Genomic DNA, 56,434 nt, shown 5'->3' with positions numbered 1-56,434 from the left:
TCTCGGCGTTGCCGCCGGGGACGGGTGGGCGCGCAGCCCGGCGGAGCGAGGTGCCGCTGCGCCCACCCTCCCCCAAGCTCTCGGCTTCGCTCGAGCAGGGGGGGACCCCCATCGCCCCAGCGGCACGACTGCCCGCAGCTAGGACGGCTCGCAGCCGCCGTGCCACGGAAGGGGACGTGTCGGGGGGTGTCCGCCCGCAGTGGGCGGCGCGTGTGACGCCAGTGAGCCGGTAGGTGACCTGGTCGCGCCGTTCCGAGGACGGACACCCCCCGACGCGGCCCCGACCCACCACCCCACGAGACGCGTCTCCGCGCACGGCTCAGTCGTTCAGCAGCACCAGCTTCCCCGTCGTCCGGCCGGTGTCGCCCGAGGCGTGAGCCTCCGCCGCGGCGTTCAGGGGGAAGGTCCCGGCGATCGTGGCACGCAGCTTCCCCGCCTCCGCGAGCGACGCGATCGCCTCCATGCCCGCACGATCGGCGTCGACCAGCATCCGGACCGCCCGCACACCCAGCCGCTCGGCCTCCTGGTAGAAGTCGTCCTTACCGACCGGCAGGATCGACACCACGACACCGCCCGGGCGCAGCACGCGCAGCGAGCGCAGCGCGTTGTCGCCGCCGATCGTGTCCAGCACGACGTCGACGTCCTTCACGGCCTCGGTGAAGTCCGTCTCGCGGTAGTCGATCGTCTCGTCCACGCCGATCCCGCGCAGGAACTCGTGCTTGCCCGCGCTCGCCGTGCCGATCACGTACGCGCCGCGCTCCTTGGCGATCTGCACCGCCACGTGCCCGACCCCGCCCGCCGCGGCGTGGATCAGCACCCGCTGCCCGGGACGGACGTCCGCGTGCTCGGTCAGCGCCTGCCACGCGGTCAGCGAGACCAGCGGCAGCGCGCCCGCCTGGGTGTGGTCGATCCCGGCCGGCTTGCGCGCCAGGGCTCGCGCCGGAGCGATGACGTACTCGGCGTGCGAGCCGTGCCCGAAGGGATACGGCAGCATGCCGAACACCTCGTCACCGGGCGCGAACGCCGCGACGCCGATGCCGACCGCCGCCACCACCCCGGAGACGTCCCAGCCCAGGACGAAGGGCGGTTCCCCGAGAAAGCCGCCGGTGGCGCGGTGCTTCCAGTCGGTCGGGTTGACCCCGGCGGCCCGCACCCGGACCAGTACCTCGTTCGGCCGCGGTTCCGGGCGCTCGATCTCCACTTCCTTCAGGACCTCGGGGCCGCCGAGGACGTCCTGGCTGATGGCTCGCATCGTCTGCTGTGTGCTCATGGTGTCCCAGCGTGCCCGTCCGGACACCGGCCGCCAATGGCAAGATTGCCAACCTTCGATAGAATCGTGCCATGCGACGTGAACGAGTGGTGGTCCTGGCCCTGGACGGTGTGTACCCCTTCGAGCTGGGCATCCCCAGCCGGATCCTCGGGGCCGCCGACGGCCGCTACGAGGTCCTGACGTGCTCCGTCGACGGCCTCCCGGTGCGCACGAACGCGGACTTCGGCGTCACCGTGGAGCACGGCCCCGAGGCCCTGGCCACGGCCGACACCGTGGTGATCGCGCCCGTCGCGCCCGCCCACCTCAGCGACGAGGTCCCCGGCGACGTCCTGGCCGCGCTCACGCACATCCGCCCCGGGACCCGCATCGTCTCCATCTGCACCGGCGCCTTCGTCCTCGCCGCCGCCGGACTCCTCGACGGGCGCCGGGCGACCACCCACTGGCAGGTCGCCGACCGCTTCCGTCGCATGTTCCCGCACGTCGACCTCGACCCGGACGTGCTGTTCGTCGACGACCACCCGTACCTCACCTCCGCCGGGGCCGCATCCGGCGTCGACGTATGCCTGCACCTCGTCCGCAAGGACCACGGCAGCCGGCTCGCCAACACCGTCGCCCGCCGCTGCGTGGTCCCGCCGTTCCGGGACGGCGGCCAGGCCCAGTACATCGAACAGCCCGTCCCCGAACAGGGCGCCGCGAGTACCGCGGCCACCCGCGCCTGGGCCCTGGAACGCCTCGGCGAACCGCTCACCCTGACCGACCTCGCCTCTCACGCCCGGATGAGCCGGCGTACCTTCGCCCGCCGCTTCAACGACGAGGTGGGTCTCAGCCCCGGCCGCTGGCTGATCCAGCAGCGGGTCGCCCGGGCCCGCCATCTGCTGGAGTCCAGCGACCTCACCGTCGACCAGATCGCCGGCCGGGTCGGCTTCGCGACCGGCGCCTCGCTGCGCCAGCACCTGACCGCGGCGATCGGGGTCTCCCCCCAGGCCTACCGCCGCACGTTCCAGACCGCCCGCTGACCTGCTGCCCGGCCAACTCCTCAGGCCAGCAAAGCCATTTGTCGATCTGTCACCGCCTGGCGGAGCGTGACGGAACCCTCACCTCCGGCAGGTGGCGAGGTTGATCCTCTTGGGTTCAAACCCGATAGGGTTCCGATCGGCGCTGCGAGTTGACGCGATCGCGTCCGGTCGGCTCGCGGTGCGTACTCATGAGTGCGGTCCACCCCCCCTGTTCGATCGTGTTGCTTCGAAGGATGCAGATGGAACTCGCCACTCCGCCACCGGCGGCGCGGGCCCCTGTCGCCTGGTACAGCTGGTGGTTGATGCCGCTGGGCTTGGGCGGCGGGACCGTTGCCGCCACGTTCATGAGCTCGGACCGGATATCCACGGCCGTCGCCGGTGTCGCGGCGACGGCGGCCGGCGCCGTGTGCGTACGCCTGTTGTTGCGTACCCGGGCCCAACTGCACCGGACGGAGGGCACCTTCCGTTCCACGCAGGCCGAGCACAACCAGCAGTGGCAGCAGCATGTGGCGGGCCTGGAAAGGAAGTTCTCCGCCGAGCGCGCCACCCTGGAGTCCCAGCTCGCCGAGCAGAACGCGGCCTACGAGCGACGCCTCGCCGACCAGAGCGCCTCGTACGAGACGCAGCTCGCCGACACGTCCCGCGCCTATGAGGAACGGCTGACCGAGCAGGCCACCTCCTACGAGGCCCAGCTCGCCGACCAGGCCGAGGTCTGGCAGGAGCAGCTGTCCCACCAGCTCGCCGCCGTCACCCGGCTCGCCGACGAGCAACTGCCCGACGCGATGGCCAAACTGCGCTCCGGCGAGGCCATCGACGACGTCCTGCCCACGGTCAACCAGTGCGCGAAGGTCAGTGCCGACCTCCAGGCCGAACTGCGCAAGCTGCTGCGCACGGCCCTGATCGGCCTCGAGGCGGAGTTCGACCGCTCGACCACCGCCGAGCAGGCCGTCATCAGCATCGGCAACCGCATCCACGTCCTGACCAGCAAGCTCCGCGGCCGTCTGCACGAGATGCAGGGCGAGCACGGCAGGCTGCCGGCCGTCGCCCGCGGTCTGATGGAGCTCGACCAGGAGCTCGGCCCCGCCGACTCCCTCGCGGCGAGCATCGGCGTGCTCGGCGGCTCGGACCGCCCGGGGCGCCAGTGGCAGGAGCCGCAGCGGCTGCTCAGCGTGGTGCGCGGCGGCATCGGCCGGATCAAGGACTTCCACCGCGTCCAGGTGCGCCACCTGCCCGAACTCGGCGTCGACGGCGGCCTCGTGGACCACCTCACGCTGATCTTCTCCCACCTCCTGGACAACGCGGCCCGCTACTCGCCGCCCACCGAACCGGTGCTCATCTCCGGCAAGGAGGTTCCCAACGGCGTCGGCATCGAGATCCAGGACTCCGGCAAGGGCCTGAGCGAGGAGAAGAAGCGCGAGGCCGAACACGCCCTCGCGGGCACCGCGCCCGGCGCGGGCCTCGGCGGTATCACCGAGGACGCCAGCATCGGTCTGCGCGTCGTCGGCGCCCTCGCCCGCCGCTACGGCATCCGCGTCACCTTCGCGGACTCGCCCTGGCTCGGTACCTCCGTGGTGATCGTGGTTCCGCACAAGTACTTCAGCCCCCTGCCCGCGCCCGCCGCCACCACCCCGGCAGCGGCCGCCCCGGAGGCCCGCACCGCGGCGGCCGCCCCGGCCCCCCGGGAGACGGCCACCGCGCCGGCACCGGCCGCAGCCGCCGCTGTGGAGACCACGCCCGGCGGACTGCCCCGGCGCCGCAGCAAGCGGAACGAGACGGCCGAACCCCGCCCGGCCGAGCGGCCCGACCGGAGCACCGTCTCCGCCGTCCCGCCGGACGCCTCCTTCTCAGGTCTCGCCGCCTTCGCCACCGCCGGACGCGACGCCGCGGGGGCCTCCCGGGAGGACGACGACCGCGCCACCCCCGCCGGACGCGAGTCCACCGAGCACCGCACCGAAGAGAGCGACTAGTCCTCATGACGCAGCAAGGAACAGATGTGAGCTGGGCGCTCCGCGATCTCGTCGAGAGCATCCAGGAGATCCGCTTCGCCCTCGTGGCCTCCAGCGACGGCAAGGCCATCACCTCCTACGGCGCCGAAGACCCCGACGACGTCGACCGCTTCGCCGCCGTGGTGGCAGGCTTGCAGGCCCTGGCCCAGCCGGTCGCCGAGCAGTTCCCCAAGTACGCCGGCCAGCTGCGCCTGGCGATGATCGAGGTCGACGGCGGGCACCTCTTCGTCGTCCGCGCCGGTGTGGAGACGTACCTCGGTGTCCTCGCCAGGGAAGGCCTCGACCAGGGCCTGCTCGGGCACCAGATGCGGGACCTGGCCCGCAGGATGGGTGAGCTCCTCGGCACCACTCCGCGCCTGGAGGAGCACTCTGGATGAGTGCTCCCCGCAGACCGTCGGACCCGTCCGGTCTCGAGCGCTACTACGTCCTCACCGGAGGACGCAGCGGACCGGGCGGTTCGGCGTCGAGCCTCGACGTGGCGACTCTCGTCCTCGCCCGCGCCGCCCCCTTACCGGGAATGCAGCACGAGCACGAGGAGATCCTCAGGCGCTGCCGCGATCCGCTGTCCGTCGCCGAACTCGGCGCTCACCTCGGGTTGCCCTTCAACATTCTCGCGGTGCTGCTGTCGGACCTGCTGGACGCAGGTCGCGTCGAAGCCCGCAATCCCATTCCGGCACACGACGCCGCCGGCCGCGGGCCCGACCTCGCGCTCCTTGAGGAGGTACTCAGTGGACTTGAAAGGCTTTGACCAACCCGGAGGGCGGGCGGCCGGGGACACCCGCTCGGTGAAGGTGATGATCGCCGGCGGGTTCGGCACCGGGAAGACCACCATGGTCCGGTCGGTCAGCGACATCAAGCCGCTCACCACCGAGGAGACACTCACCCAGGCCAGCGCCGACGTCGACCGTCTCATCGGCGTCGCCGACAAGACGCAGACCACCGTCAGCCTGGACTTCGGCAAGATCGGCATCAACGAGAGCCTGGTGCTGTACCTGTTCGGCACACCCGGCCAGGAGCGGTTCTGGTTCCTGTGGAACGGGCTGTTCAAGGGGGCGCTCGGTGCGATCGTCCTGGTGGACACCCGCCGTCTGGAGTCCAGTTTCCGGGCGATCGAGGAGATGGAGCGTCAGGACGTGCCCTTCGTCGTCGCCCTGAACGTCTTCCCCGACTCCAGCAACTACCCGGTCGAGGAGATCCGGGACGCCCTGGACATCCCCGAACACACCCCCGTCATAGCCTTCGACGCCCGCGACCGGGCCTCCAGCCGTGACGTCCTGGTCGCCCTGATCCACCACCTCAAGGAACGCTCGGCCGTGGCCCTGGAGCCCCGATGAACGATCAGCCCGAAAGCCCCCTCCAGGCACCGCGCGGCTGCCCCGTCGCGCACCACGCCGCCGAACTGACCCGGCTCTACGGACCGGAGGCGGCGACCGACCCGGGCAGCATCTACGAACGGCTGCGCAAGGAACACGGCTCGGTCGCCCCCGTGCTGCTGGAGGGCGACGTGCCCGCCTGGCTGGTCCTCGGCTACCGCGACACGCGGCGCGTGCTCGACAACCCTCGCCAGTTCAGCAGGGACGCCCGCATCTGGCGGGACTGGACGGAGGGGCGCGTGGAGGAGACCTCGCCCCTGATCCCGATGCTGGGCTGGCGGCCGGACTGCGTGTCCCAGGACGGTGAACCGCACCGCAGGCTGCGGTCCGCCGTCACCGACGGACTCCAGGCCGCCGCGGTCCGGGGCATCCGGCGCCACGCGACCCACTTCGCGAACAAGCAGATCGACGCGTTCGCGGCCACCGGACGCGCCGACCTCGTGACGGACTACGCCGACTACCTGCCGATGCTCGTCCTCTCCCGCATCCTCGGGCTCCCCGAGGGGGAGGGCCGGGACCTGGTCGAGTCCTGCGCCCAGGTCCTCAAGGGCGGTGAGGACGCCCTCGCGCACAACGACCGCATCGTGACGATCCTCGGCGCACTCGCCGAGCGCAAGCGGACCGAACCCGGCGGTGACTTCACCACCGCCCTGCTGGGGCACGGGGCCGGTCTCGACGAGGAGGAGGTGGTCAGCCATCTGCGCCTCGTGCTGATCGCCGCGCACACCACGACCAGCAACCTGCTGGCCCGGGTCCTCCAGCTGATCCTCACGGACACCGCCCGGCTCTCGGGATTGATCAGCGGGCAGCTGAACGTCTCGGCCGTGGTGGAGGAGGTCATGTGGAACAGCCCTCCGCTGGCCGTGCTGCCGGGCCGGTTCGCCGCCGGCGACCTGGAGCTCGGCGGCCACCAGATCCAGGAGGGCGACCTGCTGGTGCTGGGCCTCGCCGCGGGCAACGTCGACCCCGAGATCCGGCCGGACACCGACGTCTCGGTCCAGGGCAACCAGGCCCACCTGGCGTTCAGTTCCGGACCGCACGAGTGCCCCGGGCAGGGCATCGGCCAGTCCATCATCGAGATCGCCGTGGACGTCCTGCTGCACCGCCTGCCGGGTCTGACCCTGGCCGTTCCCCCGGAGGAGCTCACCTCGACCGCCTCCACCTGGGAGTCCAGGCTGGACAGCCTGCCGGTCGAGTTCCCCGCGTAGCCGTACGACGGCGGTGCCCGGCCGGACCGGGGCCGGGCACCGCACCGCCGTCGGGTCAGACCGTCAGCAGGTCGTCCACCGAGCCCCGCCCGGCGAGTTCGGCCGTGGCGACGGCGCCCTCCTTCGCGGCCGCGTAGCGGCCACTGGTCAGCGCCCACTCGTAGTTGCCGTTGATCCAGTGCTGGATCGCCTCCACACCCATCCGCACCCCGTCCCGCTGCGCCTCGTCGAGGCGGAGTTCGTCGCACATCTCCGGGACGCGCGCCTGGAGTTCGAGGTACTCGTCGAGACGCGCGATCGTCATGCGGTACGCCTCGTCGGTGGCCTCCTGCCACGAGCAGCCCCGCTCCCGGCGCAGCACGGCGATGAGGTTGTGGCCGTCGCCTCGGCGCTTCTCCCGTTCGAAGGAGTGGATGTCGTTCATGAATCCGATGGTGTCGGCGGCCAGGTCACGCATCCGCTCCATCACCGGATGCGCCATCGCCTGAGCGGGTACCTCGAAGCCGCGACTGCGCTCGCCCGCGTCGATGCTGTGGTGGATGCCGACCGTACGGCGGCGGAACTCGGTGAACTCGCTCAGGCCCAGCGTCCCCTCCAGCCCCCGGGCGGCCAGGTCGACCTCCTCGCAGTGCGCCTCCAGGAACCGCCCCCAGGAGGCCGCGAAGCGCGACTGCCATGTCAAGGACATGCCATGCGAGAGATGTTTCCACACCTCCGTCCAGGCGAGGGTGATCGGGCAGGCCACCCGGGGCGGGGTTCCGGCCGGCCGCAGGGGAGTGACGATCAGCTCCCGCGCGACCTCGGCTATCCGGTCGGCGCGGTCGGGCCGACCGGCATCGAACTGGTCGTCGAAGAGGAAGGCCAGGGAGAACCAGTTCATCAGGACGACCATGTCGTCCGCCGACGCGTGGGGGTAGGTGCGGGCGGCGGCCTGGGGCAGATCCCAGGACCTGTACTCCTCGAACCCCTCCCGACTGTGGACCAGGCGCATCTCCCACACCCAGCGCAGATGGCGTGCCCGGGCGGACTCCAGGTGCTTGCTGACGGGGGTTTCGAAGGGCAGGTCGAACCGGACGTCCTGAGGCATGTGCTTCCTTTCGGGAGACGGACCGCAGAGCCCCCCGCCCCTGCGAACGAACGGTGGCGGAACCGCCCGCACACTCGAACTCGGCTTCGCGGCCCGAACGTTGAACCGAGAAGCGGTACGAGGCTGCCCAAGGCGGGAATAAGCCATTCCGTGACACTGCCGTGATCTCCGTTACTGCCGAAAGCGCTTGAGCTGCGTACACTCCCTCCTCCCTCACCCGGCACCGGCCGCCCCCCCGTACCTCGTCCCGTCGTCCTCGACCCGGCGGGAGGCCGACGAGCTGGACGGCCGCGAACTCATGTGCGACACACGGTGGTTGACGGCCCGACTGAATTCGCCGGGCCGGGATATCCGCAAGGTACAGGGCCGCGGGGCACCACCGTCCCGCGGCCGGGATCCTGCGGAGGAGACATGGCCCTGGTGAATGCGGGTGTCCTGGTGCTCGACTGTGCCGAGCCCGAGAAACTCGCCGTGTTCTACAAGGAACTGCTGGAAGGGGAGGAGGCGGACGCGACCGCCAACCGGGTGGAGATCAGGACCGCCGACGGCTTCCGCATCGCGCTGCGCCGGGACGTCAACGCCACCCCGCCCAGCTGGCCCCGCCCCGAGAACTCGCTCCAGGCGCATCTGGAGTTCGTGGTGGACGACCTCGACGCGGTGGAACGCCGGGTCGTCAGCCTCGGCGGACGGCCCCTGGAGGCGAAGGACGCCTCGGGACCCTGGGAGGAGCGCGGCTACGCCGACCCGGCCGGCCACTCCTTCACGCTGCGCCGCACCCCACCGACCGCGCCCAAGCAGGGCTGACGGCGACGGCGGCCCGGTTGAACGTCGAGCCGGCCAAGCGGGTGGGCCTGTGGCCTCCTACGAGGAGGTCATCGAGTTCCGGCGGATGTACGAGGTGGACGGCTGAGCGGGCCCCTGTGACCAGGCCGGTCCCGCCCGGCCGCACAGGCCGGGCGGGACCGGGCCGCCGTCAGTCGCGGCCGCCCTTGTCGCCGGCCGGCCACGTACCCGTCGAGCGCTCGATGGCCTTGGCGCCGGCGCGGTCCACGGCGCTGCGCACCACGGCGAAGATGGCGCCCTGGACCGCGGCGGCCAGCAGGATCTCTCCCCAGCCGCGGTCCTGGTCCAGGGCGTCGGGGGCGTCCTCCTCGTGCCGGATCGCCATCCATGTCTTGCGGAAGGCGAGCCCGGCCAGCCAGCCGCTCGACCAGCCCAGCACGAACCCGAGGGGCTGGTAGGCGAGGGGCAGTTTCTTCTTCTTGGCCACGTGGATCTCCTAGGTCGGTGAGGGGGTGCCTCGTGGTGGTCAGGGTGTGCCCGCGGCCGGGATCCGCTCCTCGGGGCGGACCGGCCCGGGTGGTGTGCCGTCGCCGAACGGCCGGCCGCCCAGCTCCTCGCGGTGGTGCGGGACGAGCCAGCCGGACAGGTCCGGTCCCAGGGGCACGACGCGGGTCGGGTTGATGCCCGTGTGCACCTGGTAGTAGTGCCGCTTGATGTGGTCGAAGTCGACGGTGTCGCCGAAGCCGGGCGTCTGGTACAGGTCACGGACGTACCCCCACAGCACCCGGTTCTCCGCCAGCTTCCAGCGGTTGCACTTGAAGTGGCCGTGGTAGACCGCGTCGAAGCGGACCAGCGTGGTGAACAGCCGGATGTCCGCCTCGGTGATGGTGTCGCCGACGAGATACCGCTGCCGTTCAAGCCGCCCCGCGAGCAGCTCCAGGCGCCGGAACACGCCCGCGCAGGCGGCCTCGTACTCCTCCTGCTCTGTGGCGAATCCCGCCCGGTACACGCCGTTGTTGACGTCCTCGTAGACGTCCGCCATCACCTCGTCGATCTCGTCGCGGTGCTCGCGCGGGTACAGGTCGGGCGCCCCGTCTCGGTGCAGGGCCGTCCACTCGGTCGCGAGATCGAGCGTCAGCTGCTGGTAGTCGTTGGTCACCAGCTTCCCGCTGGGCACGTCCACGATCGCCGGGACGCTGACACCACCCGGATAGTCCTTCTCCCGCCGGTCGTAGGCCTCCGCCAGGTAGCGGATCCCGAGGACCGGGTCGCGGCCGTCCTCGTCCAGCGTGAAGCGCCAGCTGCGGTCGTCCTGGATCGGGTCGGCGACGGCCAGGGACAGCGCGTCCTCCAGGCCGAGCAGCCGCCGGGAGACCAGCGACCGGCTCGCCCACGGGCAGGCACGGCTGACGACCAGGCGATAGCGGCCGGCCTCCACCGGCCAGCCGTCCCGGCCGTCCGCCGTGATCCGGTCCGTGAAATGCGCCTTGGACCGCTTGAACGCCCTCCTTCCGTAGGCACTGTTGCCGTCGTCGCCGTCGTCGCGGCTCATGGGGGTGACCTCCTTGCCGTACGTGTGCCCTGGTGAACGCGTTCCCCGTTTTCCGCGGACGGCACGGTGTGAGCACCGCCGACCGGGGCAATCGGCGGGGGTGAGTGGAGAAGGATCTGATCGAAGGACACGCGTCACCGTGCTGGTGGCCCTCGCGGCCAACCTGGTGATCGCGGTCGCCAAGGCCGTCGGCGGACTGCTCGCGGGTTCACCCGCATTGCTGTCGGAGGCCGCCCATTCGGTGGCCGACAGCCTGAACGAGGTGTTTCTGCTGGCCGCCCTGCGGCGCAGCCGCCGCCCCGCCGACCGGCGCCATCCCTTCGGCTACGGCAAGGAGCGGTTCTTCTGGTCGCTCCTCGCGGCCGTCGGCATCTTTGTCATGGGCGGCTGTTTCTCGTTCTTCCAGGGCTTCGAAGCCCTGGCCAGCGGAGCGGAGGAGGAACTGAGCGGCTATGTGGCCGGCTTGATCGTGCTCGGCATCGCCCTCCTCGCGGAGGGCGCGTCCTTGCTGCGCGCGCTGTACCAGGTGCGCCGGCAGGGCGGCACGGGTGCCGGGATGCGGGATCCGGCCCTGCGTACGGTCGTCGCCGAGGACGGCACGGCGGTGCTCGGCGTCTCGCTGGCCATCGTGGGCATGGCACTGCACATGGTCACCGGTCAGGTCGTGTGGGAGGCGGCGGCCTCCCTCGCGATCGGCGTGCTGCTGGTCTACGTCGCGTTCCGGCTGGGCCGTGACGCCCGGGACCAGCTGATCGGTGAGGCGGCCGACCCGGAGGCGAGCGGGCGGATCCGGTCGCTGCTGCGGGCGCAGCCCGAGATCGACAGCGTGGAGGCGCTCTTCACGATGAAGACGGGGCTCGACACCGCCCTCGTGGCCGCCCGTGTGGACCTGGTGCCCGGCCTGGACAGCGAGCGGGTGGAGGAGGTCGCCGTCCGCATCAAGCGCTCCATCGCCCGTACGGTCCCCGAGGCCGACCAGATCTTCCTCGACGTCACCGACCGCCCGGCGTGCGAGGCAGCGGAAAGCCCCGCCGCGACGGGGGAGCGCGGCGGGGCCTGACCTTCGCGTGCCCCACCTCCGGCGGTTCATGCACCCCCGGAGAAAGAAATTTTCGACCAGGCCCACCACTGCCCCGGGGGCCGACCCACCGGCCTCCCGGGCAGTCCCGGTCTTCCCTGTGTCACCCGCCCTCGGCCGGCTCCAGGACGAACACCGGGATCTCCCGGTCCGTCTTCTTCTGGTAGTCGGCGTACGGCGGATACGCCGCGACGGCGCGTTCCCACCACTCCGCCTTCTCCTGGCCCGTGATCTCACGGGCGGTCATGTCCTGCTTGACCGGGCCGTCCTGGAGCTCCACGTGCGGGTCGGCCTTGAGGTTGAAGTACCAGACGGGGTGCTGGGGCGCGCCGCCGAGGGAGGCGACCGCGGCGTAGCGTCCTTCGTGTTCCACCCGCATCACCGGTGTCTTGCGGAGCTTGCCGCTCTTGGCGCCCCTGGAGGTCAGCAGCACCACCGGCATCTTCGAGCCCTGGAGGGTCGTCCCCTCCGTACCGCCGGAGCTCTCGTACAGTTCCACCTGCCTGCGCACCCACTGCGTCGGGCTGGGCTCGTACTCGCCCTCGAGAGGCATGGCATCCGTCCCATCTCGCGTCCGGAAACTGACTGGCACCCTTTCCAACACCGGTACCCCCGGAAAACATCCGGCCGCGCACCTCACCCCGGCGCCACCGCCATCCGCACGGCCAGCGCCGTCATCACCCCACTCGCCACCAGCGCTGTCGCCGGCCGCCCCCGACGGCCGGTCAGCGCCCGGCCCAGCAGAGCGCCGCTCCCGGCCAGCAGCACCTGCCAGCTCGCGGACGCGGCGAAGGCGGCCACGACGAACACGCCCTGTTCCAGGGCACCGGCCGGGCCCGTGGCCCGCGAGCCGAGCACCAGCGCGGCGAAGTAGATCACGGTGGTGGGGTTGAGCAGAGTGACGCCGAGCAGGCCGAGGTAGGCCCGGGCCGGACCCGGGGGAGCGGGGGCCCCGCGCGTGGCGGGCCGGTGGCCGCGGTACTCGCGCACCGCGCCGGCCGCACCCCACGCCGCCAGCCCGAGCAGCACCAGCACACAGACCCACCGCAGCGGTCCGAGCACCGGCCGCAGCGCCCCGGCCAGGGCCGTCCCCCCGAGCGTGGCCGCGAGGGCGTACAGACCGTCGGCGGTGGCGACGCCGAGCGCGGCACAGACACCGGTGCGCAGGGACGTACGGGCGGTGAGGGAGACGAGGTAGGTCCCGACCGCGCCGACCGGGACGGCGATGCCGTAGCCGGCGAGCAGCCCGGCCAGGAGCGCGGCCGTCATGCGCGTGGCGGCGTCGGCCCTCCACGGCGGCCGGGCCGCTGCTGTCGGCGCGCGGCGGGAGCGGCGGCGGACAGCGGCAGGTGACCATCGAACGGAGGCATGGCTGGATCCTGGGGGCTGTCCCGTCCCACCGGCAACCGGATTTCGCCCCCGCGCCGGCGCGCCCGCCCCGAGCCGCCGCCCGCCCCACCCCGGAAGTCGGCCGCGCACCCCTGCCGTTCGAACGGGAAGACGGCGCTCCTCGGCCAACCTGCGCGTCACCACCAATGTGGCCGAACTTTGCGTCGCCCCTTAGGTGCCTGGGGCATCTAATGAAGATCGGCACGACGCACACTTCGTCTGCGAGGTCTTCATGCCGGACACGACCGCACCCGTCGCCTTCCCTCAGAGCCGGACCTGCCCCTACCACCCGCCCGCCGCCTACGAGCCGCTGCGCACCGAGCGCCCCCTGACGCGCATCTCGCTCTTCGACGGCCGCGAGGCCTGGCTGGTCAGCGGGCACGCCACGGCCCGCGCACTGCTCGCCGACCCGCGCCTGTCCTCCAACCGCGACCAGCCCGGCTTCCCTGCCCCCACCGCCAGATTCGCCGGGGCCCGCAAACGCAGGACGGCCCTGCTGGGCGTCGACGACCCCGAGCACCGCGTCCAGCGGCGGATGGTCGTCGGGGACTTCACCCTCAAGCGGGCCGTCGAACTGCGCCCCCGCATCCAGCAGATCGTGGACGAACGGCTCGATGCGATGATCGCCCAAGGCCCGCCCGCCGATCTGGTGAGCGCCTTCGCACTGCCCGTGCCGTCCATGGTGATCTGCGCCCTGCTCGGCGTCCCGTACGCCGACCACGAGTTCTTCGAGACCCAGTCGCGACGGCTGCTGCGCGGCCCGGGGACCGCCGACGTGCTGGACGCCCGGGACCGGCTGGAGGAGTTCTTCGGCGAACTGATCGACCGCAAGCGCGAGGCGCCCGGCACCGGCCTGCTGGACGACCTGGTCCAGCGGCAGCTGAGCGACGGCACGCTGGACCGCGAGGGCCTGATCGCCATGGCGCTCATCCTGCTGGTCGCGGGCCACGAGACGACCGCCAACATGATCTCGCTCGGCACCTTCACCCTGCTCCAGCACCCCGAGCGGCTCGCCGAGCTGCGCGCCGACCCGGGACTGGTGCCGGCCGCGGTCGAGGAACTGATGCGGATGCTGTCGATCGCGGACGGCCTGCTCCGCCTCGCCGTCGAGGACATCGACGTGGCCGGGACGACGATCCGCAAGGGTGACGGTGTGGTGTTCGCGACGTCCGTCATCAACCGCGACGAGACGGTCTACCCCGACCCGGACACGCTCGACTTCAACCGCTCCGCCCGGCACCACGTCGCGTTCGGCTTCGGCATCCACCAGTGCCTCGGGCAGAACCTCGCCCGCGCCGAGCTGGAGATCGCCCTGCGCACCCTCTTCGACCGGCTGCCCACCCTGCGTCTGGCCGCCCCGGCCGAGGAGATTCCCTTCAAGCCGGGCGACACGATCCAGGGGATGCTGGAACTCCCCGTGACTTGGTAAGAGGCTTCCTCCCATGGACATCGACATCGACAAGGACGTCTGCATCGGCGCGGGCCAGTGCGCCCTGACCGCACCGGACGTGTTCACCCAGGACGACGACGGCATCAGCGCCCTGCTGCCGGGCCGGGAGGACGGCGGCGGCAGCCCGCTGGTGCGGGAGGCGGCCCGTGCCTGCCCGGTGAGCGCCATCACCGTGTCGGAGACCGTGAGCTGACGCGATCTCACGTCCGGCGGGCTCGAAGAAGTCGCTAGGGTTTCCGGGATGACCGAACAGGCCGCCCGGAAACCCTTCCTCTACGTCGTCGTCTGTGCCGCCGGCATCGCCGCGGACGTGAGCAAACTGATCACCGCCGCGCAGGAGCGGGACTGGGAGACCGGGGTCATCGCGACGCCCGTCGCCATGAACGGCTTCTTCGACACCGCGGCGGTCGAAGCCCAGACGGGCCGTCCGATCCGGTCCGCCTGGCGTACCCCGGCCGAGCCGCGCCCCTTCCCGGCGCCCGATGCCGTGGTCGTCGCGCCCGCCACCTTCAACACCGTCAACAAGTGGGCGGCGGGGATCGCCGACACCCTCGCGCTGGGCACCCTCTGCGAGGCGGCGGGCCTCGGAGTGCCGATCGCCGTCCTGCCCTGCGTGGCCGACGCGCTGGCCGCCCACCCCGCCTACCGGGACAGCCTCGAACGGCTGCGGGGCATGGGCGTGCGGTTCGGGGAGCCGTACACCGGAGAGCCGTCGGACGACGGCGCACGCCCGGAGTTCGGCTGGGAACGGGCACTGGACCTGCTCGAACGCGGCTGACGCCCGGCCGTGCACGGCCCGCCTTCGAGCGCACACGAGCACGTACGCTCCCAGTGGAAACCCTCCCGAAGGCAGGAGCAGCAACGATGCAGTACGTGAAGCTCGGTTCGACGGGTCTGGACGTCTCGCGGATCTGTCTGGGGTGCATGACCTACGGCCTGCCGGACCGGGGCCGGCACGAGTGGACCCTCACCGAGGAGGCCTCGCGGCCGCTGATCCGCCAGGCGGTCGAGGCGGGGATCAACTTCTTCGACACGGCGAACGCCTACTCCGACGGCACCAGCGAGGAGATCGTCGGCCGGGCCCTGCGCGACTTCGCCCGCCGGGACGAGATCGTGCTCGCGACGAAGGTGTACTACCCGATGCACCCCGGGCCCAACGGCGGCGGACTGTCCCGCAAGGCGATCATGACCGAGCTCGACCGGAGCCTCACCCGCCTCGGCACTGACTACGTCGACCTCTACCAGATCCACCGCTTCGACCCGCACACCCCGGTCGAGGAGACGATGGAGGCCCTGCACGACGTCGTCAAGGCGGGCAAGGTCCGCTACATCGGGGCGAGTTCCATGTACGCCTGGCAGTTCTCCAAGATGCAGTACACCGCGCGGCTGAACGGCTGGACGCGCTTCGCGTCGATGCAGAACCACTACAACCTCATCTACCGCGAGGAGGAGCGCGAGATGCTCCCCCTCTGCGCGGACCAGGGTGTCGGCGTACTGCCCTGGAGCCCGCTCGCCCGCGGCCGCCTCACCCGCGACTGGGACACCACGACCGAGCGCAGCGCCACCGACACCTTCGGCAGCAACCTGTACCAGGAGGGCGACCGCACCATCGTCGAGGCGGTCACCCGCATCGCCACCGACCGCGACGTCCCCCGCGCCCAGGTGGCCCTGGCCTGGCTGCTCCACCAGTCCACGGTGACGGCCCCGGTCGTCGGAGCCTCCAAGCCCCGGCATCTGGAGGACGCGGTGGCAGCCGTGGAACTCCGGCTGACGGACAAGGAGCTCGAGGAACTGGAGCGTCCCTACACGCCCCATCCCATCGCGGGGCACTGACACGCCCCGCTTTTCTCAGCCGATCAGTGGGGCCCCCGCGGCGCGAACTCCGTCCCGCAGGGCCCCGCCCCCTCACTCTCCGGCAGAGACACCCGCGCCCCGCTCATCGTCAGCGTCCGGTAGAACTTCCCGATGCGCTCGGCCGACCGCCCCACGTAGTGCCCGATGAACGACCGCCGGAACCGGTCGCCGGAACGGTTCGGCTGCGACCCGTGCACCAGACTGCCGTTGAAGAACAGGACGTCCCCCGGCTCCATGTCCACCGGCACCGGGGCCAGACCCGGCGGCGGCGGAACGTACTCCCGGGCGAAGGACACCCCCGCGTCCGCCTCCTCCGGACAGAACACGTCCATCCGGTGCGTGCCCGGCACGACCTCCAGCCCGCCGTTCTCCCGGTCGATCACGTCGCAGGCCAGCCACGCGGCCACACAGGTGCCCGGCTCCACCCGCAGATAGAAGTTGTCCTGGTGCAACGCCTGGCCCCGGGCCCCCGGCGGCTTGAAGTAGAACATGCTCTGCGCGGCCAGGGTCTCCTCCCCGAGGAGCGTCTCCAGAACCGTACGCAGCCGGGCGTCCAGCAGGACGTCGCGGGCGAGGCCGTTGATCTCGTGAGGGTGCATCACCCGCGGCCACACGTGCAGCGGGTCGGCGTCCGGGCCGGACGCGCGGGGCTCGAAGTGCCCGGGGACCCGGCCGCCCGCGTGCAGCGCCGCGAACTCGCCGCACAGCCGCTCGGTCTCGTCGGTCCCGAAGAGCCCGCGGACGACGGTGAAACCGTCCTCCTCGAACCCCTCCCGGTACCGGCGGAGCACCGCGGGGTCCAGGATGGGAGCGCCGGCGGCGCCGTTGCCCGTGACTGTCATCAGCGCACTCCTCGGTCAGGTGTGGTGCCGGTACGACACGCTAAGCCGTCGAGTGCCCGAGGGGGATGCCCGTGCGTGCTGACGGATTGCCCGGCACTGCCGGGCCCGAGGACGCCGGGGCGCCCGCTCCGCCGCCCGGCCTGGTGGTGACCGGCCACTTCGACCAGCCTCCCGGCTATGCCGTGGGCCGGCCCCGCGGATCGGCGAGCTGGCTGTTCACCTGGACCATGTCGGGCGGGGGACGGCTGTGGCAGGGCGGAGCGGAGACCTCGGCCGGCGCGGGCCATCTGGTGGTGCTCGCCCCGGGCACGCCGCACGGTTACACGACCCGGCCCGGCGACCGGCACTGGCGGTTCTGGTGGGCGCACTGCCAGGCCCGCACGTCGTGGGCGGCGTGGCTGCGCCCGTACCACGCCGGCGACGGGCTGTACGTGGTCACGTCCGCCCCGGGAGTGCACGGCCGCGTCGAGACGGCGTTCCGGCGGATGCACGCCGACGCCCGCTGGACCGGGACCGGGGCGCCGCCCGACGTGGGGCCCCCGGACGGGCAGATCGCCGTCGCGCACGGCAGCGCCGCCCGCGAACTGGCCCTGTGCGCACTGGAGGAGGTGATCCTGCTCGCCACCGGTGCCCGCCCCGCCGCGCCCCGCCCCGGCCTCGACCCACGGATCCGCCGGGCCCAGGAGCTGATCGACGCCGACCCGGGCGCCCCGCACACCGTCCGCTCGCTCGCCGAGGGCGTCGCCCTGTCGCCCTCCCGCTTCGCCCACCTGTTCAGCAGGCAACTCGGCCGGTCGCCCATGCGAGCCCTGCGCGAGGCACGGCTGCGCCACGCGGCGCGGCTGCTGGAGGGCACCGACCTGGCCGTGGCACGCGTGGCCGCGGCCTCCGGGTTCGCCAGCCCGTTCCACTTCAACCGTGTCTTCCGCGAGCGCTACGGCACACCGCCCGGCGCGTACCGCACCGCCGTACAGGGCAATGGTTTCCAGATCGCGTCGAGAACGGGCGAAAACGTACCGCCAAAACCAATTGCACGGCACGGAAATCCCTTTCCGCTCACTGATTGACATTTTGTCAAAAGGCGTCGGTCGCGTACGTAAAGCACGAAACCGCAAGATCTCTTGTTCCCTGCCGCTGACCTGTGCAAAGGTGTGCCCTGTCGGCGTGCGGACGACACGCCTTTCTTTCGTGTGCGCGAGGCCGCTGTGCCGGCATACCCCTTGGTATGGACTTTATTCCCCATGTCCTTGAGAGGAATGCAGCCGTGGATGACCCAGGCCGATCGAATTCCCAGGCTTCGGCCCCCGGGTTCGGCGCGACGGACGAGCAACTGAGCGCCGAGCTCAGGAAGTGGACGGGGGCGACCCCCGCGCTTCACCCCGTCGGCGAACTGCTGGACCGGCACTGGGAGGCGGCCTTCGCCTACGCCCGGCTGTGCACCGACGGCCCGCGCTCCGCCGGGATCCTCACGACCGCCGCGTTCACCCGGATCTTCGGCGAGACGCTGCGCCAGAACGGCCCGACCTCCGCCTGGCGGCCCCATCTGCTCGTCACGGTACGGCGCATCACCGCCGAGTGGGCCACCGACCACCGACACGAGATGCTCCACCCGGATCTGGTGTCCGGAGCCGGCGAGGGGGAACGGGTGGCCGCCCGGCTGCTGCCGCCCCGGCACCGGCGCCTGCTGTCCGGCGCCTTCCAGCGGCTGCCCCAGTCCGCCCGCTGCCTGCTGTGGCACGTCGAGGTCGAGGCCGAACCACTCGTCGAGCCCGCCGGGTTGCTCGGCCTGGACGAGGAGGGCGCGCGCGTCGAACTGGGCCGGGCCCGTGCCCGGCTGCGCGAGGAGTGCCTCCAACTGCACCGCGAACTCGCCCCCGACGAGGAGTGCCGGCGTTATCTGCGCCTGCTCGACGTGACGTACCGGCGGGGCGGCCTCGACGTCGACCCGGATCTACGCGCGCATATCGAGGGCTGCCGAGACTGCGGCGCCGCCGCCGACCAGCTCGACCGGTTCAATCACGGGCTCGGTGTCGCCCTGGCGGAGGCGGTGCTGGGCTGGGGCGGGCGCGAGTACACGGAGAGCCGGGAGAGCGCCGCCGGACAGACCACCGACGAGCAGGAGCCCCGCGCGGAGACGACCGGACTGCCCGGGGGCGCGGGCGGTGAGGCCTTCACGGCCCCGGCCGGTGCGGCGCGTGCGGACTTCCCGGACCCCGTCGCCCTCGCGGGCCTGGTCGGGGAGTCGTTCACCGACCCCGCCGACACGGGGGTCGCGCCGACCCCGCCCGCGGACGGAGAGGAGACGTCGGCCCGGTCCGTTGCGGACGCCGACGACGGTTTCCCGGCCGCACCCGACGCCGTCGCGCCCGACGCCCCGCCCGCCCAGGGGCTCGCCCCCGGCCGACGCACCGCGGGCCCCCGCGCGGCGGGCCGAAGAGCCGCCCAGAAGGCGGCCCGCCGCGCCGCCCGGCGTCGCAATCTCACCGTGGGCATCCTGACCGTCAGCGGCCTGGTCGTCCTCCCGCTCGTCCTGTGGTCCATCGGCAACTCGGGCGAGGGCACCTCACGGGGCGGCACGGACCGGCCGTCCGGGGCGCCCGGCGCCGACGCGGGCGAGCCGAGCCGCGACCCGTCCTGGGTCGGGGCGGGCGAGGCGGGGAAGGGTGCCCTGCGCGGCCGGCTGCACAACCTCGCCTCGGGCCTGTGCGTCGGCCTCGCGGGAAGGAAGGCCGTAGGCGGCGCGGAGGCCGAGCTCACCACGTGCTCCTCGGCCACCGACCAGCAGTGGACGTACGAGACCGACGGGCTGCTGCGCAACGGTGCCGCCCCCGGCCTGTGCCTGGACTCGCGTCTCGGCTACTCGGTGCGGCTGGCCCCCTGTACGGGCGCGTCCCAGCCGGACACCGCGAACGTCCGCTACGACTTCACCCTCCAGGGTGCCCTGGTGCCCCGCCGGGATCAGGACCTCGCCCTGGCCCCGGCCGCGACCGACGGCTCGGGAGCCCTGGTCCTCAAGGCACGCGCGGACGACGAGGCGCAGCGCTGGGTCATCGACACATCCAAGACCGACCTCCAGATGGAGGCCGTCAACTGGGACGCCGCCGTCCCGGCCGCGCGCCCGACGCCGACCCCCACCCCGACCGCGACGAGGCCCGAGCCGAAGCCGACCCCGTCCGCCTCCCCCTCGGTCACCCCGGAACCGACGGCGACCAGCGCCGCCCCCACCCATGCGGCCTGCTACGGCTACTACTGCGACGGAGACGGCCGGTACGGCCACCCCGGCTACGGCGACGGCTACCCGGGCTACGGCGACGGTTACCCGGGCTACGGCGGCGGCTACGGGTACGGGTACGGCGGAGGCGGCCGCCGCTGACCGGACGCCCCCGGCCGCCCGCCCGACCATCGCTCCTCAGCCCCCGAAGACGCGCAGCGACAGCCACAGCGCCACCACGGCCGGCACCAGCGCCGCCGGTACGGCGAGCAGCCCGAGCCGGGTGAACTCCCCGAGTCCCACCCGGTGCCCGTGCTGCTGCACGATCCGCCGCCACAGCAGCGTCGCCAGCGATCCGGCGTAGGTCAGGTTGGGGCCGATGTTCACGCCGAGCAGCACCGCGAGCACGGCACCGGGGCCGGCCCCCGCGGTCAGCGGCAGCAGCACCAGCACCGCGGGCAGGTTGTTGATGAGGTTCGCCAGGACCGCGGCGAGTGCGGCCACGCCCAGCAGCGTGAGCAGGCCCGTGCCGTCGGGCAGTACCCGGTGGAGCGCGTCGGCGAGCCCGTGGTCGACCACCGCGCGCACGACGACGCCGAGCGCGAGCACGAACGCCAGGAAGGCCGGCGCCGCGGACCGCACCACGGTCAGGGGCGTGGCACGCCGCCGCAGCAGCGCCCGCCCGGCCAGTACCAGCGCTCCGGCCAGCGCGGCCCACGCCGGTGCGATCCCGACGGCGGAGGCCACGACGAACCCGGCGAGTGTGCACGCCACGGTGACCAGGGCGAACAGCGGCAGCTCAGGGGGTCGGGCAGGGTCGGGGGAGGGGAGCGGAGCGGTCAGCTCCCGGTCGAAGAAGCGCCGGAACACCAGGTACTCGGCGCCGATCGCGACGAGCCAGGGCAGCGCCATCAGGGCCGCGAACCGGGTGAAGCTCAGCCCGCTCGCCGCGAACGCCAGCAGGTTGGTCAGGTTCGACACCGGCAGCAGCAGCGAGGCGGTGTTCGACAGATGGGCGCAGGCGTAGAGGTGCGGACGGGCCGCGACGCCCATCCGGGTGGCGGTGGCGAGCACCACCGGTGTCAGCAGGACGACCGTGGCGTCCAGGCTGAGCACGGCCGTGATGACGGAGGCCAGCGCGAACACGGCGGTCAGCAGTCGTCCGGGACGCCCGGCGGCCCAGCGGGCCATCCACGCCCCGCACGCCGTGAACAATCCCTCGACGTCACAGAAGTGCGCGAGCACCAGCACCGCGGCGAGGAAACCGACCACGGGTCCCAGCCGCTGGATCTCCTGCCACGCGTGGTCGGGAGAGATCACGCCGACGGCGACGGCCAGCCCGGCGGCCGGGACCGCCAGCACGGCCTCGGGCAGCCCCCGGGGCCGTGCGACGGCCCAGACGAGTACGGCCACCAGCAGCGTCACGGACAGGACTTCGGCGAGCGGGGTGTTCAGGGCTGGGTCCTCCGGGACGTGTCAGGTCGTGCCCGCCCATGAAACCAGGCGCCGGTAAGAGCGCCGTCAGGACCCCGTGGCCAGGGCGGGCCCCAGCTGCCTGCCGGAGGCGTCGACGAACGCGGCGCCCGGACAGCCGTACGGGATGCCGGTCCGGGAGGAGACGTCGGTCAGCACCACGGGGAAGTTCCGCCGGCCCGCCCGGGGGTCCATCCGGCCGACGGACGCGCACAGCCCGGCGGTGTGGTGGCAGCGGATGCCGGTGTCCGTGCCGCCGGGCAGATGCGCCGCCGTGTTCTGCGCGGGGGCTCGGTGCCGCACGAGGTGAGCGTGCCGAGCAGCGCGGCCGCACTCGCGCCCAAGGCCGCCCTGCGTGCGAAGTGGAACGAGTTCGCCATGTCCTGCCGGGTGTCCGCCGGGGCGGAGGGAGAACGGCCGGCCCGCAGCGTACGGTCAGAGCTCGTCGAGCAGTTCCAGCTCCGCCCAGATCGTCTTGCCCTCGGCAGTGTGTCTGCTGCCCCAGCGCTGGGTGAGCTGCGCGACCAGGAGCAGACCGCGGCCGCCCTCGTCCCAGGTCTTGGCCCGGCGCAGGTGCGGTGCCGTGTGGTTGGTGTCGGACACCTCGCAGATCAGCGTGGACCCGTCGTGGATCAGCCGCAGCCGTATCGGCGGGGCGCCGTAGCGGATGGCGTTGGTGACCAGCTCGCTCACCACGAGCTCGGCGGTGAACGTGGCCTCGGTCAGCGCCCACTGGTCGAGCTGGTCGACGACCTGCTTGCGGATGGGCGCCACCAGCGCCGGATCGGCGGGGATGTCCCAGGTCGCGACCTGGGAGGCGGGCAGTCCGCGGGTACGGGCCAGCAGCAGGGCCACGTCGTCGGCGGAGCCGGCCGGCGGGAGCAGGGTGTGCAGCACACGCTCGCAGATCTCGTCCAGGGAGTCGGCGGGGGCCGACAGGGCCTCGTGGAGCATCCGCTGGCTCGCGTCCACGTCCCGCTCGCGGCTCGCGAGCAGCCCGTCCGTGTGGAACGACAGGACGCTGCCCTCCCGCAGCTCCACCTCGGCGCACTCGAACGGCAGACCTCCGACACCGAGCGGGGGACCGGAGGGCAGGTCGAGCTGCCGGGCCGGGCCGTCCGGCGGCACCAGAAGGGGCAGCGGGTGGCCGGCCCGGGCCAGGGTGCAGCGCCGGGACACCGGGTCGTACACGGCGTACAGGCAGGTCGCGCCCACCTCCCCGGTGCCGGAGTCGCCCCCGGACTCCTGGGACAGCCGGACGACCAGGTCGTCGAGGTGGGTGAGCAGTTCGTCGGGGGCCAGGTCGATGTCGGCGAGGGTGCGCACGGCGGTGCGCAGCCGGCCCATGGTGGCCGAGGCCTGGATGCCGTGGCCGACGACGTCCCCGACGACCATGGCGACCCGCATCCCGGACAGCGGGATCACGTCGAACCAGTCGCCGCCCACGCCGGAGCGGGTGGCGGGAAGATAGCGGGAGGCCGCTTCCACCGCCGCGGTGCGCGGCAGGCTGCGGGGCAGCAGACTGCGCTGGAGGGTGAGGGTCGTCTCGCGCTCGCGGGAGTAGCGACGGGCGTTGTCGATGCAGACGGCGGCCCGGGCCGTGACCTCCTCGGCCAGCAGCACGTCGTCCGCGGTGAAGTCCTCGGTACGCCGGAAGCGGGTGAAGACCGCGACCCCGAGGGTCGTGCCCCTGGCCTGGAGCGGCACGGACATCGTGGAATGTATGCCGTACTCGCGGACGCGCCGGAAGCGGACCGGGTCCCAGGCCAGCCACCGCTCCAGGTCGCCGTCCCGCCCCGAGGCCACGATGGAGTGGCCGAGGATCAGCGAGGCGGCCTGCGGGGAGTTCTCCGGATAGACGTCCACCTGCCCCGGCTTGGCCACGGCCTCGGGACTGTGGGCGTTGACCGACTGGTGGGCGGCCCGGCGCAGACTCACCGGCGCCGTCGGCGGGCCGATGGACTCGCCGCCGTGCTCCCGGGCGTCGAGGAGGTCGACGCTGACGAAGTCGGCGAGCGCCGGGACGCACACGTCCGCCAGCTCCTGAGCCGTACGGGTGACGTCGAGGGTGGTGCCGATGCGCACGCTCGCCTCGTTGACCAGTTGCAGTCGCTCCCGTGCCCGGTACTGGTCGGTGAAGTCATGGGCGGTCACGCAGAGGCCCCGTACCCGGCCCGAGTCGTCGGTGAGCGGCGCGATCCGCGCCAGCCAGGCGTGCGCGCCCCGGGTCTCGCCGCTGGCCTTCATGTACACCTGCATGTCCTGCCGCCGCCCGGTGCTGAGCACCCGGCGCAGATTCTCCTCGAACTCCCTGTTCTGCGGTCGGCTGCCGATCTCGGTGGGCGTCAGCCCCCGCAGGCGGTCGGCGGGCATCCCGAGGAGGTCCGCCATGGCGTCGTTGACGCCGCGCAGCCGCAGCCGCTCGTCGAAGATCATCGTGGCGCAGGGGGACTGCGTCAGGGACGCCCGCACCAGCGGGTCGTCCGGCAGCTCCGCCTCGGCGGCCTCCGGCGGCGACACGGCGACCCATTCGACCGCCTCAGGCCCTTCCGGCGGTCTGCGGTGGGCCAGCACCCACGCGGAGACCGTGTGGCCGTCGCGGTGGCGCAGGGTGAGCTCGCCGCTCCAGCGGCCCTGTTCCGGCACGGGCGGCGGGATCGCGCCGTCGGCCAGCAGATCGGTGGCCGGACGGCCCACGACCTCGTCCGCCGCGTGGCCCAGTAGACGGCGGGCGCCCTCGCTCCACCCGGTGAGCGTCCCGTCGGCGGCGATGACGGCACGGGCGGCCACGCCCTCGTCGAACGGCTCGTCCGGACTCATCGTCGCCACTCCATACGGACACTCACAGTGATCAGGGAGGCCACCAGAGTTCCAGCCTAGTCCGTAGGCGCCCCGCACGAACCGGTAACCCCCGTGCCACCCGGCACCGGACGGTCAAGGTACGGAACCAGCCGATGTGGCGTCCGGGACAGAAGGGCGCTGCCGCACCCTTGACGGGTCTGTGTGACGGCTCGACAGAATCTGTTTGTTCACGATCAGTTGTGAGTACTTCTGGGACTTAGTGAGGGAGAGCCGTCATGTCGGTCACTCGCAGATCGGTCTTGCTCGCGTCCGCGGCGGCGCCCACGGCGGGAGCGCTGCTGAGCGCCCCGGAGGCGTGGGCCGCCGGAGAGGTGCGTGGTGGGTCCGGCCGCCGCACCGTCGCCTTGCGCGACGGCTGGCGCTTCGCGCTGGTGAATCCCGGCGGGATCACCGACCCGACCGGCGCGTATGCCGACGCGGCACTTCCCGGGTACGACGACTCGCGCTGGCGCGAGGTCGCCGTACCGCACGACTGGAGCATCGAGCAGACCCCCACCACCGAGCACGGCACCACCAGCGGCACCGGCTTCCTCCCCGGCGGCCTCGGCTGGTACCGCCTCGCCTTCACCCTGCCGTCCGAGCTCACGGGGAAGCGGATCTCGGTGGAGTTCGACGGCGTCTACATGGACTCCTACGTCTACTGCAACGGCGAGGAGGCCGGCCGCCACCCCTACGGCTACACCGGCTTCGCCTTCGACCTGACTGATCTGGTGCACACCGACGGCACCACACCGAACGTGATCGCGGTCAAGGTCCAGAACCGGCTCCCCAGCAGCCGCTGGTACTCGGGCAGCGGCATCTACCGCGAGGCCCGTCTGGTGATCACCGAGCCGGTGCACGTGGCCCGCTGGGGCACCCGCGTCACCACGCCCGAGATCTCCGCCGAGCGGGCCGCCGTACGCGTCGAGACGACGGTCGTCGACGCGTCGGGCACCGGCGCGGCCGTCGAGGTCGTCTCCCGGATCGTCGACCCGAAGGGCCGGACGGTCGCCCGCACCTCTTCCACGGTCACCGTCGACGACGAGACGACCGAGACCCATGAGCTGGTCGTCCGGCGCCCCGAACGGTGGGACATCGACGCCCCGCACCGCTACAGCCTGCACACCGAACTGCGCGTCGGCGGCAGAACCACCGACACCCACCGCACGGTCTTCGGCTTCCGCACCTTCCGCTTCGACCCGGACGAGGGCTTCTTCCTCAACGGCGTCCACCACAAGCTGAAGGGCGTCGACCTCCACCACGACCTCGGCGCACTCGGCGCCGCCGTCAGCAAGGACGCCGTCCGGCGGCAGCTCGAGATCATGCGGTCCATGGGTGTCAACGCCCTGCGCACCTCCCACAACCCGCCCGCGCCCGAGGTGATCCAGGTCTGCGAAGAACTGGGCATCGTCCTGCTGGTGGAGGCGTTCGACTGCTGGCGCACAGGCAAGAACCCCTACGACTACGGGCGGTTCTTCGACGCGTGGTGCGAGCGGGACGCCACCGAGATGGTGCGGGCGGCCCGCAACTCGCCCGCCGTGCTGATGTGGTCCATCGGCAACGAGGTCCCCGACTCCACCTCCACCGCCGGCCTCGCCATGGCCGACCGGATCATCGAGGCGATCAGGGCCGCGGACGACACCCGCCCGCTGGTCATCGGCTCCGACAAATACCGCCGCCTCCCCGCCAAGGGCTCAGCGGCCGATCTGATGCTGGCCAAGCTGGACGGCCTCGGCCTCAACTACAACACCGCGAAGTCGGTGGACCAGCTGCACGAGGCCTACCCGCACCTCTTCCTCTTCGAGTCCGAGTCCTCCTCGGAGACCTCGAGCCGCGGCGCGTACCAGGAGCCGGAGCACCTCAACACCGGCGAGAACCACACACCCGGCAGGCGCGCGACCTCCTCCTACGACAACAACCTCGCCTCCTGGACCATGAGCGGCGAGTACGGCCACAAGAAGGACCGGGACCGCAAGTGGTTCGCCGGGCAGTTCCTGTGGTCGGGCATCGACTACATCGGGGAGCCCACGCCGTACGACGTCTTCCCGGTGAAGGCGTCCTTCTTCGGCGCGGTCGACACCGCGGGCTTCCCGAAGGACATGTACTACCTCTTCCGGAGCCAGTGGACCGATGAGCCGATGGTCCACCTGCTGCCGATGACCTGGAACCACGCCGAGGGCGACACGGTCGAGGTCTGGGCCTACGCCAACGTCGCCACCGTCGAGCTGTTCCTCAACGGCAAGTCCCTGGGCGTCCGGCGGTTCGACACCAAGAAGACCGCCGACGGCCGCACGTACCTGGAGACGACCGAGGCGACCGGCGACGACAAGACCTTCACCGACGGCCCCCACCCCGGCAGCTACACCAGCCCGAACGGCAGCGCGGGCAAGCTCCACCTGACCTGGAAGGTGCCCTTCGAGCCGGGCGAGCTGAAGGCCGTCGCGCGGCGGGACGGCAGGGTGGTCGCCACCGACGTGCTGCGCACCGCCGGCGCCCCGCACGCGATCCGGCTGACCCCGGACCGCGACTCCCTCGCCGCCGACGGGCGTTCGCTGGTCTTCGTGACCGCCGAGGTGGTCGACCGGCGCGGGGTCGTGGTGCCCGACGCGGAACACCTGCTCTCCTTCGAGGTGGCGGGCGGCTCCCTCGCCGGGCTGGACAACGGCCGCCAGGAGAGCGCCGAGCGCTACCAGGCGAGCACCCGCACCGCCTTCCACGGCAAGGCCCTCGCCGTCGTCCGGTCCGGCACCGAGGCGGGCACGGTGAAGGTGACCGCCCGTGCCGACGGCCTGCGCACCGGCACGGCCACCGTACGGGCCACCAGGGCCGCGGACCGGGCCGAGACCGCCCCGCCCGTCTTCGCGCCGGAGCACCCGGCCCCCTTCGACTACCCGCACGCGGACGCCAGTTACTCCGGCCGCCCGGACTCGCTGCCCGCCGCCATGCTCGACGGCGACCCGGCCACCGGCTGGTCCAACGGCTTCCTCAAGCAGGCCACGGCCCTGCTGCCCGCCTTCGACGGCGCCCGCGCCGAGGACTGGGTCTCGGTCGACCACGGACGCACCCGCGGCTTCGACCGGGCCGACGTCTCCTTCACGGTGGACGCGACGCACAGCCTGCCCGCGACGGTCGAGGTGGCGGTGTGGGACGGCCGGGGCTGGCGGGACGTGCCGGACATCACGATCGACTGGGCCACCGCCTCCGACACCCCGACCGTGATCACCTTCGGGGCCGTCCGCGGCTCCCGGATCCGGCTCACGATGACGAGCCGCCACCCCGACGAGGCGAAGGGCGCGATCCGCGTCAGCCGACTGGAGCTGCCGACCGCCTGAGCCCGACCCGTGCGACGGTCCGGACGGACGGCCCGGGAGCCAGTCCTGTCCGGACCGTTGACGGGACGTCACATCAGCCACAACCATGGCCAGCGTCCGCTTCTGGGAGCGCTCCCACGGCGAGCGCCACCCGCCCCTCCCCCAGAGGAGCCCAGACGTGAAACGACGCAGAACCGCCCTGCTGTCCCTGACGGCCCTCCTGGCGACCGCGCTCACCGCGCTGCCCTCCGCACCGGCCGGGGCCGAAGAGATCGAGCAGGTCAGGAACGGCACCTTCGACACCACCACCGACCCCTGGTGGGCGACCAGCAACGTCACCAAGGGCCTGTCCGACGGCCGGCTCTGCGCCGACGTCCCCGGCGGCACCGCCAACCGCTGGGACGCCGCCGTCGGGCAGAACGACATCACCCTGGTGAAGGGGGAGTCGTACCGCCTCTCCTTCCAGGCGACCGGGACACCCGCCGGGCACGTGGTGCGGGCGATCGTGGGTCTGTCGGTGTCGCCGTACGACACCTACTATGAGGTGACACCGCAGCTCAGCGTCTCGGGCGACACCTACACCTACACCTTCACCTCGCCCGTCGACACCGCTCAGGGCCAGGTCGGCTTCCAACTCGGCGGCAGTGCGGACGCCTGGCGCTTCTGCATGGACGACGTCTCGCTGCTCGGCGGGGTCGCGCCGGAGCCGTACGAGCCGGACACGGGCCCCCGGGTCCGGGTCAACCAGGTCGCCTACCTGCCCGCCGGGCCTAAGAACGCCACCCTGGTCACCGACGCCACGGCGAAACTGCCCTGGGCGCTCAAGAACGCACGCGGCACCGTGGTCACCCGGGGTACGACCCTGCCCCGGGGCGTCGACGCCTCGTCCGGGCAGAACGTCCACTCGATCGACTTCGGCGCGTACCGCACCAAGGGCAAAGGCTTCACCCTGGTCGCCGACGGTGAGACCAGCCGCCCGTTCGACATCGACGCGAGCGCCTACGAGCGGCTCCGCCTCGACTCGGCGAAGTACTACTACACCCAGCGCAGCGGCATCGAGATCCGCGACGACCTGCGGCCCGGCTACGGCCGCCGGGCCGGACACGTGGGGGTGGCGCCCAACAGGGGCGACACGGACGTGCCGTGCCAGCCGGGCGTCTGCGACTACTCCCTGGACGTCAGCGGCGGCTGGTACGACGCCGGCGACCACGGCAAGTACGTCGTCAACGGCGGCATCTCCACCTGGGAGGTGCTGAGCACCTACGAACGCGCGCTGCACGCCCGCACCGGTGACGCCAGCAAGCTCGGCGACGGCAGCCTCGCCATTCCGGAGAGCGGCAACAAGGTGCCGGACATCCTCGACGAGGCCCGCTGGGAGCTGGAGTTCCTGCTGAGGATGCAGGTGCCCGACGGCAAGCCGCTGGCCGGCATGGCCCACCACAAGATGCACGACGAGCAGTGGACCGGCCTGCCGCTGCTGCCCGGCGACGACCCGCAGAAGCGCGAGCTGCACCCGCCGTCCACCGCCGCCACCCTGAACCTCGCGGCCACGGCCGCACAGGCGGCCCGCCTCTACCGCCCCTACGATAAGGCCTTCGCCGACACCTCGCTGGCCGCAGCCCGCAAGGCCTGGTCGGCGGCGCTCGCGCACCCCGACCGCTACGCCTCCGACAGCGACGGCGTCGGCGGCGGCGCCTACGCCGACAGCGACGTGACCGACGACTTCTACTGGGCGGCGGCCGAGCTCTACCTCAGCACGGGGGAGAAGCAGTTCGAGGAGTACGTCCTGAAGTCCCCGGTCCACACGGCCGACCTCTTCAAGCCCGTCGGCTTCGACTGGGCCCGCACCGGCGCGGCCGGCCGCCTCGACCTCGCGACCGTGCCGAACAAGCTGCCCGGCCGGGACAAGGTGCGCCAGTCCGTCGTGGGGGGCGCCGACCGCTACCTGGCCACCCTGAAGGCCCAGCCCTACGGCATGCCGTACGCGCCGGACGGCAACACGTACGACTGGGGCTCCAGCCACCAGGTCCTCAACAACGCCGTCGTCCTCGCCACCGCTTACGACATCACCGGCGCCTCGAAGTACCGGGACGGCGCGCTCCAGACCATGGACTACATCCTGGGCCGCAACGCGCTGAACATCTCCTACGTCACCGGCTACGGCGAGGTCAGCTCCCACAACCAGCACAGCCGCTGGTACGCCCGCCAGCTCGACCCCGGTCTGCCGAACCCGCCGGCGGGCACCCTCGCAGGCGGACCCAACTCGAGCATCCAGGACCCCTACGCGCAGAGCAAACTCCAGGGCTGCGTAGGCCAGTTCTGCTACATCGACGACATCCAGTCCTGGTCGACCAACGAGCACACGATCAACTGGAACGCCGCCCTGACCCGCATGGCCTCCTTCGTGGCGGACCAGGGGTAGGAGCCGGACGCCGTGCCAGGGTGCCGGGGGAGTCCGCCGACAGGACGCCCCCGGCACCCGCGCGTAGCCTGGTGTCATGCACGCGGTGCGGGTAGACGGCATCGAGGTCGCCTACGACCGGGTGGGCCAGGGCCCGCCTCTGGTGCTCGTGCACGGCGCCATGACGGACGCCCGCCTGTGGCGTGCGCAGGTGGCCGACCTGGCCGACGAGTTCACCGTGATCGCCTGGGACGAGCCGGGCTCCGGCCGGTCCTCCGACGTGTCGCCCTCCTTCGTCCTCGCGGACTACGCCCGCTGTCTTGCGGCCGTCGTCGAGGACGTCGGTCTCGGCCCGGCCCATGTGGTGGGTGTGGGCTGGGGCGGAACCGTGGTGCTGGAGCTCTACCGGCACCACGCCGGACTCGTCAGGACACTGGTCCTCGTCGACACCTACGCCGGCTGGAAGGGCTCGCTGCCCGCCGCGGAGGTGCGGGCGCGGGTCGAGGGGGCGGAGCGGATGCTCGACGTCCCGGACGCGGAGTTCGCGCCCACCATGCCGGGCCTGTTCGCGGGCCGGCCACCCGCCGAAGCCGTCCGCATGCTGTCCCTGATGTCGGCGGACACCCGCCGCGGGAGCATGCGGACCGAGCTCACCATCATGGCGGAGGCCGACCAGCGCGACCTGCTGCCCAGGATCGAGGTGCCGACGCTGCTGCTGTGGGGGGAACTCGACTCGCGCTCCCCGGTGGAGCAGGTGGCCCGCCCGCTCCTCGAAGCGATCCCGCGGGCCACGCTGGTGGTGCTCCCCGGTGTCGGGCACCTCAGCAACGTCGAGGCGCCGGAGACGTTCAACCGGACCGTCCGGGAGTTCTGCCGTCCCCCGTCCTGAGCGGCCGGGCCACAGACGCGGGTACTTCCTCGCCTCCCGTGCTCAGACCGTCTCCTGGGGCGCGTGCGCCAGCTTGTCCGGGTTGGCCACGACGTAGATGCCCCGCACCCGGTCGCCCTCGGGGGCGCCAGACGGGACGGCCCGGGCCGCCCCGGCCGTTGGTGATCAGGCGGGCCACCTTGTCCCGGCCGTGCACCGGGCGCAGACTCGCCGGCCGGCGCTTGCAGCCGGCGTCCGACCAGGCCGTGACGTCCGGCGCGAGGACCTCCATCAGCTCGGCGATGTCCCCGCCGAGCGCCGCCCGCACGAACCGCCCGGTCGCCTCCCGCCGCACCCGCGGACAGCCGCGTCGGGGCCCGGGATGTGACATCAGGCGCTGCGATGTGACGCAGATCTCGGTGACTGGCCAGCGGCAAACCCCTCACGGTACCCTTTGAGACTGCCTCTGAGCTGGTGGTATTTACGAGTCAGTACCCGAGCGGTACCGTGAAGGGCATGCCAGCTCTCAACGTGGAGTTCAGCGACCGCGAACTTGAGGATCTGCGGCAGATCGCCAAGGAGCGCGGTACGTCCATGAAGGCGCTCGTGCGCGAGGCCGCCGCGGCCGACATAGCCCGCCACCGCGCTCTGCAGGAGGGTGCGGAGGCGTTCCGCCGGTTCTTCGCGACCCACGCCGACGAGTTCGCCGCCGCCTTTCCCGACGACGAATCGCCCGGCAAGGGCGAAGGGCGGGCCGCCTGAGCGATGGCACCCGTCATCCACATCGACGTGCCCTGGCTGCTCCAGCGGCATGAAGAGGTCCTCCCGGACCAGCCCACCGTCAACGACTTCTCCTCGCTGGTCGCCGCGGTCGCCCGGCACCGCGTCGACCCGCCGCGTCTCGGGGTCGACTCCGACGCCGCCTGGCGGGCCGCCGCGCTGCTGCACACCCTCGCCGTGCTGCGGCCGCTGCCCTCGGCCAACGCCCGCTTCGCCTGTGCGACCGCCGTGGCGTACATGTTCGTCAGCGGCGTCGGGATCGACCCGCCCTACGGTGCCCTCGTCGACCTCGCCCGCGACCTGATGTCCGGCACGACCGACGTCTACGGAGCCGCGGACCGGTTGCGCTCCTGGCAGATCTGAGGGACCCGCGATGCAGCGAAATGTCGAAAACCGGTGCGAGTGGCGGCTGTTCGTTCCCCTTTCTGACTTTCTGTCAATGGGCCGGATGTTGCACAGGCGCCTTGTTGGTCGTGTGGGGGTTGTGCAAGAGTGAAACACGCGTGCGGGGGGAATGGCCGGGTGTCGCACGTGTTTTGTTGACCGGGTCCGATTCGCCGTCGGCGAATTCGCACCTCCCGCGCCGCGCCAAAAGAGGTACGCACCAACCGGGCTCCTTTTTTCGGCGTCAGGACTTCCGTGTGTCACATGCGCGTGGGAAGGAACCACCTCAGTGCCCACCCCCCACCCCCCTCGTCCCCCGTATCCCCCGCCCGGCGGGGATCCCGGGGACTCCGACGAATCCCTGGCCGCCCCACTCAGAGGCACCCCGAAGGGCGAGGTCGCCGCCCATTCGACCGCCCTGCTGATGGCGCGGCACTGGCAGCCGGTGCACGACTACGCGGTCATCTGTCTGGCCTCGTCGGCGCAGGTCGCCACGATGGTCACCGGGACCGCCTTCCACCGGACCCTCAACCGCCTCGCCTTCGGCGAGTCGGCCGTCGCGCTGCGCCCGGCCCTGCTGGTGACCGTGCGCGACACGATCCGTGAGTGGTCCGGCGACGATCGAATATCCGCCGTCCTCCCGGCGTTGCAGAAACCCGCCGGAGGGCGTGGGCTGCGTGCGGCGACGTCCATGACGCCCGAAAACCGTGTCCTCGCGGAGCGGGCATTTCAGGCACTTCCCGCAGCGGCGCGCTGTTTGCTGTGGCATGTCGAGGTCGAGGCAGATCCTTTAACCGTCCCAGCCGGTCTGCTGGGCATGGACACCGAGATCGCGTCGGCCGCGCTCGAACAGGCGCGTGACAAATTCCGCGAGGGTTGTGTACGCGCCCACAGCGAACTCGCGCCGACCCAGGATTGCCGGTTCTACAACCGCCTCCTCGATGTGCCGATCCGTCGGGGTGGCGTACTGCTGCCCGATGTCCAGGAGCACCTGGCGGAGTGCCGCTACTGCCGGAACGCGGCCGAGCAACTGAGTCATTTCGAGGGCGGACTGGGCCCGCTGATCGCCGAGGCCGTGCTCGGCTGGGGCGTGCGCCGCTACCTCGACTCGCGTCCGGGCCGGGCCTCGCACGGCAACCGGAGCGGCCGCGGCGGCCGGCGCGGTGGCGGGCGACGGGGCGACGGGCGGCTGACCGTCGGACGCCACCGTGTACTGTCCCGGATTCCCATGCCCGCACGCCGGGTGCCGGGTACCCGGATCCCCGACGCGCTGCGCTCCTCCCGGGCGCTCCTCTCGGGCGTCGGTGCGGTGTCGGCCGGCGTGCTGGCGACAGTGCTCATCCTCAGCGCGTCGTCGTACGACGGCGGACACGCCGACCCGGCCGGCTCCAACAGCGCCGCCGAAGCGGGCGGTACGGAGTCCAGGACGCCGCCCGGCACGGCCAAGCTGCCCACGGCGCAGGGCGTGACGCGGCTGCGCAACGCCGGCGCCGACCTGTGCCTCGACGTCCGGGACCTGCCGAAGGAGGGCTCCGGGACGAAGCTGGCGGAGTGCTCGACGGTGTGGACCCAGCAGTGGACGTACGAGAACGACGGGCTGCTGCGCAGCGTCGCCGATCCCGGCCTGTGCCTGGACTCGCACAAGGACGCCGGTGTCGTCGTTCTCGGCACCTGCGCCGAGGACGACGACGAGCGGGCCGACGACGTGCGCTACGACCTCACCGTGCGGGGGGAGTTGCTGCCGCGGTGGGACGAGCAGCTCGCCCTGACCTCCACCGACGGCGACCCGGACGCCGACATCGTCGTCAAGGTCAGGGACCGTTCCGACGGCCAGCGCTGGCAGCCGGAGCCCGTGCCCACGACGGCGGGTTCGCTGTCGATCGAGGAGCAGGACGACCCGACGGCACGACAGGTGACCCTGCCGGACGGCCGGACGCAGTGAGCACGGCACCCCCGGTCTGACCGGTGGGCCGCGCGGTGAGGGCACCGCGCGGCCCACCGGTCAGACCGGGCCGTCGGCGAGGTCGGCCGGACCGACCGTGCTCGGCGTGGCGTGGCCCGACAGGGCCAGGGTGAGATCGAGTTCGGCCAGCAGACAGCGGATGACGTGCTCGACACCGGGCCCGCCGTCGAGGCCGAGGCCGTAGACGTACGGCCGGCCGACGAGGACGGCCCGGGCCCCGAGGGCGAGCGCCTTGAAGATGTCGTCGCCGGTGCGGACGCCGCTGTCGAAGAGCACGGTGAGCCGGTCCCCGACGGCCTCCGCCACACGGGGCAGCGCGTCGGCCGCCGCAAGGGAACCGGCCACCTGGCGCCCGCCGTGGTTGGAGACGACCACGCCGTCCATGCCCGCCTCCGCCGCCTGCCGGGCGTCGTCCGGGTGCAGGACGCCCTTGAGGACGATAGGGCCGTCCCAGTTCTCCCGCAGGAACGCCAGGTCCGGCCAGGTCTTGGCCGGGTCGGCGAACATCTGGACGAAATGCATCACGGCCGCGTTCGGATCCTCGTGCACCGGCTTGGCCAGACCCGCCTGGAAGGCCGGATCCGAGAAGTAGTTGGCCGTGCCGACGCCGTGCAGGAACGGCAGATAGGCCTGGTCGAGATCGCGGGGCCGCCACGCCAGCAGCGGCGTGTCCAGGGTGACGACGAGCACGCCGAAACCGGCCGCCCCGGCCCGGTTCAGGAAACTGCGGGCCACCTCCGGGTCCCTGGGCCAGTACAGCTGGAACCACCGCTCGGCGTCGCCCATGGCCTCGGCGACCTGCTCCAGGGGCGTGCTCGACGCGGACGACAGGACGAAAGGCACGCCCTGGGCGGCGGCCGCCCGCGCCGCGGCGGTCTCTGCCTCGGGGTGCATGATCGACAGCACCCCGACCGGGGCGAGCGCCAGCGGAGCCGGCAGGGTCCGGCCCAGCACCTCGACCGACAGGTCCCGCTCGTGCACGTCCCGCAGCACGCGCGGCACGATCCGGCGGCGCTCCAGGGCCGCCCGGTTGGCACGCGCGGTGCTGCCGTTCCCGGCGCTGCCCGCCACATAACCGACCGGCCCGGGCCCGAGCCGCCGCTCGGTCAGCTCCTCCAGCCGCGTCAGATCGGTGGGCAGCCGCGGTACGGCACCCGTCATCCCGTTCAGATAGATCTCGTACTGGAAGTCCGCCCAGTGCCTGCCCACCGTAGGCAACCGCCTCTCGTCGCTGAGAACGCGCAGTACGCCGACCATACCGACCGGTAGGCGGGCCCGGGTGATCAGGGTCGGCTCGCCGACTCGTGCAGGACGCGGGCCAGTTCGCGAGGCTCGGAGAACATCGGCCAGTGGCCGGTGTCCATGTGGATCAGCTCCCAGCGGTCGCTCCTGAGCAGTTCAGCCACCGTGGCGCCCGGATGCGGGGTCGCGCCGTTCACGATCCGGGCGATCTGCTCCCACGCCCCGAGCCACGCCCCCGCCACCAGTACGAAGTCGGTCATGCCGGCAATTCGGCCGAGGGGTCTGACAACCGCCCCTCGCCCCCGGGCCCGGTGATCGGCGGCACCGGTGTGTCGACGGTCCTGGCCAGCCGGGCGCCCTCGGGGCCGTACACCGCCCGGGGTTCGGGGAACAGCCGCAGCAGTGTCAGGAACAGCACCGCCGCCACGAGCAGCGACAGCGGCAGGCTGATGTCGATGCCGTTCGCCAGGTCGCCGAACGGGCCGACGAACTGCCCGGGGATGTTGGTGAACAGGACACCGAGCAGTGCCGAGACCCACCAGGCGGTCATGCCCCGCCAGTTCCAGCCGTGTGCGAACCAGTAACGGCCGCCGCGCTGACGGCGGTTGAAGACCTGGAGCGCCTCCGGGTCGTACCAGCCGCGCCGCGTCCAGTAGCCCAGCATCATCACGACCATCCACGGCGTGGTGCAGGTGATGATCACCGTGGCGAAGGTCGAGATGGACCGTACGAGGTCGAGGCCGAACCGGCCGGCGAAGATGAACGCGATCGACAACACGCCGACCAGCAGCGTCGCCTGGACCCGGGACAGCCTCGGGAACACCGACGAGAAGTCGAGCCCCGTTCCGTACAGCGCCGTCGTGCCCGTCGCCAGGCCGCCGATCAGCGCGAGCAGGCAGACCGGCAGGAAGAACCAGCCCGGCGAGATCGCGAGCAGCCCGCCCACGAAGTCGGGGGTCGCCGGATCGACGTACTCCGGCGCCTTGTCCGCGATGATGCTCGCGGTCGTCAGGCCGAACAGGAACGGCAGCAGCGTCGCGAGCTGCGACAGGAACGCCGCGCCCATCACCTTCCGGCGCGGTGTGCTCGCCGGGATGTAGCGCGACCAGTCGCCGAGGAACGCCCCGAACGACACCGGGTTCGACAGCACGATCAGCGCCGACCCGATGAACGACGGCCAGAACAGGGCCGTCGTCTCCGCGTCGGCCGAGTCGGTGAAGACACCCGCGTACGAGGGGTCGAAGTCACCCGCGAACGCCACGGCACCGAGCAGGAACAGCGCACTCGCCGAAGTCACCGCGATCTTGTTGACGAAGAGCATGAACCGGAAGCCGTACACGCACACCGCGAGGACCAGCACCGCGAACAGCGCGTAGGCGACGGCGTAGGACAGGTCGTCCCGGCCGAGGCCGAAGAGCCGGTGGGCGCCGCCGACCAGGGCGTCGCCGGAGCTCCACACCGAGATGGAGAAGAACGCGACGGCCGTCAGCAGCGACAGGAACGAGCCGACCACACGGCCGTGCACCCCCAGGTGCGCGGACGACGACACGGCGTTGTTGGTCCCGTTGGCCGGGCCGAACACCGCCATCGGGCACAGGATCAGCGCACCTGCCACGACCCCGAGGAGCGTGGCCGCGAGACCTTGGCGGAAGGACAGCCCGAACAGGATCGGGAAGGCGCCGAGGACGCACGTGGAAAAGGTGTTGGCACCGCCGAAGGCCAGCCGGAAGAGGTCGAGCGGGGTCGCGGTGCGTTCCGCGTCGGGGATGCGGTCGACGCCGTGGGTCTCCACTTCCGTCAGGGACGGGGGAGCCGGGGCGGGGGAGGGGTGGTCGGCCGACGGGGACAAGGGGGCTCCAGCGGGGACGGGACGGTGGAGCGCGGGGTGGCGCTGATGTCGGGCGGACGGCCGCTCACCGGCGCCGGGGTGTGCGGCGGCGCGCGGAAGCCGTCCTCTGGGGTGGTGCCGACCGTAGGACGGCGAAGGTGATCTACGCCAGAGGACGGTTCATCCATTCTTCTCGTTGCCGGTGGACGGATCCTCCACTCCTCGGTCACTCCTCGTCGGACGGATGCGGCTCATGGCCCGGCTCGGCGTCCGGTCCCTGCGCCCGTACGCGCTGCACGTGTTCGAGGGAGTCGCGCAACTCCGCGAGCCAGTCGTCGGTGTGACGCTGCACCAGGCGCACGCACCAGGCCAGGGCGTCGCTGCGGCTGCGGGCGACGCCGCCGGCGATCAGGGTGTCGAGGACCTGGCGCTCCGGCTGGCGCAGCCGCGTCATGACGGGCGCGGCCACATGCGTGAAGAGCGTGCGCCGCCCGCCGCACTCCACGCCCCAGGACACCTTGCGGCGGAACCGGTGCTCGGCGTCCCGGGCCACGGCCATCCGGTCCTCGCGCGTGCGTTCCCGGAACTCCTGCACCCGGCTCTCCAGGGCCGCCTCGCGCTCGGCGGCCGGGGCGTCCTCGGCCAGCCGGGGTTCGGCGATGCGGCCGATCACCGTGATCTCCTCGCGGTCGACCGTGACCTCGGTCAGTTCCTCGAAGAGGTCGTCGGGGAGGCGGCCGGCGAACCAGCCGCGCAGCTTCTCTCTCTGCTCTGTAGTAATCATGTAATGACGATTACTCGACCGGAGCATGAACACAAGGGGCTGCGAAGCAGTCGGCCGAGAGCGGAATCGGAATGTTTCAGGCCGATTAACGAACACGCGGAAATCAGCCATCTGGCCGCTTCGTACCCCCGGAGACCGCGCGGTTACGGGCTTCGGCCATGCGGATTCCGTAACTTCACGCCACTGATTAAATACGCAAGGTTACTGAAACCGGTGGGGTCGATGTGTGTTTCGGTGGCGGACTCGGCAGACTCGCGCTCGCCGCCCTGGGCACCAACCGAGCAGGGGCCGGCACACCCCGTAATCGAGCGGAAGGATGCACACAATGCGGAACACCGCGCGCTGGGCCATGACTCTCGGACTGACGGCCACCGCCGTCTGCGGACCCCTCTCCGGGGCCGCGCTCGCCGATCCAGGTCAGGCCCCCACCGCGCTCTACGCCCCGTCGGCCCTCGTCCTCACGGTGGGCCACGGCGAGAGCGCGGTCGCAGCGACTCCGGAACGCGCGGTCACTCTGACCTGTTTCCCGAAGGCCTCCGGCACGCACCCGGCGGCCGGCTCGGCCTGCGCGGAACTGCGCGGAGTGGGCGGCGACATCCGCGCCCTGACCGCCGGCGAGGGTGCGTTCTGCACCAAGCAGTACGACCCCGTGGTCGTCACCGTCGACGGTGTCTGGCAGGGACAGCGAGTGTCCTACGAGCGCACCTTCTCCAACGAGTGCGTGAAGAACGCCCACGGCTCCGGCGTCTTCGCGTTCTAGGGCCGGGATCGCGCCGTTCCCGTGAGGTACGGCGGTTCGAGGCTGGGGAGCCGGGCCGCTGTCGCGGGGACCTGCGATCTCGTACAAGGGGGCCGGCGGGCGGAGTGGGGCCGCCCGCCGGCCCCTGGGCGTTCCTTCGGACCGGTGTGTTCCTTCGAACCGGTTCGTTCCTTCGGGCCGGTGCGCTCAGGCCCGGTCGCGGTGGCTCGTGTCGCACCACGGATAGCGCCGGCTGCGACGGCAGGTGCACAGGGCCACCCGGAAGCGGTCCGAGGTGACGACGGAGCCGTCCTCCAGCTCCACCTCCACCGGGCCCTCCACCAGCAGCGGACCCTTGCGCTGGACGGTGACGCGGCGCGGGGCCGCGGATCGGTCAGACGGGGAGTTCGGCACGGATCACCACCAGCTCTTCCCGGTTCTCGGCGGTGGCCAGCAGCCCCCGCTCCCTCAGCCAGCGCTCCCGGCCCCGCACCACCGGCCCGAACGCGATCCGCCGACGGCGGGTCACCGCGGCCTTCAGCCCGGCCGCGCGCAGGTGCTGCACGGTCAGGTCCGGGCCGCTGAGCGCGGACTGCACCAGCAGCAGCACCCCGCCCGGACGCAGCAGGCCGGGCGCCTCCCGGCAGATCCGGTCCACCACCAGCCGGCCGTCATCGCCCGCGTCCCAGGCCCGGGCCGCACCGCGTGGCTGTCGCGCACGGCCCGGGGCCGGTACATAGGGCGGATTGGCCAGGATCAGGTCGAAGGACTCGCCCAGCACGGGCTCGAAGAGGTTCCCGTGCCGGATGCGGACCGGGAGGCCGGCCCGCGCGGCGTTCAGCCGGGCGGCCCACACCGCCCTCCGGGACACGTCCACGGCGGTCACGCGGAAGCCCCGGCGCGCGGCCTCCAGGGCCAGGGCGCCGGTCCCGGTGCCCACGTCGAGCACCTCCGCGTCCGTCGGCAACGTCTCGTCGAACAAGGCACCGGCCAGCAGCTCGGTGTCCTCCTGCGGGGCGTACACGCCCGGGGGTACCAGTGGGTTCACCTCACTCGAGTACCCCGCCCATCAGGAGATATCGACGGTTTCCTGGGTAATCGTGGCACGCAGTGACGAGCGTGAGGCACGCCAGTCGGCGAGCAGCCGGGCGCCGAAGCGCTCCTCGACGAACTCGGTGGCGTCGATGCCGAACGCGACGTCCGGGGCGAGGTGCGGCTCCAGCTCCAGCAGACCGCCGATGACGTCATGGCGCACCACCTGCTCGTGGACGGCGTCCGCCTCGACGTGCTCGTCGTAGAAGTGTTCGGCGGCGGGCCCGGCGCCGGTGCGGCGCATCGCCTCGGCGAGCCGGCGCGACCCCGGCGACGAGGTGATCTCGACCGCCGCGAAGTGGCCGACCAAGGCGCCTCTGAGGGCCCGGTGCAGACCGAACAGGGACATGAGGTTCACCGTGACCAGGGCCTCGCCCGACGCGGCGTCGAGGTAGCGGCCGTACGTGGTGTCCAGGCCGAGGTCCGTCATGAGGTCGGCGAACAGGCGGGCGTGCACACGGTCGGCCCGGCCGCCGCCCCACTCGTCGAACTCCACCGCCGCCATCGCCGCCTTCGCCCGGCCCCACAGCCGCGGCAGCACCCACGCGTGCGGGTCGGCCTCCTTGAGGTGGTACAGGGAGCGCTGGGCCGCGTACTCACGCACATGCCACAGCTCGCCCTCGTCGCGCAGGAAGTGGGTGACGCCCCTGCCCTCGACGGGCTCGACCAGAAGACCGGCCAGTGCCTCGTCCACACTGTCGTGGACCCGGGCGTCGGCGCGCAGGGCGGACAGGAAGCGGTGCTCCAGGGCCGCCCGGATGCGCAGCAGCTCGGGGTCCCACTCACGGTCGGGGGACACACCCGCGAAACCGCGGTAGTGCAGCTCGTAGCAGAGGTACAGCGCCAGCTGGAGGTCCTCTCCGTACACGGCGGCCCGGGCGACCTCCTCAAGGCGGGGCAGCCGGCCCTCGCCCCGCAGGTACGCCTCGACACCCCTGCTCAGCGGCCCGCGCGGGGTGGGGAGCCCCGGCTCCCGGGACTCTGGTTCTTCACGGTCGTGCGCCATGCGCGCCGGGTACCCGGCCGGAGCCCGGGGTCACCCGCCGCTCAGGACGGTGTCACCGTCGAGGTCGTACAAGCGGTCGACCTGGACATCGCCCCGGGCGTGACCAGCGAGCCCGTGCCCGTGCACGAGGGCGACGCCTGGCCGGGCGTGCACGAGCGGCTGCTCGACTCCGAGTGGTCCGAGACCGACGACCAGGGCCGGCCGGTCGCCTGCAACCGGGTGGCGGGCGTGGTCGTCACCGAGCGCGGCCACGACTGGGCGAGGTCGACCGGGCGGGCCATGGCGGCGAACCTGCCCGGCGTGGCGCGGGCCCTGGCACAGCGGCCGCTCGGTCCGCCGCGGTAGCCCGGGCCCGTCACCTACTGCTCTCCCTCGGACTCCTCCTGCGCACGGGTGTTGGGGGTGGTGGCGTCTGCGGCCTCGCCCCGGTGGCGTCGCTGTTCAGCGGAGTCCTCGGTGCGGTTCTCGGCGTGCTCGATCTCGCGCAGCACCTCCTCGAACGCCGTCTCGGGCTGCTCGGAGGCGGCGCGGTGCTCGGGGTCCTTGTTCTGGGACACGGGAGTCTCCTTCCTGCGTTCGGTGCGTCCGTTCATGGGTGCGAAAGCTCAGCTGGAGGCCGTGGCGATGCGCAGCGGCACCGGGTCGGGCGGGGCCGCCTCCTCGTTCTGGCGGGTGACCTCCGCCCACCAGGACGGGCCGTCCTCTATGTGGCGCAGCAGGACGCCCTCGCGGATCGCCCACGGGCAGACCGTGACGGACCTGAGGCCGGTCAGCTTCATCGCGGTGTGCCCGACCACCGCACCGGCCAGGCTCTGCGCGGCCCGCGGCGCGGAGATGCCGGGCAGATGCGCGCGTTCGGCGGCCGGCAGGGCGGCCAGCCGGGCGATCGCCTCCCGCAGTTCCCTCCGGTGCAACTGCCGGTCCACGAACGGGCCGTGGCGTCCGGGCGCCGCGCCGCACAGCCGCCCGAGCTGCTGGAACGTGCGGGAGGTGGCGACCGCGGTGCGCGGGCCCTCCCAGCGGATCCGTGCCGCGACGTCCCGCATCTGATGGCGGACCTTGCGGCGCATCGCCCGCACCCGCTCCGGCGAGGGCGGGTCCTCGTCCTCGAAGAACTCATGGGTGAGCCGTCCCGCACCCAGCGGCAGGGAGGCCACGAAGTCGGGCAACCGGCCGCGCCCGAAGGCGACTTCGAGCGAGCCGCCGCCGATGTCGAGCAGGGCGAGCGGCCCCGAACGCCAGCCCATCCAGCGCCGGGCCCCGAGGAACGTCAGTTCCGCCTCGACCTCGCCCGGCAGGGTGCACAGGGCCACGCCCGTACGAGCCCGGACGGTGCGCAGCACCTCGTGCCGGTTGGGTGCGTTGCGCACCACGGCGGTCGCGAACGCCAGCGGTCCGGCCGCGCCCCACCGGGACGCGGCCCTGCTCGCCTCGGCGACCGCGTGCACCAGTTGCTCGACGGCCTGCTCCGGGATGGGTCCCCCCGGTGTGACCTGCTCGGACAGCCTGAGCCGCCACTTGGCGGTGTGCACCGGGAGCGGTACCCCACCGTCCGCGTCCGCGACCACCAGTCTGACCGTCTTCGATCCCACATCCATCACGCTGATTCGCATGGCCCGTGAGTACCCGTTTCAGGGGCGGACCAACGGAACGGCCCCCCGAGTACGCCGGAGATCAGCCAGCTGACGGCCGGTGTCAGGTCATCTGGCGTCGCACCAGCTCGTGCAGCCGGCCGCCCGTGTCGGCGAGGAGCCGCGAGGGCGGGCCCTGCTGGACGACCTTGCCGTCCTCCATCACCACGACCCGGTCGGCGTCCAGCACCGTCGACAGCCGGTGCGCGATGACGATCCGGCTGGCGTTGAGGGCCTTGGTGCTCTCGATGACCGTGCGCTGCGTCTCGTTGTCGAGGGCACTGGTCGCCTCGTCGAAGAACAGGATGCGCGGCCGGCGGATGAGCGCCTGCGCGATCATCAGCCGCTGGCGCTGACCGCCGGAGACGGCACCGCTGCCCGAGACGATGGTGTGCAGTCCCATCGGCATCCGCTTGATGTCCTCGGCGAGCCCGGCCATCTCCGCCGCCGCCATCGCCTCCTCCGGCGTGTACGGCTCGGTGCCGCAGATGACGTCCAGGATCGAGCCGGTGAACGGCTGCGCGTGCTGGAGCACCACACCGCACTGGCGGCGCACCGCCGACTGGTCGAGGGCGGCCAGGTCCTGACCGTCGTAGAGGACGCTGCCCGACAGCGGACGGTCGAAGCCGATCAGCAGGCGCAGCAGCGTCGACTTGCCGCACCCGCTCGGGCCGACGATCGCGACGAACTCGCCCGGCCGCACCTCGAACGACACGTCGTCCAGGACCAGGGGGCCGTCGTCCGAGTAGCGGAACGACAGCCGCCGTGCCTCGATCCCGCCGGACAGCGGACCCGGCCGGGTGCTCGCCGTGCGCACCTCGGGTGTCGCGTCCAGCACCGGCCTGATCTCCTCGAACAGGGGCAGCGCGGCCACGGCCGAGACGAACGAGCCGGTCAGCTGGGTGACGGAGGTCAGCACCATCGTCACCGAGGTGTTGAAGGTGAGGAACGCGGCCGCCGACATCGAGCCCCGGGCCGGGCCCGCCAGCAGCATGAACATCAGCAGGGTGCACAGCGGCAGGTACACCGCGCCCAGCACCGTCGTGAGGTTCTTGATGCGGCCGACCTTCTGCTGGAGCTCCCGGCTGCGCGCGAACTCCGAGGCCCAGGCGGCGTACGCGTAGTTCTCCGCGGCGGCCACCCGCAGCTTGGGCAGGCCGCGCAGCGTCTGGAACGCCTGGTTGTTCAGCTTGTTGGAGAGCACCACCAGCCGCCGCTGCCAGCGCACCTGCCACAGGCCCAGCCCCAGGAACACCGTGGCGATGACGACGAGCATGCCGATCGCGGCCATCGCCATCGGCACGCTGAACCACAGCAGCAGCCCCAGGTTCATCGCCCCCACCGTCACCGACTGGGCGACCGTCGGGCCGACTCCCGCCAGCAGCCTGCGGATCGAGCTGATGCCCATGGCCGCGCTGGCCAGTTCACCGGTGGAGCGTTCGGTGAAGAACTTCGTCGGCAGTCTCAGCAGCCGGTCCCACACGGCCGGCTGGAGCGTGGCCTCGACCCGGCCCTCCAGCCGCAGGATGGTCATGTTCTGCAACAGCATGAAGGCCGCCGACACCACACTGCTGAGCATCACCGCGAGGCACACCTGCACGATCAGGTCCGTCTGCGCCTTCGGCACGAACTCGCCGAGCACCTTGCCGGTCGCGATGGGCACCAGCGCGCCGATCGCCACCGTGACCAGACCGCTGACCAGCAGGGCCGCGAGGTCGCCGCGCATGCCCTGCATGCAGAACCGCAGCAGCCTGAGCGGACTGAGACTCCGCTCGGGCAGCGGCCGGTAGAACATCACCGCGCGCGGCTCGAACTCGTCGGCGTTGGCCTTCTCGACCGGCGTCTCACGACCCGTGGACGGATGGACCGCCACGTATCCGCCGCGCCGCCACAGCAGTGCCACCGGCGCGCCCGACAGGGCACGGTGGCCGACCAGCGGCCCGACGTTGTCCCGCCACCAGCGCCCGTCGAGGCGTACGGCCCGGGTACGGACGCGGGAGGCGAGGGCGACCTGTTCGACCGGGTCGAGACGGTCGCCGCCGGTGTCCTTCTGGGCGGGTTCGGTGAGGGTGATCCCGCCGGCCTGGGCGACGAGCTTGCACGCCGCGTACGTGGCGTCGGCGTCGGCCGCGGTGGTCCGTTTCGACGACCGCTTGCCGATGGAGGCGAGCAGCGTCTGGTCGGCCTGGGCGCGCACCGCCTCACCGGCCTTGATGCCCTCGGCCGTGCGTGTCTCGTGGGTGCGTTCCAGCTGTTCGATCCACCGGTCCAGCGTGGTCAGCAGCCGGTACTGCTGGTCGACCATGCTCTGCCACAGCGCCGGATCCATCAGCAGGTCGGCCGCGGCCTCCGCGCCGTACAGCGAGCCGTACTGCACGCTCCCGGGCGGCACCTGCATCCAGAACACGTCGTCGTCCGTGGGCGCGGCGGCCCGCTCCGTCGCCATCGGCGCCTGGAAGAGGATGGAGAGGCTGCGGCCCACGCCCAGCGCGAGCGCGTACTCCAGCGGACTCGTCGTCGGCGGCACGTACTGCGGGTTGCCGTAGTCGTCGTACGACCACGTGGCGGTGTTGGCGGGCTGGTACAGCTCACGCAGCCCGATGCGGTGCACCACGCAGTCCCGCAGCGGGCGGGCCACCAGCGTGTGCTGCGGCCCCGCCACCGGGCCGAGCACCAGCGACCCCGCCTCCAGACGGCCGAGGTGGTGCCAGTGGCCCTGCTGGCCGGCGTCGACCGCGAACAGGTCGACGGCGCCCGACGCGACCAGCCACAGCACCTGCGGGCCCTCCAGGTCCAGGCGGTTGAACCCGGCGCAGTCGATGCGCGAACCCATCTGCCCGAACGCGCCCAGGACGAGGTCGCCCTCGCGTCCTTCGTGAACGGTCGTCATCTCACCGCTCCCTGACCAGCGCGGCGTACGCGCCGCCGCGGGCCACCAGTTCCTCGTGCCGTCCCCGCTCCACGACCGTGCCGTGCTGGAGGACGACGATCTCGTCGCTGTCGCGGACGGTGCTGAGCCGGTGCGCGATCACCACACAGGCACAGCCCCGCTTGCGCAGGTTGTCCATCACGACCAGCTCGGTCTCCGCGTCCAGCGCGCTCGTCACCTCGTCGAGCACCAGGATGCTCGGCCGGCGCACCAGCGCCCGCGCGATCTCCAGGCGCTGGCGCTGCCCGCCGGAGAAGTTGCGTCCGTCCTGCTCGACCTTGCTGTGGATGCCGCCGGGACGCCGCATGATCACGTCGTACAGGGCGGCGTCCCGCAGGGCGTCCTCCACCGCGTCGTCCGGGATCGACGGGTCCCACAGCGCCACGTTGTCGCGGATCGTCCCCTCGAAGAGGAACACGTCCTGGTCGACGAAGGAGACGGAGGCGGCCAGCGCCCCGCGCGGGATGTCCTCGATGCGCTGTCCGTCGATACGGATCACGCCCTCCCAGGGCGCGTACAGGCCGGAGATCATCCGGGACACGGTGGACTTGCCGCTGCCCGAGCCGCCGACCAGGGCGACCTGCTGCCCGGGGCCGACGGTCAGGTCGAAGCCGGTGAGCAGCGGCTTGTCGAGCGGGCTGTAGCCGAAGGTGATGTTCTCCAGCTCCACATGGCCCTGCAGACGCCGGGTCGACTCACCGGAGCCGGGCCGGCCGTAGAGCGGGTCGGCCTGGAAGTTCTCCACGTCCTTCAGCCGTGCCACGTCCGCCGCGAAGTCCTGGATGCGTCCCGCGACGCCGTTGAGCCGGGTCAGCGGGGCGGTGAACCGGGTGACCAGGGCCTGGAAGGCGACCAGCAGACCGACCGAGATGTGCCCCTCGACCGCCCGCATACCGCCGATCCAGAGGATCAGCGCGCTGTTGAGGGTGGCGAGCGTCGGCGCGACCACACCCAGGTAGGCGCTCGGCACGCCGAGCCGCTGCTGCTCCTCCAGCGTGGTGGCGTGCTGCCCCGCCCACTTGCGGAAGTAGCCGTCCTCGCCGCCGGTCGCCTTCATCGTCTCGATCAGCTGCAGACCGGTGTAGGCGGTGTTGGTGAGCCGGGCCGTGTCGGCGCGCAGCTTCGCCGTGCGGGTGGCGCGCAGGCGCACCACGACCCGCATGGCCACGATGTTCAGCAGCGCCACGCCGATGCCGACGAAGGTCAGCTGCGGGTCGTAGGTGTACAGCAGCACCGCGTACAGGACGACCACGATCGCGTCCACGCCCGCGGCCGCGAGGTCACGGGACAGGGTCTCGGAGACCGCGTCGTTGGACTGGAGCCGCTGCACCAGGTCGGCCGGGCTGCGCTGCGAGAAGAACGTCACCGGCAGCCGCAGCAGATGCCGCAGGAAGCGGGCGCTGGACAGCGTGGAGGAGATGATGCGCCCGTGCAGCAGGTTGGCCTGCTGGAGCCAGGTCAGCAGGACCGTGAGCAGCACGCAGGCCGCCATCGACGCGAACAGCACGCCGAGCAGCGAGGTCTGGTTCCCGATCAGGAACTCGTCGATGTAGGTGCGGCTGAGCGCGGGCACCGCCGCGCCGACCGCCACCAGCAGCAGGCTCGCGAGGACCGCGGCGGGCATGGTGCCCGCGGTACCGCGCAGCCGGGCGGGCATCGCGCCCAGGACGCCCGGCTTGCGGCCGCCCCGGGTGAAGTCCTCGCCGGGCTCCATCACCAGCACGACACCGGTGAAGCTGCCGTCGAAGTCCTCCATGGGAACGAAGCGGCGGCCCTTGCCGGGGTCGTTGATGTAGACGCCGCGGCGGCCGAAGCGGCGGCCCATGCCGTCGTAGACGACGTAGTGGTTGAACTCCCAGAACAGCACGGCCGGCGACTTCACCTCGGCGAGCGCGGCCAGGTCCATCTGCATGCCCTTGGCCGTCAGGCCGTATGAGCGGGCCGCCTTGAGGAGGTTGCTGGCGCGCGAGCCGTCACGGGAGACGCCGCAGGCGATGCGCAGTTCCTCCAGCGGGACGTGCTTGCCGTAGTGACCGAGCACCATCGCGAGGGAGGCGGCGCCGCACTCGACGGCCTCCATCTGGAGCACGGTCGGTGTGCGGACCGTTTTCGCCGCGGCCTTGGGCACCTTGCGCTTCGGCGGAGCGGAGCGGCGCCGGCTCCGGGGCTCCTGGGTGGTCGCGCTCATGGCAGCAGCCAGTCGACGGGACGCTGGTCGGCCAGCTTGATCGAGCCCGAGGCCAGCGTCATGGAGGTCAGCTTGTACGGCGGGCCGTCCGCGGACGACCACGTGTAGCCGCTCTTCGTGGCGGACGACCTGTCCAGCCGGACCGTCACGGCCACCGGCCTGCCCTTCTTCGTGAACTGCTCGCCCAGCTGGCTGTCGCCGAGGAACGCGGCGATCTGCTGCGGGGACTGGGCCGAGCGGTCCACCGACTTCACATGGCCGCGCAGCACCCCGTACTCCTGGGTGGGCACCGACTGCACGGTCAGGTCCACGGCGGCGTCGTCGGGGATCGAGGCGGCGTTCTCGGCGGGGACGTAGACCGTCGCGTACAACGTGTCCTCGGAGTGGGCGACCTTCTCGACGGCGGCGACGTTCGCGCCGGTCTGGATGATCTGCCCGACGGTCGCGGCGAGTGCGGAGACCCGGCCCGCGTCGAGCGTGCGGACGACGGTTTCACCCTGGCTCGTGCGGACCTTCAGCACGGGCGAGTTCGCCGGCACCTGCTCGCCCTGCTTGGCGAGGACCGCGGTCACCTGGCCCGCGACGGGGCTCTGGAGGAGGTAGCTGCCCTGCCCGTGCGTGAGGATGGCGGGCGCGCTGACGGTGGAGGCCACCGAGCCGGTCACCGCCCACACCGAGGCGGCTGCCATCGCGAGCACCGTCACCGAGAGGACGAGCCAGCCCTGCGGACGGGCGAAGCGCACCGGCAGGTCGAGTTCCTCCGGTGACTGAAGCTTGGCGAGGGCCTGTTGGCGGAACTGCAAGGAACTTCCCTCACCCGTAGAAGACGTACGTACGGCCGTGCCGGAGGTGCTGTCGGCCGTAGCGGAGGTTCTTACGGAACCCGAAGAACCCGGAACCGCCGGCTGCGGTTCCGGGACTCAACGGCACAAGGGCTCGATCAGAGACCGGAGACCAGGTTGGTGACCGGGGCCGTGTTCAGGCCGGTGACGCCCTCGACGGTGCCGACGGCCGTGTCGACCAGGCCGGAGACCGGGGCAATGCCGTCGACCGTGTCGGTGACGGTGTTCACGGCGTTCACGGACAGGCCGCCGGAGATGGCGTCGAGCTGGGCGTCGGCGATCTCGACGGTCTCAACCTGGGGGGTGGAGTTCATGATGGAACTTCCCTTCGTATGGATATCTCATCAAGGGGGGAGCGGCCCCCTCTGGGGACAGATGACGGCCGCGACCGCGAGTGCCGGACTCCCGTTTCCGAGATGCCCTGTGTGGCCCCGCGATGCGATGGATCAAAGCACGCTGCGGGCGCGCGCTTCCAATCAACCACCCGTCTCACCAGGCAACTTGCGACCCAGCCGCACCGAAGAGTGCAGGTGTGCGCACGCCATCGTGGCGAGTTCTTCACATGCGCCACGGCATCGGCTCATTCGATGCCTTACTCCTCGGGGCGGCGAATCCGGCACTCCCACCCCAAAGGCGTGACCTACGCGACGGGCGGGTGGACAACCCTCGGCTCGGTGACCGGGTTGAGCATTCGATGTGCAGATTCGCTGAAGGCGGGATTCAACTCGACGATCGCAACAGATCGTTCCCATGCGAATACGGACCGTGTCGGTTCGGGGGGTCGGGATGAGGCGCGTGGCTGAAAGGCCGTCATCCGGCCAGGGTCGCCGCCGGGGGGCAGGGGCCGGAGCTCTGGGCCCGCCTTCGTGACCAGGGCGGTCGCAGACCGCGCGGTCGGTGCGTGGGCGGCGGGAGTTGGCCGATTCCGCGATGCGAAGGGATCACTTGCAAACGGAATTGAACGCCCCATGCGGCCCGTGCGTACCAACAGCCATCCAGGCGCCCCCCAACTGCTGCCGGACGGCGGCACATACTCCGTCCCCCAGGAGGACAGAAGTTTGAGTCACAAGCGAATCCCGAAGCGCAAGGCCGCGATAGCGGCGGGCAGCGTGGTGGCGCTGGGCGCGGCCGCGATCCTGCTCCCCAACGCCAACGCGTCGCAGGACGGTTCGTCCGACGACGCGGCCGCCGCGCCGAAGACCCTGAAGGCGGGCGACGCCTCGGATCTCGCCTCGCAGCTCTCCGGGCTCCTCGGTGAGGCGTTCGGCGGCTCCTACTACGACGGCGACAGCCAGCAGCTCGTCGTCAACGTCGTCCCGGGCGACAACAACAACGTGATCGTGCAGGCGAAGGCGGCCGGCGCGAAGGTGCGCGAGGTCGAGAACAGTTGGTCGGAACTCCAGGACGGGGCGTCGACGCTGAAGTCCGAGGCGACCATCGCGGGCACCTCGTGGTCGATCGACCCGCGCACCAACAAGCTCCTGGTGACCGCCGACAGCACCGTGACCGGTGCCAAGTGGGACAGACTGGAGAGCACCGTGCAGAGCCTCGGCTCCGGCATGGCCACCATCAAGAAGTCGTCGGGCACCTTCAAGCCGTTCGTCTCCGGCGGTGACGCCATCTTCGCGGGCGGCTCGCGCTGCTCCCTCGGCTTCAACGTCACCGCGGGCGACGGTTCACCCGCCTTCCTGACGGCCGGTCACTGCACGCTCGGCGGCAACGAGTGGTCGGACTCCCAGGGCGGTCAGCCGATCGCCACCGTCGACCAGGCCACGTTCCCGGGCAACGGTGACTTCGCACTCGTGAAGTACGACGACCCGGCGACCGAGGCGCCCAGCGAGGTCAACACCGGTGACCAGACCGTCCAGATCACCGAGGCCGCCGAGGCGACCGTCGGCCAGCAGGTCTTCCGGATGGGCAGCACCACCGGCCTCAACGACGGCCAGGTGCTCGGACTCGACGCCACGGTGAACTACCCGGAGGGCACCGTCACCGGCCTCATCCAGACCGATGTCTGCGCCGAGCCCGGCGACAGCGGTGGCTCCCTGTTCACCCAGGACGGTCTCGCGATCGGCCTGACCTCGGGCGGCAGCGGCGACTGCACGGCCGGCGGTGAGACGTTCTTCCAGCCGGTGACCACCGCTCTGGAGGCGGTCGGCGCGACGCTCGGCGCGGGTGGCGCAGGCGGCGCGGGTGGCGCCGGTGCCGGTGACGAGGCCGGTGCGGGCGAGGAGGGCGGTGCCGGTGCCGGTGCCGGCGAGGAAGCGGGCGCCGGTGAAGAGGCCGGGGCCGGCGGCGAGGCCGGTGCCGGTGCCGGTGAAGAGGCCGGTGCCGGTGCCGGTGAAGAGGCCGGTGCCGGAGAGCAGGCCGGTGGCGAGGAAGCGGGCGCCGGAGCCGGTCAGGACGCGGGTGCCGGCCAGGACGCGGGTGCCGGCCAGGACGCGGGCGCCGGTCAGGACGCGGGCCAGGGCGTCGAGGACAACTCCGGTCTGACCGAGTCCCGCTGACCTGAACCCGTCGGCCTTCGGTCCGACGTCGCCGGCCCGGTTCCGCCCCCTTCCTGGCGTGACCGGGCCGGCCCACAGGTGTTCCCAGCCACCGTCCGGCCTGGATCGCGGTTCCGGCCGGCGGTGAACCGGGCCGGCCCTCCGGCGGGAGGACCGGCCCGTCCGTGTGCCCGCCTCGTGATCGCCACTTCAGGGGCGCCGGGCTCCTTCGATCCGCGGCTCCGCCGCGAGGACGCGACCAGCCACGACGCGGACCGGCCCTGCCTCATCCGATCGCCCTGAGCAGCAACAGGGCGATGTCGTCCAGCCGTTCCTCCCCGTCCGTGCGGCGCCGGTGGTGGACGAGGTTGTCGGCCAGCTCGTTCAGCGGCCGGTCCCCGGCGTCGGCCAGGTGCCGGCCCAGGTCCGCCAGCGCCTCCTCGAAGTCCGTGCCGGGGGCCTCGACCAACCCGTCGGTATAGAGGACGAGCAGGGAGCCGGGGGCGAGGGCGACCTCCGTCGTCGGGTACACCGCCGAGGCGTCGACGCCCAGCAGCGGGCCGCCCGCCAGATCCAGCACGCGCACCTTCCCGTCCGGCCGTCTCAGCAGCGGCGGAGGATGACCCGCCCGGGACATCACGGCCCGGCCGTGCGCCGGGTCGAGCCGCAGATACAGACAGCTGGCGAACAGTTCGGCCCCCAGGTCGAGCAGCAGCCGGTTGGTGCTGCGCATGACCTCCTCCGGTGCCTGGCCCACCGCCGTGTACGCGCGCACCGCGGTGCGGACCTGCCCCATCAGTCCGGCCGCCGTGACGTTGTGGCCCTGGACGTCCCCGATCACCGCCGCCGCCTTGCCCTGGGCGCGCACCAGGTCGTAGAAGTCGCCGCCGATGTCCATGCCCTGCGTGGCCGGCTCGTAGCGGGCGGCGGCCTCGATGCCGGGCAGCGACGGCAGGGAGTGCGGCAGCAGCGCCTCCTGCAGACCGTGCGCCAGCCGGTGCTTGGCGTCGTAGAGCAGTGCCCGCTCCAGTGCCTGGGCGATCAGCCCGGCCAGGCTGGTCATCACCGCCCGCTCCTCCGTGGGGAAGTGGTGCGGCTCGGCGTAGGAGAGCACGCACGTCCCCACCGGCCGGCCCTGCGCGATCAGCGGCAGATAGGCCCAGGCCGCGAACCCGTCGGGCGTCGCGAGCCGCGCGGGGTAGAGGCGCTCCAGGTGTTCCTGCGACTCGAAGAACGCGGGTACGCCCGTCCGCAGCACATGGGTGCCGGGCATCGGCTCGGACAGCGGGGTCCCGTCGAACCGCTCCACCACGCGCGGGTTGCGGTACCCGCGGTGCCCGAGCACGCGCAGCCGGTTCGCCCGGGAGCCCAGGACCACCAGGGCCTGGCTGCCCACGGCCGGGGCGATCTCGTCCGCGACCAGCTGCACCACGTCCTGCACCCCCACCGCCTCGGTGAGCGCGCTGGCCAGGTCCAGCACCTGCGACATCGTGACCAGCCGGGACGGCTTCCCGTCGGCCGGAGGTGCGGCCCGGTTCATCTCCGACACGGCCCGCGACCTGGTGATCCGGACGCTGAGGCCTGTCGTGCTCGGGTACAGCCGGAACGACAGCCACTCGCCGGGCGGGCGCAGCGCCACGAACGAGGAGGTGTGCTGGCTCATCAGCGCGGCCCGGTAACGGTCCTCGTACACCGGGTCGTTGAGCCACGGCACCGACGCCCACAGCTGGGTGCCCAGCAGCCGGCTGACCGGGACGTTCAGCAGCTCGGCCGCCGCCGCGTTGACGAAGCCGATCCGCCCGTGCAGATCCAGCGAGACCAGCCCGTACGGCAGCCGGCTCACCATCCGGGCCGCCTCGACGGTACCGAGCGTGCCGGCCATCCCGCCCACCAAGGGGGAGGCGAGCAGATCGCTCTCGGCGTGCGGCGGGACGCCGATCTCGGCGGCCCGCTCCAGCCGCACCGCCAGCCGGCCGCAGGCCGCGACGAGATGCTCGCGCTCCCGGTCCGACAGCTCCGGAGGGTGCCCGCCCGGCCAGGTCACGAAGACGGCGCCGTACACGGCGGTCTCGGTGGCGATCGGCACCGCGGCCAGCGCGAACGGATAGGGCAGCACCACGGCGATCCGCGGATAGCGGCGGGCCATCTCCTCCTCGCCGCCGACCCACACGAGCTCCCGCTCGCGCGCCGCGTCGGCGACCGGGATCGGCGCGCTCATGCCCACCCGCTCCCAGGGCGCCGCGAACGCCCGGGGCAGCCCCGCCATCACCGCCATCTCCAGCACCGGCTGGTCGGACGCCAGCAGGTACACCGCACCCGAGTGGGCGTGCACCTCGTCCATCATCGAGGCCAGCGCGAGGGAGAGCAGCGGTCGGCCGACCGGCGTCCCGGCGGCTGCCGGCGCCTGTGCGGACGACTGCCCGTCGGACACGCCGACCACCTCCTCGCACGGCCGCGCGACCGGGCCCAGGAACAAATCTCCCCCCTGGCGGGCCGTCGCGCACGACGAGGGCCATGAGGAGGGATTCCCGGTTACCGTCGGTCACAGGCACGCGGCCTCATGGAAGGCGTTTCTCGTACCCCGACCGCCGCCACCCATGCCCCCAAACTCGAAGCGCGGACGGGCGTACGGGCGCCATGCGTGCGCCCCCGCGCACCTTGATGGCCGGTTCTTCGCGCCCACGCAGGGTCACGGTCGCGAAAAATAGGGCACGCGCTCCACAGGACGAGGGGGCGCGTTCGAGCCGAGGGGGTGGCAGTGATCCGGGTGCTTCTGGTGCACGACGAGTGTCTTGTGCGGTCGGTGCTGGCGGAGTGGCTGCGGGGGGAATCCGATCTGGCGGTGCACGACACGTCGTGGCGCGGGGCGCGGGGCATGGTGCGGTCGGTGCGGCCGGACGTCTGCGCGGCGGACCTGGAGTGCTCGGACTCCTACGGCATCCCTCCGCTCGGCGAGTTATCCCGGCCCGGTCCGGACCGGGCGCGCCCGCGCTTGCTCGTACTCGCCACCGCGAACCGGCCGGGCCTGCTGAAACGGGCGGCCGAGGCGGGGGCGCTGGGCTACGTCGACAAGGAGGGGTCACCGCAGAACCTGCTGCGCGGGATCCGGCGCGTCGCCGAGGGGGAACGTTTCGTCAACGACTCGCTGGGCTTCGGTTTCCTCAAGGCGGCCGAGATGCCGCTGACCCGGAGAGAGCTGAGCGTGTTATCCCTCGCGGCCGAGGGAGCCTCCATCGCCGAGATAGCCGGGAGCCTGCACCTCTCCCACGGAACGGTGCGCAACTACATGGCGGCCATCACCCGCAAGACCGGGGCCCGCAACCGCATCGACGCGATCCGCATCTCCCAGGGACAGGGCTGGCTCTGACCGGCGCCGGGACGGTGCGGGAGCCCAGCTCCCGACGAGGTCCCGGTACAGCGCCGAGGACCGCATCAGCTCCTCGTGGCTGCCGTACGCCGTGCTCCGGCCGTCCATCACCAGCACACGGCCGGCGCGGCGGGCCGAGCTGATGCGGTGGGCGACGACCACCAGGGTCCCGCCCGGCCGCGCGGCGAAGGCCCGCTCCGCGCGCTCCTCCGTCTCGGGGTCCAGGTGGCAGGTCGCCTCGTCGAGCAGGGCGAGCGGGGCGCACGACAGGTAGGCCCGGGTCAGCGCGACCAACTGACGCTCACCGGCCGACAGGGCCGCCGGATCGACCGGCGCGCCGAGACCGCCGAGCCGGTCGGCCAGCGGGGCGAGCCCGACCGCCTCGGCAGCGGCCTGAAGTTCCCCCTCCGGCACCGGGTCCGGGCGCAGATAGGCGAGATTCTCGGCCAGAGTCCCACCGAATACGTATGCCTCCTGGGGGATGAGCACCCGAGCGGCGGCCGCCGCCGGACCGGGCACGGGACGTCCATTCACGCTGATCGTGCCCCGGTCCGGCGTGAGGAGCCCGGCGACGAGGGCGGTGAGCGTGGACTTGCCGATGCCGCTGGGACCGACGACGGCCAGGTGCGAGCCCTGCGCGAGATCGAGGTCGAGGTCCTGGAGGACGGGGGCGCTCGCCGGGCCGTAGGCGAAGGTGACCGAGGCGAGGCACAGGGCCGGGGGAGTGGTGCCGCGCGGGCGGCCGGCACCGGTGGGCGCGCGGCCGGGCGAGTCGGCCTCCCCTGCCGCTCCCAGAAGCGAGCCGCGGGCCCCGTCGGCCCGGGCCCCGGGACCGGGATGCGGTCCCGCGCCCCGGCTTGTCGTGTCCGCAAGGCGCTGGTCCGCTGGGGGTTGGGTGCCGTCGCTGGTTTCGATGGTGTTTGTTGCCGGGGTTCGGGTGCTGTCGCCGGGCTTGCCGGAGCTCGACGCCGGGGTTCGGGTGCTGTCGTCGGCTCCGCCGGAGCTCGCTGGCGGGGGCGGGATGCCGTCGCCGTGCTTGCCGGAGCTCAACGCCGGGACTCGGGTGCTGTCGCTGGTCTTGCTGGTGCTTGTCGCCGGGGTTCGGGTGCTGTCGCCGGGCTTGCCGGAGCTCAACGCCCGGGCTCGCGTGCTGTCGTCGGCCCCGCCGGAGCTCGCCCCCGGGGATCGCGTGCCGTCGTCGGCCCCGCCGGAGCCCGTCGGGGCCAGTCGGCGCAGGACCACCGTCAGGCGGGAGCCGCTGGTGCCCAGGCCGTGGACCAGGTTGCGCAGGGCGGGCAGGAGCGACTGGGTGACATAGGAGAGGGCACCGACCAGGGCGCCCGTGGTGACACCGTGGGCCAGGAGCCAGGGGGCTCCGGCGAGCAGCAGCACGATCGGCAGCTGGCCGCCGAGCGCCAGGGCCGCCACCCGCAGCACGCCCCAGTGGGCCAGCGCACGTGCCGCCCGCAGCTCCGCCTCGATCCGTTCGCCGGTGCTCGCCGCGATGTGCGACTCGGCGCCGGTCGCCGTGATGTCCCGCAGGCCGGGGCAGACCGTGCCCAGCTGTCCCGCGAGTGCCTCGTCGGCGACGAGGAAGGCCTCCTGCCGCCGGGCCAGCGGCCGCAGCGTCACCGCGAACAGCGCCACTCCCGCGGCCAGGGGCGGCCCCACCACCAGCAGCAGCGGCGGGGCGAGCGTGAACAGCCCGGCCAGGGCACCGGCGGCGGTGAACAGGAAGGAGCGCGAGACCATCACCAGCCCGGCGAAGGTGTCCCGGGCGATCTCCACCTGCTGGGTGAGCCCCGACAGGGAACCCGCGTCGCCACTGCGCACCCCGCGCGAGACCACCCGCTCCACGAGCCGGTCCCGGAGCGGTTCGACCAGGGCGGCGACGGCCGCGTAGACCCGGGCGGTCCCCCACGCGCCGAGCAGGACGCCGACCCCGGTCACCGCGAGCCAGACCAGCCCGACGTCCGGCCGTCCGCGCAGGAACCCCGCGTCCAGGGCCCGGGCGGGCCCGTACCCGATGAGGAAGGTCTGGCCGGCCTCCAGCACGGACCAGGCGGTGAGCCGCAGCAGGACCCGTCGGCGGGCCAGCAGGAAACGCAGTCCCCGGGTGGGGAGGCCGGCGGCGGCAGCGGTCATGCCCGCACACTCCTG

48 protein-coding genes and 3 pseudogenes (1 of these 51 running past the window's edge) are annotated in these 56,434 nt (G+C 72.2%); 24 read left to right on the top strand and 27 right to left on the bottom strand.

Annotated features, from left to right (window positions below; all coding sequences use genetic code 11):
* Nucleotides 1-319: 319 nt before the first annotated feature.
* Nucleotides 320-1,270, bottom strand: coding sequence for an NADP-dependent oxidoreductase (locus ABEA82_RS25680; RefSeq protein ID WP_345664017.1), 951 nt, complete (start codon nt 1,268-1,270; stop codon nt 320-322).
* A 71-nt stretch (nt 1,271-1,341) separates the two neighbouring features.
* On the opposite strand from ABEA82_RS25680, the gene ABEA82_RS25675 reads away from it, so the two are divergent.
* The 6 genes from ABEA82_RS25675 (at nt 1,342) to ABEA82_RS25650 (ending at nt 6,873) form a co-directional block, all read left to right on the top strand.
* The gene (locus ABEA82_RS25675; RefSeq protein WP_345664016.1) at nt 1,342-2,286 is read left to right on the top strand and encodes a GlxA family transcriptional regulator; all 945 of its coding nucleotides are present in this window, start codon (nt 1,342-1,344) and stop codon (nt 2,284-2,286) included.
* A 239-nt stretch (nt 2,287-2,525) separates the two neighbouring features.
* Entirely contained in the window at nt 2,526-4,253 is a 1,728-nt protein-coding gene (locus ABEA82_RS25670; RefSeq protein WP_345664015.1) for an ATP-binding protein, read from the top strand.
* Nucleotides 4,254-4,258: 5 nt separating this feature from the next.
* The gene (locus ABEA82_RS25665) at nt 4,259-4,669 is read left to right on the top strand and encodes a roadblock/LC7 domain-containing protein (RefSeq protein ID WP_003994857.1); all 411 of its coding nucleotides are present in this window, start codon (nt 4,259-4,261) and stop codon (nt 4,667-4,669) included.
* On the top strand, nt 4,666-5,040 hold the full coding sequence (locus ABEA82_RS25660; protein ID WP_345664014.1) for a DUF742 domain-containing protein: 375 nt from the start codon (nt 4,666-4,668) through the stop codon (nt 5,038-5,040). Before ABEA82_RS25665 ends, ABEA82_RS25660 begins: the two co-directional genes overlap by 4 nt.
* The gene (locus ABEA82_RS25655) at nt 5,021-5,626 is read left to right on the top strand and encodes a GTP-binding protein (RefSeq protein ID WP_345664013.1); all 606 of its coding nucleotides are present in this window, start codon (nt 5,021-5,023) and stop codon (nt 5,624-5,626) included. Before ABEA82_RS25660 ends, ABEA82_RS25655 begins: the two co-directional genes overlap by 20 nt.
* Complete coding sequence (locus ABEA82_RS25650; RefSeq protein WP_345664012.1) at nt 5,623-6,873, top strand: cytochrome P450; 1,251 nt, start codon at nt 5,623-5,625, stop codon at nt 6,871-6,873. The genes ABEA82_RS25655 and ABEA82_RS25650 overlap by 4 nt, the downstream gene beginning before the upstream one ends.
* A gap of 55 nt (nt 6,874-6,928) precedes the next feature.
* Here ABEA82_RS25650 and ABEA82_RS25645 read toward each other — a convergent pair whose 3' ends face one another.
* Nucleotides 6,929-7,960: a 7-epi-alpha-eudesmol synthase gene (locus ABEA82_RS25645; RefSeq protein ID WP_345664011.1), complete on the bottom strand. Its 1,032-nt coding sequence runs from the start codon at nt 7,958-7,960 to the stop codon at nt 6,929-6,931.
* A 411-nt stretch (nt 7,961-8,371) separates the two neighbouring features.
* On the opposite strand from ABEA82_RS25645, the gene ABEA82_RS25640 reads away from it, so the two are divergent.
* Complete coding sequence (locus tag ABEA82_RS25640) at nt 8,372-8,764, top strand: VOC family protein (protein WP_345664010.1); 393 nt, start codon at nt 8,372-8,374, stop codon at nt 8,762-8,764.
* Nucleotides 8,765-8,933: 169 nt separating this feature from the next.
* Here the strand turns inward: ABEA82_RS25640 and ABEA82_RS25635 are convergent, their stop codons facing one another.
* Nucleotides 8,934-9,230 carry a DUF4235 domain-containing protein gene (locus ABEA82_RS25635; protein WP_003994864.1) on the bottom strand — a complete coding sequence of 99 codons (297 nt, stop codon included), beginning with the start codon at nt 9,228-9,230 and terminating at the stop codon, nt 8,934-8,936.
* A 39-nt stretch (nt 9,231-9,269) separates the two neighbouring features.
* Nucleotides 9,270-10,295: a glutathione S-transferase family protein gene (locus tag ABEA82_RS25630; RefSeq protein WP_345664009.1), complete on the bottom strand. Its 1,026-nt coding sequence runs from the start codon at nt 10,293-10,295 to the stop codon at nt 9,270-9,272.
* 139 nt (nt 10,296-10,434) lie between these two features.
* Between ABEA82_RS25630 and ABEA82_RS25625 the strand changes: the two genes are divergently transcribed.
* Nucleotides 10,435-11,355: a cation diffusion facilitator family transporter gene (locus tag ABEA82_RS25625; protein ID WP_423653794.1), complete on the top strand. Its 921-nt coding sequence runs from the start codon at nt 10,435-10,437 to the stop codon at nt 11,353-11,355.
* A 121-nt stretch (nt 11,356-11,476) separates the two neighbouring features.
* On the opposite strand, the gene ABEA82_RS25620 is transcribed toward ABEA82_RS25625, so the two are convergent.
* Nucleotides 11,477-11,926: a nitroreductase family deazaflavin-dependent oxidoreductase gene (locus ABEA82_RS25620; RefSeq protein WP_345664007.1), complete on the bottom strand. Its 450-nt coding sequence runs from the start codon at nt 11,924-11,926 to the stop codon at nt 11,477-11,479.
* A gap of 83 nt (nt 11,927-12,009) precedes the next feature.
* Complete coding sequence (locus ABEA82_RS25615; protein ID WP_345664006.1) at nt 12,010-12,642, bottom strand: LysE family transporter; 633 nt, start codon at nt 12,640-12,642, stop codon at nt 12,010-12,012.
* Between the two features lie 352 nt (nt 12,643-12,994).
* Between ABEA82_RS25615 and ABEA82_RS25610 the strand changes: the two genes are divergently transcribed.
* The 4 genes from ABEA82_RS25610 to ABEA82_RS25595 all read left to right on the top strand — a co-directional run bounded on the left by ABEA82_RS25610 (nt 12,995) and on the right by ABEA82_RS25595 (nt 16,045).
* Nucleotides 12,995-14,191 (top strand): cytochrome P450, encoded by a 1,197-nt coding sequence (locus ABEA82_RS25610; RefSeq protein WP_345664005.1) that lies wholly within the window; start codon nt 12,995-12,997, stop codon nt 14,189-14,191.
* 13 nt (nt 14,192-14,204) lie between these two features.
* Nucleotides 14,205-14,405 carry a ferredoxin gene (locus ABEA82_RS25605; protein WP_003994870.1) on the top strand — a complete coding sequence of 67 codons (201 nt, stop codon included), beginning with the start codon at nt 14,205-14,207 and terminating at the stop codon, nt 14,403-14,405.
* A gap of 48 nt (nt 14,406-14,453) precedes the next feature.
* Entirely contained in the window at nt 14,454-14,990 is a 537-nt protein-coding gene (locus tag ABEA82_RS25600; RefSeq protein WP_345664004.1) for a flavoprotein, read from the top strand.
* Between the two features lie 86 nt (nt 14,991-15,076).
* On the top strand, nt 15,077-16,045 hold the full coding sequence (locus ABEA82_RS25595) for an aldo/keto reductase (RefSeq protein WP_345664003.1): 969 nt from the start codon (nt 15,077-15,079) through the stop codon (nt 16,043-16,045).
* Between the two features lie 23 nt (nt 16,046-16,068).
* Here the strand turns inward: ABEA82_RS25595 and ABEA82_RS25590 are convergent, their stop codons facing one another.
* Nucleotides 16,069-16,908: a phytanoyl-CoA dioxygenase family protein gene (locus ABEA82_RS25590; RefSeq protein ID WP_345664002.1), complete on the bottom strand. Its 840-nt coding sequence runs from the start codon at nt 16,906-16,908 to the stop codon at nt 16,069-16,071.
* 65 nt (nt 16,909-16,973) lie between these two features.
* On the opposite strand from ABEA82_RS25590, the gene ABEA82_RS25585 reads away from it, so the two are divergent.
* Together ABEA82_RS25585 and ABEA82_RS25580 are read left to right on the top strand one after the other, a co-directional pair.
* The gene (locus ABEA82_RS25585) at nt 16,974-17,975 is read left to right on the top strand and encodes a helix-turn-helix domain-containing protein (RefSeq protein ID WP_345664001.1); all 1,002 of its coding nucleotides are present in this window, start codon (nt 16,974-16,976) and stop codon (nt 17,973-17,975) included.
* A gap of 197 nt (nt 17,976-18,172) precedes the next feature.
* Nucleotides 18,173-20,281: a ricin-type beta-trefoil lectin domain protein gene (locus ABEA82_RS25580; RefSeq protein WP_345664000.1), complete on the top strand. Its 2,109-nt coding sequence runs from the start codon at nt 18,173-18,175 to the stop codon at nt 20,279-20,281.
* Nucleotides 20,282-20,317: 36 nt separating this feature from the next.
* Here the strand turns inward: ABEA82_RS25580 and ABEA82_RS25575 are convergent, their stop codons facing one another.
* The 3 genes from ABEA82_RS25575 to ABEA82_RS25565 all read right to left on the bottom strand — a co-directional run bounded on the left by ABEA82_RS25575 (nt 20,318) and on the right by ABEA82_RS25565 (nt 24,412).
* Complete coding sequence (locus ABEA82_RS25575; protein ID WP_425588552.1) at nt 20,318-21,544, bottom strand: arsenic transporter; 1,227 nt, start codon at nt 21,542-21,544, stop codon at nt 20,318-20,320.
* Between the two features lie 96 nt (nt 21,545-21,640).
* On the bottom strand, nt 21,641-21,895 hold the full coding sequence (locus ABEA82_RS25570; protein WP_345663999.1) for a DUF4232 domain-containing protein: 255 nt from the start codon (nt 21,893-21,895) through the stop codon (nt 21,641-21,643).
* A 132-nt stretch (nt 21,896-22,027) separates the two neighbouring features.
* The gene (locus ABEA82_RS25565) at nt 22,028-24,412 is read right to left on the bottom strand and encodes a SpoIIE family protein phosphatase (RefSeq protein WP_345663997.1); all 2,385 of its coding nucleotides are present in this window, start codon (nt 24,410-24,412) and stop codon (nt 22,028-22,030) included.
* A gap of 257 nt (nt 24,413-24,669) precedes the next feature.
* On the opposite strand from ABEA82_RS25565, the gene ABEA82_RS25560 reads away from it, so the two are divergent.
* From ABEA82_RS25560 to ABEA82_RS25550, 3 genes are all read left to right on the top strand, one after another.
* Nucleotides 24,670-27,765 (top strand): glycoside hydrolase family 2 TIM barrel-domain containing protein, encoded by a 3,096-nt coding sequence (locus ABEA82_RS25560; protein WP_345663996.1) that lies wholly within the window; start codon nt 24,670-24,672, stop codon nt 27,763-27,765.
* A gap of 157 nt (nt 27,766-27,922) precedes the next feature.
* Nucleotides 27,923-30,166, top strand: coding sequence for a glycoside hydrolase family 9 protein (locus ABEA82_RS25555; protein WP_345663995.1), 2,244 nt, complete (start codon nt 27,923-27,925; stop codon nt 30,164-30,166).
* A gap of 76 nt (nt 30,167-30,242) precedes the next feature.
* On the top strand, nt 30,243-31,034 hold the full coding sequence (locus ABEA82_RS25550) for an alpha/beta fold hydrolase (protein WP_345663994.1): 792 nt from the start codon (nt 30,243-30,245) through the stop codon (nt 31,032-31,034).
* A 42-nt stretch (nt 31,035-31,076) separates the two neighbouring features.
* Here the strand turns inward: ABEA82_RS25550 and ABEA82_RS25545 are convergent.
* Nucleotides 31,077-31,389 (bottom strand): annotated as a pseudogene (locus ABEA82_RS25545) (RNA polymerase subunit sigma-24); the annotation flags it as partial.
* Between the two features lie 140 nt (nt 31,390-31,529).
* Here ABEA82_RS25545 and ABEA82_RS25540 point away from each other — a divergent pair.
* From ABEA82_RS25540 to ABEA82_RS25530, 3 genes are all read left to right on the top strand, one after another.
* Nucleotides 31,530-31,775, top strand: coding sequence for a hypothetical protein (locus tag ABEA82_RS25540; RefSeq protein ID WP_345663993.1), 246 nt, complete (start codon nt 31,530-31,532; stop codon nt 31,773-31,775).
* Nucleotides 31,776-31,778: 3 nt separating this feature from the next.
* Nucleotides 31,779-32,156 carry a toxin Doc gene (locus tag ABEA82_RS25535; RefSeq protein ID WP_345663992.1) on the top strand — a complete coding sequence of 126 codons (378 nt, stop codon included), beginning with the start codon at nt 31,779-31,781 and terminating at the stop codon, nt 32,154-32,156.
* 310 nt (nt 32,157-32,466) lie between these two features.
* Nucleotides 32,467-34,119 carry an RICIN domain-containing protein gene (locus ABEA82_RS25530; protein WP_345663991.1) on the top strand — a complete coding sequence of 551 codons (1,653 nt, stop codon included), beginning with the start codon at nt 32,467-32,469 and terminating at the stop codon, nt 34,117-34,119.
* Between the two features lie 60 nt (nt 34,120-34,179).
* Here ABEA82_RS25530 and ABEA82_RS25525 read toward each other — a convergent pair whose 3' ends face one another.
* The 4 genes and pseudogenes from ABEA82_RS25525 to ABEA82_RS25510 all read right to left on the bottom strand — a co-directional run bounded on the left by ABEA82_RS25525 (nt 34,180) and on the right by ABEA82_RS25510 (nt 37,994).
* Nucleotides 34,180-35,349 carry a lactate 2-monooxygenase gene (locus ABEA82_RS25525; RefSeq protein ID WP_345663989.1) on the bottom strand — a complete coding sequence of 390 codons (1,170 nt, stop codon included), beginning with the start codon at nt 35,347-35,349 and terminating at the stop codon, nt 34,180-34,182.
* A 74-nt stretch (nt 35,350-35,423) separates the two neighbouring features.
* Nucleotides 35,424-35,597: pseudogene (locus tag ABEA82_RS25520) on the bottom strand (alpha/beta hydrolase); the annotation flags it as partial.
* 41 nt (nt 35,598-35,638) lie between these two features.
* On the bottom strand, nt 35,639-37,231 hold the full coding sequence (locus ABEA82_RS25515; RefSeq protein WP_345663987.1) for a purine-cytosine permease family protein: 1,593 nt from the start codon (nt 37,229-37,231) through the stop codon (nt 35,639-35,641).
* 205 nt (nt 37,232-37,436) lie between these two features.
* Nucleotides 37,437-37,994, bottom strand: coding sequence for a hypothetical protein (locus tag ABEA82_RS25510; RefSeq protein WP_345663985.1), 558 nt, complete (start codon nt 37,992-37,994; stop codon nt 37,437-37,439).
* Nucleotides 37,995-38,319: 325 nt separating this feature from the next.
* On the opposite strand from ABEA82_RS25510, the gene ABEA82_RS25505 reads away from it, so the two are divergent.
* The gene (locus ABEA82_RS25505) at nt 38,320-38,754 is read left to right on the top strand and encodes a protease inhibitor (protein ID WP_345663983.1); all 435 of its coding nucleotides are present in this window, start codon (nt 38,320-38,322) and stop codon (nt 38,752-38,754) included.
* 186 nt (nt 38,755-38,940) lie between these two features.
* Here the strand turns inward: ABEA82_RS25505 and ABEA82_RS25500 are convergent, their stop codons facing one another.
* Genes ABEA82_RS25500 through ABEA82_RS25490 form a run of 3 tightly spaced genes read right to left on the bottom strand, consistent with a single transcriptional unit; the run spans nt 38,941 to nt 40,831 of the window.
* Nucleotides 38,941-39,147, bottom strand: a complete 207-nt coding sequence (locus ABEA82_RS25500; protein ID WP_003994890.1) for a CDGSH iron-sulfur domain-containing protein — start codon at nt 39,145-39,147, stop codon at nt 38,941-38,943.
* Nucleotides 39,128-39,781 (bottom strand): HemK2/MTQ2 family protein methyltransferase, encoded by a 654-nt coding sequence (locus ABEA82_RS25495; RefSeq protein ID WP_345663979.1) that lies wholly within the window; start codon nt 39,779-39,781, stop codon nt 39,128-39,130. Before ABEA82_RS25495 ends, ABEA82_RS25500 begins: the two co-directional genes overlap by 20 nt.
* Nucleotides 39,782-39,802: 21 nt before the next feature.
* Nucleotides 39,803-40,831, bottom strand: a complete 1,029-nt coding sequence (locus ABEA82_RS25490; RefSeq protein WP_345663978.1) for an iron-containing redox enzyme family protein — start codon at nt 40,829-40,831, stop codon at nt 39,803-39,805.
* Here ABEA82_RS25490 and ABEA82_RS25485 point away from each other — a divergent pair.
* The gene (locus ABEA82_RS25485; RefSeq protein ID WP_345663976.1) at nt 40,823-41,176 is read left to right on the top strand and encodes a hypothetical protein; all 354 of its coding nucleotides are present in this window, start codon (nt 40,823-40,825) and stop codon (nt 41,174-41,176) included. The genes ABEA82_RS25490 and ABEA82_RS25485 overlap by 9 nt on opposite strands.
* 14 nt (nt 41,177-41,190) lie before the next feature.
* Here the strand turns inward: ABEA82_RS25485 and ABEA82_RS25480 are convergent, their stop codons facing one another.
* The 6 genes from ABEA82_RS25480 to ABEA82_RS25455 form a co-directional block, all read right to left on the bottom strand.
* Nucleotides 41,191-41,388 carry a hypothetical protein gene (locus ABEA82_RS25480; RefSeq protein ID WP_345663975.1) on the bottom strand — a complete coding sequence of 66 codons (198 nt, stop codon included), beginning with the start codon at nt 41,386-41,388 and terminating at the stop codon, nt 41,191-41,193.
* A 48-nt stretch (nt 41,389-41,436) separates the two neighbouring features.
* Nucleotides 41,437-42,444 (bottom strand): Ppx/GppA family phosphatase, encoded by a 1,008-nt coding sequence (locus ABEA82_RS25475; RefSeq protein ID WP_345663974.1) that lies wholly within the window; start codon nt 42,442-42,444, stop codon nt 41,437-41,439.
* Between the two features lie 82 nt (nt 42,445-42,526).
* Complete coding sequence (locus tag ABEA82_RS25470; RefSeq protein WP_345663973.1) at nt 42,527-45,352, bottom strand: NHLP bacteriocin export ABC transporter permease/ATPase subunit; 2,826 nt, start codon at nt 45,350-45,352, stop codon at nt 42,527-42,529.
* 1 nt (nt 45,353) lies between these two features.
* Complete coding sequence (locus ABEA82_RS25465) at nt 45,354-47,579, bottom strand: NHLP family bacteriocin export ABC transporter peptidase/permease/ATPase subunit (protein WP_345663972.1); 2,226 nt, start codon at nt 47,577-47,579, stop codon at nt 45,354-45,356.
* Nucleotides 47,576-48,382, bottom strand: coding sequence for a biotin/lipoyl-containing protein (locus ABEA82_RS25460; protein WP_345663971.1), 807 nt, complete (start codon nt 48,380-48,382; stop codon nt 47,576-47,578). Before ABEA82_RS25460 ends, ABEA82_RS25465 begins: the two co-directional genes overlap by 4 nt.
* A gap of 137 nt (nt 48,383-48,519) precedes the next feature.
* Entirely contained in the window at nt 48,520-48,735 is a 216-nt protein-coding gene (locus tag ABEA82_RS25455) for a hypothetical protein (protein ID WP_020270762.1), read from the bottom strand.
* A 744-nt stretch (nt 48,736-49,479) separates the two neighbouring features.
* Here ABEA82_RS25455 and ABEA82_RS25450 point away from each other — a divergent pair.
* Entirely contained in the window at nt 49,480-50,928 is a 1,449-nt protein-coding gene (locus ABEA82_RS25450; RefSeq protein ID WP_345663970.1) for a S1 family peptidase, read from the top strand.
* 265 nt (nt 50,929-51,193) lie between these two features.
* Here the strand turns inward: ABEA82_RS25450 and ABEA82_RS25445 are convergent, their stop codons facing one another.
* Nucleotides 51,194-53,347 (bottom strand): PP2C family protein-serine/threonine phosphatase, encoded by a 2,154-nt coding sequence (locus ABEA82_RS25445; RefSeq protein ID WP_425588559.1) that lies wholly within the window; start codon nt 53,345-53,347, stop codon nt 51,194-51,196.
* A gap of 435 nt (nt 53,348-53,782) precedes the next feature.
* Here ABEA82_RS25445 and ABEA82_RS25440 point away from each other — a divergent pair.
* Nucleotides 53,783-54,190 (top strand): annotated as a pseudogene (locus tag ABEA82_RS25440) (response regulator transcription factor); the annotation flags it as partial.
* Here ABEA82_RS25440 and ABEA82_RS25435 read toward each other — a convergent pair.
* A complete protein-coding gene (locus tag ABEA82_RS25435; protein WP_345663968.1) occupies nt 54,113-56,419 on the bottom strand; it encodes an ATP-binding cassette domain-containing protein in 2,307 nt (768 codons plus the stop codon). The pseudogene ABEA82_RS25440 and the gene ABEA82_RS25435 overlap by 78 nt on opposite strands.
* A protein-coding gene (locus tag ABEA82_RS25430; RefSeq protein WP_345663967.1) for an ABC transporter ATP-binding protein crosses the window boundary here: on the bottom strand, nt 56,416-56,434 show its 3' end. It continues 1,733 nt past the right edge of the window; only the last 19 of its 1,752 coding nucleotides appear in the window; the start codon falls outside the window, past its right edge; its stop codon occupies nt 56,416-56,418. Before ABEA82_RS25430 ends, ABEA82_RS25435 begins: the two co-directional genes overlap by 4 nt.

It is taken from the genome of Streptomyces venetus (assembly GCF_039540295.1).
In the GTDB taxonomy this organism is placed as follows: domain Bacteria; phylum Actinomycetota; class Actinomycetes; order Streptomycetales; family Streptomycetaceae; genus Streptomyces; species Streptomyces venetus.
This window is presented reverse-complemented; position numbering and strand designations above follow the sequence as displayed.

Excerpts from the sequence above, each read along its gene's own strand:
- ABEA82_RS25640 (WP_345664010.1), top strand. The coding sequence starts at position 8,372 with ATGGCCCTGGTGAATGCGGGTGTCCTGGTGCTCGACTGTGCCGAGCCC.
- ABEA82_RS25615 (WP_345664006.1), bottom strand. The coding sequence starts at position 12,642 with ATGACGGCCGCGCTCCTGGCCGGGCTGCTCGCCGGCTACGGCATCGCC.
- ABEA82_RS25455 (WP_020270762.1), bottom strand. The coding sequence starts at position 48,735 with ATGAACTCCACCCCCCAGGTTGAGACCGTCGAGATCGCCGACGCCCAG.
- ABEA82_RS25660 (WP_345664014.1), top strand. The coding sequence starts at position 4,666 with ATGAGTGCTCCCCGCAGACCGTCGGACCCGTCCGGTCTCGAGCGCTAC.
- ABEA82_RS25560 (WP_345663996.1), top strand. The coding sequence starts at position 24,670 with ATGTCGGTCACTCGCAGATCGGTCTTGCTCGCGTCCGCGGCGGCGCCC.
- ABEA82_RS25565 (WP_345663997.1), bottom strand. The coding sequence starts at position 24,412 with ATGAGTCCGGACGAGCCGTTCGACGAGGGCGTGGCCGCCCGTGCCGTC.
- ABEA82_RS25490 (WP_345663978.1), bottom strand. The coding sequence starts at position 40,831 with ATGGCGCACGACCGTGAAGAACCAGAGTCCCGGGAGCCGGGGCTCCCC.
- ABEA82_RS25475 (WP_345663974.1), bottom strand. The coding sequence starts at position 42,444 with ATGCGAATCAGCGTGATGGATGTGGGATCGAAGACGGTCAGACTGGTG.
- ABEA82_RS25680 (WP_345664017.1), bottom strand. The coding sequence starts at position 1,270 with ATGAGCACACAGCAGACGATGCGAGCCATCAGCCAGGACGTCCTCGGC.
- ABEA82_RS25510 (WP_345663985.1), bottom strand. The coding sequence starts at position 37,994 with ATGATTACTACAGAGCAGAGAGAGAAGCTGCGCGGCTGGTTCGCCGGC.
- ABEA82_RS25645 (WP_345664011.1), bottom strand. The coding sequence starts at position 7,960 with ATGCCTCAGGACGTCCGGTTCGACCTGCCCTTCGAAACCCCCGTCAGC.
- ABEA82_RS25470 (WP_345663973.1), bottom strand. The coding sequence starts at position 45,352 with ATGACGACCGTTCACGAAGGACGCGAGGGCGACCTCGTCCTGGGCGCG.
- ABEA82_RS25535 (WP_345663992.1), top strand. The coding sequence starts at position 31,779 with ATGGCACCCGTCATCCACATCGACGTGCCCTGGCTGCTCCAGCGGCAT.
- ABEA82_RS25585 (WP_345664001.1), top strand. The coding sequence starts at position 16,974 with ATGCCCGTGCGTGCTGACGGATTGCCCGGCACTGCCGGGCCCGAGGAC.
- ABEA82_RS25600 (WP_345664004.1), top strand. The coding sequence starts at position 14,454 with ATGACCGAACAGGCCGCCCGGAAACCCTTCCTCTACGTCGTCGTCTGT.
- ABEA82_RS25435 (WP_345663968.1), bottom strand. The coding sequence starts at position 56,419 with ATGACCGCTGCCGCCGCCGGCCTCCCCACCCGGGGACTGCGTTTCCTG.
- ABEA82_RS25675 (WP_345664016.1), top strand. The coding sequence starts at position 1,342 with ATGCGACGTGAACGAGTGGTGGTCCTGGCCCTGGACGGTGTGTACCCC.
- ABEA82_RS25610 (WP_345664005.1), top strand. The coding sequence starts at position 12,995 with ATGCCGGACACGACCGCACCCGTCGCCTTCCCTCAGAGCCGGACCTGC.
- ABEA82_RS25590 (WP_345664002.1), bottom strand. The coding sequence starts at position 16,908 with ATGACAGTCACGGGCAACGGCGCCGCCGGCGCTCCCATCCTGGACCCC.
- ABEA82_RS25465 (WP_345663972.1), bottom strand. The coding sequence starts at position 47,579 with ATGAGCGCGACCACCCAGGAGCCCCGGAGCCGGCGCCGCTCCGCTCCG.
- ABEA82_RS25630 (WP_345664009.1), bottom strand. The coding sequence starts at position 10,295 with ATGAGCCGCGACGACGGCGACGACGGCAACAGTGCCTACGGAAGGAGG.
- ABEA82_RS25620 (WP_345664007.1), bottom strand. The coding sequence starts at position 11,926 with ATGCCTCTCGAGGGCGAGTACGAGCCCAGCCCGACGCAGTGGGTGCGC.
- ABEA82_RS25505 (WP_345663983.1), top strand. The coding sequence starts at position 38,320 with ATGCGGAACACCGCGCGCTGGGCCATGACTCTCGGACTGACGGCCACC.
- ABEA82_RS25670 (WP_345664015.1), top strand. The coding sequence starts at position 2,526 with ATGGAACTCGCCACTCCGCCACCGGCGGCGCGGGCCCCTGTCGCCTGG.
- ABEA82_RS25665 (WP_003994857.1), top strand. The coding sequence starts at position 4,259 with ATGACGCAGCAAGGAACAGATGTGAGCTGGGCGCTCCGCGATCTCGTC.
- ABEA82_RS25605 (WP_003994870.1), top strand. The coding sequence starts at position 14,205 with ATGGACATCGACATCGACAAGGACGTCTGCATCGGCGCGGGCCAGTGC.
- ABEA82_RS25550 (WP_345663994.1), top strand. The coding sequence starts at position 30,243 with ATGCACGCGGTGCGGGTAGACGGCATCGAGGTCGCCTACGACCGGGTG.
- ABEA82_RS25595 (WP_345664003.1), top strand. The coding sequence starts at position 15,077 with ATGCAGTACGTGAAGCTCGGTTCGACGGGTCTGGACGTCTCGCGGATC.
- ABEA82_RS25650 (WP_345664012.1), top strand. The coding sequence starts at position 5,623 with ATGAACGATCAGCCCGAAAGCCCCCTCCAGGCACCGCGCGGCTGCCCC.
- ABEA82_RS25540 (WP_345663993.1), top strand. The coding sequence starts at position 31,530 with ATGCCAGCTCTCAACGTGGAGTTCAGCGACCGCGAACTTGAGGATCTG.